The 56,139-nt window shown below is 67.5% G+C and carries 49 protein-coding genes, 1 other RNA gene, 2 pseudogenes and 1 riboswitch (2 of these 53 only partly in view); of the genes and pseudogenes, 35 read left to right on the plus strand and 17 right to left on the minus strand.

What is annotated here, in order from left to right; translation table 11 throughout:
• Window positions 1–235: the 5' portion of an autotransporter outer membrane beta-barrel domain-containing protein gene (locus ACZ0AE_RS03010; RefSeq protein WP_463600356.1), read on the minus strand. The gene continues 350 nt to the left of window position 1, outside the view; only the first 235 of its 585 coding nucleotides appear in the window; it begins with the start codon at window positions 233–235; its stop codon lies beyond the left edge, outside the window.
• 54 nt (window positions 236–289) lie between these two features.
• Between ACZ0AE_RS03010 and ACZ0AE_RS03015 the strand changes: the two genes are divergently transcribed.
• Complete coding sequence (locus tag ACZ0AE_RS03015; RefSeq protein ID WP_463600357.1) at window positions 290–1,069, plus strand: autotransporter outer membrane beta-barrel domain-containing protein; 780 nt, start codon at window positions 290–292, stop codon at window positions 1,067–1,069.
• A gap of 138 nt (window positions 1,070–1,207) precedes the next feature.
• Here the strand turns inward: ACZ0AE_RS03015 and ACZ0AE_RS03020 are convergent, their stop codons facing one another.
• Together ACZ0AE_RS03020 and ACZ0AE_RS03025 are read right to left on the minus strand one after the other, a co-directional pair.
• Window positions 1,208–1,936 carry a fimbrial biogenesis chaperone gene (locus ACZ0AE_RS03020; RefSeq protein ID WP_463600358.1) on the minus strand — a complete coding sequence of 243 codons (729 nt, stop codon included), beginning with the start codon at window positions 1,934–1,936 and terminating at the stop codon, window positions 1,208–1,210.
• Between the two features lie 69 nt (window positions 1,937–2,005).
• A complete protein-coding gene (locus tag ACZ0AE_RS03025) occupies window positions 2,006–2,521 on the minus strand; it encodes a fimbrial protein (RefSeq protein WP_463602053.1) in 516 nt (171 codons plus the stop codon).
• 415 nt (window positions 2,522–2,936) lie between these two features.
• Between ACZ0AE_RS03025 and ACZ0AE_RS03030 the strand changes: the two genes are divergently transcribed.
• From ACZ0AE_RS03030 to ACZ0AE_RS03070, 9 genes are all read left to right on the plus strand, one after another.
• Window positions 2,937–5,222: a fimbria/pilus outer membrane usher protein gene (locus tag ACZ0AE_RS03030; protein WP_463600359.1), complete on the plus strand. Its 2,286-nt coding sequence runs from the start codon at window positions 2,937–2,939 to the stop codon at window positions 5,220–5,222.
• Window positions 5,105–5,389 carry a FimD/PapC C-terminal domain-containing protein gene (locus ACZ0AE_RS03035; protein WP_463602054.1) on the plus strand — a complete coding sequence of 95 codons (285 nt, stop codon included), beginning with the start codon at window positions 5,105–5,107 and terminating at the stop codon, window positions 5,387–5,389. The genes ACZ0AE_RS03030 and ACZ0AE_RS03035 overlap by 118 nt, the downstream gene beginning before the upstream one ends.
• A 38-nt stretch (window positions 5,390–5,427) precedes the next feature.
• A complete protein-coding gene (locus tag ACZ0AE_RS03040) occupies window positions 5,428–5,943 on the plus strand; it encodes a fimbrial protein (protein ID WP_463600360.1) in 516 nt (171 codons plus the stop codon).
• Between the two features lie 319 nt (window positions 5,944–6,262).
• Window positions 6,263–6,733, plus strand: a complete 471-nt coding sequence (locus tag ACZ0AE_RS03045) for a fimbrial protein (RefSeq protein WP_463600361.1) — start codon at window positions 6,263–6,265, stop codon at window positions 6,731–6,733.
• A gap of 96 nt (window positions 6,734–6,829) precedes the next feature.
• A complete protein-coding gene (locus ACZ0AE_RS03050) occupies window positions 6,830–7,957 on the plus strand; it encodes a fimbrial protein (protein ID WP_463600362.1) in 1,128 nt (375 codons plus the stop codon).
• A gap of 162 nt (window positions 7,958–8,119) precedes the next feature.
• Window positions 8,120–8,854, plus strand: coding sequence for a fimbrial biogenesis chaperone (locus ACZ0AE_RS03055; protein WP_463600363.1), 735 nt, complete (start codon window positions 8,120–8,122; stop codon window positions 8,852–8,854).
• 113 nt (window positions 8,855–8,967) lie between these two features.
• Entirely contained in the window at window positions 8,968–9,471 is a 504-nt protein-coding gene (locus ACZ0AE_RS03060; protein WP_463600364.1) for a CS1 type fimbrial major subunit, read from the plus strand.
• A gap of 86 nt (window positions 9,472–9,557) precedes the next feature.
• A complete protein-coding gene (locus tag ACZ0AE_RS03065) occupies window positions 9,558–12,035 on the plus strand; it encodes a TcfC E-set like domain-containing protein (RefSeq protein WP_463600365.1) in 2,478 nt (825 codons plus the stop codon).
• 34 nt (window positions 12,036–12,069) lie between these two features.
• Window positions 12,070–13,257 (plus strand): hypothetical protein, encoded by a 1,188-nt coding sequence (locus ACZ0AE_RS03070; RefSeq protein ID WP_463600366.1) that lies wholly within the window; start codon window positions 12,070–12,072, stop codon window positions 13,255–13,257.
• A gap of 72 nt (window positions 13,258–13,329) precedes the next feature.
• Here the strand turns inward: ACZ0AE_RS03070 and ACZ0AE_RS03075 are convergent, their stop codons facing one another.
• The 4 genes from ACZ0AE_RS03075 to ACZ0AE_RS03090 form a co-directional block, all read right to left on the minus strand.
• On the minus strand, window positions 13,330–14,721 hold the full coding sequence (locus ACZ0AE_RS03075) for an FAD-binding oxidoreductase (protein ID WP_463600367.1): 1,392 nt from the start codon (window positions 14,719–14,721) through the stop codon (window positions 13,330–13,332).
• Window positions 14,721–15,260: a metal-dependent hydrolase gene (locus ACZ0AE_RS03080; protein WP_313246832.1), complete on the minus strand. Its 540-nt coding sequence runs from the start codon at window positions 15,258–15,260 to the stop codon at window positions 14,721–14,723. The genes ACZ0AE_RS03075 and ACZ0AE_RS03080 overlap by 1 nt, the downstream gene beginning before the upstream one ends.
• Window positions 15,261–15,380: 120 nt before the next feature.
• On the minus strand, window positions 15,381–15,749 hold the full coding sequence (locus ACZ0AE_RS03085) for a YraN family protein (RefSeq protein ID WP_038690515.1): 369 nt from the start codon (window positions 15,747–15,749) through the stop codon (window positions 15,381–15,383).
• Between the two features lie 5 nt (window positions 15,750–15,754).
• Window positions 15,755–17,476: a penicillin-binding protein activator gene (locus ACZ0AE_RS03090; RefSeq protein WP_463600368.1), complete on the minus strand. Its 1,722-nt coding sequence runs from the start codon at window positions 17,474–17,476 to the stop codon at window positions 15,755–15,757.
• Between the two features lie 80 nt (window positions 17,477–17,556).
• Here ACZ0AE_RS03090 and rsmI point away from each other — a divergent pair, with 80 nt between their 5' ends.
• The gene (gene rsmI / locus ACZ0AE_RS03095; RefSeq protein ID WP_313246829.1) at window positions 17,557–18,378 is read left to right on the plus strand and encodes a 16S rRNA (cytidine(1402)-2'-O)-methyltransferase; all 822 of its coding nucleotides are present in this window, start codon (window positions 17,557–17,559) and stop codon (window positions 18,376–18,378) included.
• A gap of 292 nt (window positions 18,379–18,670) precedes the next feature.
• Here rsmI and rnpB read toward each other — a convergent pair.
• From rnpB to ACZ0AE_RS03110, 3 genes are all read right to left on the minus strand, one after another.
• Window positions 18,671–19,021, minus strand: an RNA gene (gene rnpB / locus ACZ0AE_RS03100) — RNase P RNA component class A.
• A gap of 44 nt (window positions 19,022–19,065) precedes the next feature.
• Window positions 19,066–19,548: a DM13 domain-containing protein gene (locus ACZ0AE_RS03105; protein WP_463600369.1), complete on the minus strand. Its 483-nt coding sequence runs from the start codon at window positions 19,546–19,548 to the stop codon at window positions 19,066–19,068.
• A gap of 240 nt (window positions 19,549–19,788) precedes the next feature.
• Complete coding sequence (locus tag ACZ0AE_RS03110; protein WP_463600370.1) at window positions 19,789–20,565, minus strand: NRDE family protein; 777 nt, start codon at window positions 20,563–20,565, stop codon at window positions 19,789–19,791.
• A 325-nt stretch (window positions 20,566–20,890) separates the two neighbouring features.
• Here ACZ0AE_RS03110 and ACZ0AE_RS03115 point away from each other — a divergent pair, with 325 nt between their 5' ends.
• From ACZ0AE_RS03115 to lpxC, 15 genes and pseudogenes are all read left to right on the plus strand, one after another.
• A complete protein-coding gene (locus ACZ0AE_RS03115; protein WP_038690512.1) occupies window positions 20,891–21,337 on the plus strand; it encodes a division/cell wall cluster transcriptional repressor MraZ in 447 nt (148 codons plus the stop codon).
• 14 nt (window positions 21,338–21,351) lie between these two features.
• On the plus strand, window positions 21,352–22,320 hold the full coding sequence (gene rsmH / locus ACZ0AE_RS03120) for a 16S rRNA (cytosine(1402)-N(4))-methyltransferase RsmH (protein ID WP_463600371.1): 969 nt from the start codon (window positions 21,352–21,354) through the stop codon (window positions 22,318–22,320).
• The gene (gene ftsL / locus ACZ0AE_RS03125; protein WP_038690510.1) at window positions 22,317–22,580 is read left to right on the plus strand and encodes a cell division protein FtsL; all 264 of its coding nucleotides are present in this window, start codon (window positions 22,317–22,319) and stop codon (window positions 22,578–22,580) included. The genes rsmH and ftsL overlap by 4 nt, the downstream gene beginning before the upstream one ends.
• Entirely contained in the window at window positions 22,577–24,421 is a 1,845-nt protein-coding gene (locus tag ACZ0AE_RS03130) for a peptidoglycan D,D-transpeptidase FtsI family protein (protein WP_463600372.1), read from the plus strand. Before ftsL ends, ACZ0AE_RS03130 begins: the two co-directional genes overlap by 4 nt.
• Window positions 24,418–25,905 carry a UDP-N-acetylmuramoyl-L-alanyl-D-glutamate--2,6-diaminopimelate ligase gene (locus tag ACZ0AE_RS03135; RefSeq protein ID WP_463600373.1) on the plus strand — a complete coding sequence of 496 codons (1,488 nt, stop codon included), beginning with the start codon at window positions 24,418–24,420 and terminating at the stop codon, window positions 25,903–25,905. Before ACZ0AE_RS03130 ends, ACZ0AE_RS03135 begins: the two co-directional genes overlap by 4 nt.
• Window positions 25,902–27,346: pseudogene (locus ACZ0AE_RS03140) on the plus strand (UDP-N-acetylmuramoyl-tripeptide--D-alanyl-D-alanine ligase). Before ACZ0AE_RS03135 ends, ACZ0AE_RS03140 begins: the two are co-directional and overlap by 4 nt.
• Complete coding sequence (gene mraY / locus ACZ0AE_RS03145) at window positions 27,336–28,421, plus strand: phospho-N-acetylmuramoyl-pentapeptide-transferase (RefSeq protein ID WP_038690505.1); 1,086 nt, start codon at window positions 27,336–27,338, stop codon at window positions 28,419–28,421. Before ACZ0AE_RS03140 ends, mraY begins: the two are co-directional and overlap by 11 nt.
• Window positions 28,421–29,767: a putative lipid II flippase FtsW gene (ftsW, locus tag ACZ0AE_RS03150; protein WP_463600374.1), complete on the plus strand. Its 1,347-nt coding sequence runs from the start codon at window positions 28,421–28,423 to the stop codon at window positions 29,765–29,767. Before mraY ends, ftsW begins: the two co-directional genes overlap by 1 nt.
• Window positions 29,764–30,855 carry an undecaprenyldiphospho-muramoylpentapeptide beta-N-acetylglucosaminyltransferase gene (murG, locus tag ACZ0AE_RS03155; RefSeq protein ID WP_463600375.1) on the plus strand — a complete coding sequence of 364 codons (1,092 nt, stop codon included), beginning with the start codon at window positions 29,764–29,766 and terminating at the stop codon, window positions 30,853–30,855. The genes ftsW and murG overlap by 4 nt, the downstream gene beginning before the upstream one ends.
• A gap of 43 nt (window positions 30,856–30,898) precedes the next feature.
• Entirely contained in the window at window positions 30,899–32,335 is a 1,437-nt protein-coding gene (gene murC / locus ACZ0AE_RS03160) for a UDP-N-acetylmuramate--L-alanine ligase (protein WP_463600376.1), read from the plus strand.
• Window positions 32,332–33,324: a D-alanine--D-alanine ligase gene (locus tag ACZ0AE_RS03165; protein WP_051598891.1), complete on the plus strand. Its 993-nt coding sequence runs from the start codon at window positions 32,332–32,334 to the stop codon at window positions 33,322–33,324. Before murC ends, ACZ0AE_RS03165 begins: the two co-directional genes overlap by 4 nt.
• Window positions 33,321–34,052, plus strand: coding sequence for a cell division protein FtsQ/DivIB (locus tag ACZ0AE_RS03170; RefSeq protein WP_463600377.1), 732 nt, complete (start codon window positions 33,321–33,323; stop codon window positions 34,050–34,052). The genes ACZ0AE_RS03165 and ACZ0AE_RS03170 overlap by 4 nt, the downstream gene beginning before the upstream one ends.
• Window positions 34,049–35,284 (plus strand): cell division protein FtsA, encoded by a 1,236-nt coding sequence (gene ftsA / locus ACZ0AE_RS03175; protein ID WP_017355446.1) that lies wholly within the window; start codon window positions 34,049–34,051, stop codon window positions 35,282–35,284. The genes ACZ0AE_RS03170 and ftsA overlap by 4 nt, the downstream gene beginning before the upstream one ends.
• 196 nt (window positions 35,285–35,480) lie before the next feature.
• Complete coding sequence (ftsZ, locus tag ACZ0AE_RS03180; RefSeq protein ID WP_038690500.1) at window positions 35,481–36,713, plus strand: cell division protein FtsZ; 1,233 nt, start codon at window positions 35,481–35,483, stop codon at window positions 36,711–36,713.
• A gap of 179 nt (window positions 36,714–36,892) precedes the next feature.
• Window positions 36,893–37,804 carry a UDP-3-O-acyl-N-acetylglucosamine deacetylase gene (lpxC, locus tag ACZ0AE_RS03185; RefSeq protein WP_038690499.1) on the plus strand — a complete coding sequence of 304 codons (912 nt, stop codon included), beginning with the start codon at window positions 36,893–36,895 and terminating at the stop codon, window positions 37,802–37,804.
• Between the two features lie 318 nt (window positions 37,805–38,122).
• Here the strand turns inward: lpxC and ACZ0AE_RS03190 are convergent, their stop codons facing one another.
• Window positions 38,123–38,563, minus strand: coding sequence for a DciA family protein (locus ACZ0AE_RS03190; RefSeq protein WP_038690498.1), 441 nt, complete (start codon window positions 38,561–38,563; stop codon window positions 38,123–38,125).
• Between the two features lie 12 nt (window positions 38,564–38,575).
• Between ACZ0AE_RS03190 and ACZ0AE_RS03195 the strand changes: the two genes are divergently transcribed.
• From ACZ0AE_RS03195 to ACZ0AE_RS03205, 3 genes are all read left to right on the plus strand, one after another.
• Complete coding sequence (locus ACZ0AE_RS03195) at window positions 38,576–39,526, plus strand: M23 family metallopeptidase (protein ID WP_038690496.1); 951 nt, start codon at window positions 38,576–38,578, stop codon at window positions 39,524–39,526.
• A gap of 230 nt (window positions 39,527–39,756) precedes the next feature.
• The gene (gene secA, locus ACZ0AE_RS03200; RefSeq protein ID WP_038690495.1) at window positions 39,757–42,489 is read left to right on the plus strand and encodes a preprotein translocase subunit SecA; all 2,733 of its coding nucleotides are present in this window, start codon (window positions 39,757–39,759) and stop codon (window positions 42,487–42,489) included.
• A gap of 138 nt (window positions 42,490–42,627) precedes the next feature.
• Entirely contained in the window at window positions 42,628–43,581 is a 954-nt protein-coding gene (locus ACZ0AE_RS03205) for a Nudix family hydrolase (protein WP_038690493.1), read from the plus strand.
• Between the two features lie 148 nt (window positions 43,582–43,729).
• Here ACZ0AE_RS03205 and ACZ0AE_RS03210 read toward each other — a convergent pair whose 3' ends face one another.
• Complete coding sequence (locus ACZ0AE_RS03210) at window positions 43,730–44,314, minus strand: DUF4124 domain-containing protein (RefSeq protein WP_463600378.1); 585 nt, start codon at window positions 44,312–44,314, stop codon at window positions 43,730–43,732.
• 50 nt (window positions 44,315–44,364) lie between these two features.
• Entirely contained in the window at window positions 44,365–45,192 is an 828-nt protein-coding gene (gene metF / locus ACZ0AE_RS03215; protein ID WP_038692495.1) for a methylenetetrahydrofolate reductase [NAD(P)H], read from the minus strand.
• Window positions 45,193–45,315: 123 nt separating this feature from the next.
• On the opposite strand from metF, the gene ACZ0AE_RS03220 reads away from it, so the two are divergent.
• Complete coding sequence (locus ACZ0AE_RS03220; RefSeq protein ID WP_463600379.1) at window positions 45,316–46,194, plus strand: TIGR01777 family oxidoreductase; 879 nt, start codon at window positions 45,316–45,318, stop codon at window positions 46,192–46,194.
• 35 nt (window positions 46,195–46,229) lie between these two features.
• On the opposite strand, the gene ACZ0AE_RS03225 is transcribed toward ACZ0AE_RS03220, so the two are convergent.
• A complete protein-coding gene (locus ACZ0AE_RS03225) occupies window positions 46,230–47,762 on the minus strand; it encodes an amidohydrolase family protein (RefSeq protein WP_463600380.1) in 1,533 nt (510 codons plus the stop codon).
• A gap of 164 nt (window positions 47,763–47,926) precedes the next feature.
• On the opposite strand from ACZ0AE_RS03225, the gene ACZ0AE_RS03230 reads away from it, so the two are divergent.
• Both ACZ0AE_RS03230 and ACZ0AE_RS03235 read left to right on the plus strand, forming a co-directional pair.
• On the plus strand, window positions 47,927–48,484 hold the full coding sequence (locus ACZ0AE_RS03230) for a DUF3228 family protein (protein ID WP_038690486.1): 558 nt from the start codon (window positions 47,927–47,929) through the stop codon (window positions 48,482–48,484).
• A 318-nt stretch (window positions 48,485–48,802) separates the two neighbouring features.
• Window positions 48,803–49,276 (plus strand): hypothetical protein, encoded by a 474-nt coding sequence (locus ACZ0AE_RS03235; RefSeq protein WP_463600381.1) that lies wholly within the window; start codon window positions 48,803–48,805, stop codon window positions 49,274–49,276.
• A gap of 180 nt (window positions 49,277–49,456) precedes the next feature.
• Here ACZ0AE_RS03235 and ACZ0AE_RS03240 read toward each other — a convergent pair whose 3' ends face one another.
• Together ACZ0AE_RS03240 and ybaK are read right to left on the minus strand one after the other, a co-directional pair.
• Window positions 49,457–49,966 (minus strand): hypothetical protein, encoded by a 510-nt coding sequence (locus tag ACZ0AE_RS03240; RefSeq protein ID WP_463600382.1) that lies wholly within the window; start codon window positions 49,964–49,966, stop codon window positions 49,457–49,459.
• Window positions 49,963–50,436 carry a Cys-tRNA(Pro) deacylase gene (ybaK, locus tag ACZ0AE_RS03245; protein ID WP_463600383.1) on the minus strand — a complete coding sequence of 158 codons (474 nt, stop codon included), beginning with the start codon at window positions 50,434–50,436 and terminating at the stop codon, window positions 49,963–49,965. Before ybaK ends, ACZ0AE_RS03240 begins: the two co-directional genes overlap by 4 nt.
• A gap of 93 nt (window positions 50,437–50,529) precedes the next feature.
• On the opposite strand from ybaK, the gene ACZ0AE_RS03250 reads away from it, so the two are divergent.
• A complete protein-coding gene (locus tag ACZ0AE_RS03250) occupies window positions 50,530–51,357 on the plus strand; it encodes a tetratricopeptide repeat protein (RefSeq protein ID WP_463600384.1) in 828 nt (275 codons plus the stop codon).
• Window positions 51,358–51,431: 74 nt separating this feature from the next.
• On the opposite strand, the gene ahcY is transcribed toward ACZ0AE_RS03250, so the two are convergent.
• Window positions 51,432–52,877, minus strand: a complete 1,446-nt coding sequence (gene ahcY, locus ACZ0AE_RS03255; RefSeq protein ID WP_038690480.1) for an adenosylhomocysteinase — start codon at window positions 52,875–52,877, stop codon at window positions 51,432–51,434.
• Between the two features lie 80 nt (window positions 52,878–52,957).
• Window positions 52,958–53,044: riboswitch (S-adenosyl-L-homocysteine riboswitch) on the minus strand.
• Between the two features lie 174 nt (window positions 53,045–53,218).
• Between ahcY and ACZ0AE_RS03260 the strand changes: the two are divergent.
• Together ACZ0AE_RS03260 and ppc are read left to right on the plus strand one after the other, a co-directional pair.
• Window positions 53,219–55,698 (plus strand): annotated as a pseudogene (locus ACZ0AE_RS03260) (alpha/beta hydrolase family protein).
• A gap of 298 nt (window positions 55,699–55,996) precedes the next feature.
• Window positions 55,997–56,139: the beginning of a phosphoenolpyruvate carboxylase gene (gene ppc, locus ACZ0AE_RS03265; RefSeq protein ID WP_463600385.1), read on the plus strand. The gene runs 2,569 nt beyond the window's last position; only the first 143 of its 2,712 coding nucleotides appear in the window; its start codon is at window positions 55,997–55,999; its stop codon lies beyond the right edge, outside the window.

Raw genomic sequence — 56,139 nt, forward strand, 5'->3', positions numbered from 1 at the left:
TGGCATCGGTGTAGACCAGTTGCAGTTCCGGCTGCAGGCGCAGCGCGGTGCTGCCGATCTGCCCGATGGTGAAGCGATAGGCCGCCTCCAGCGACGTGTTCATGATGCAGGGCGCGACGCTCGACATGCGCAACGGCGTGCTTGCCAGTGTCAGCGCGGGCATCAACATCAACCAGCGCAACGCGACCGCGCGCGTGGTGGGGTCCTCGATCACCACACAGAACGGTGTCGGCATTCTTGTTGATGAACGATGCGCAGCTGGAGGTGTCGGGTTCACGCATCAGCACCGATGGCGAGCTCCGCCAGGCGGTCTCGGTGCTGGACGGCAACGCCTCTGCAGGTAGGCAGCGACGTGTGGCAGCGCAACGGCGCAACGGTGGGGCTGACGCTCGGCAGTGGGCGCGCCGATAACACCGTGGTGTCCACGCTGACCGGCTACACCGCAAAGGGCCGCGTGCGCGGCACTGCCATCGGCGCGTACGCCACCTGTCTGCAACGGCCGGGCCATGTGGAAGGTGCCTATCTGAATGCCAGCGTGCAGCGCGGCCGCTTCGACAACCGCGTGAACGGCGTGGACCTGCCGCGCGAGCAGTACGACGCCCGCGTGCTGAACACGTCCGTTGAAGGCGGCTATTCCTTCAACGTGTGGCAGGGACCGAATGCCGCACTCTACGTGCAGCCGCAGTTGCAACTGTCGCACGTGGACCATCGCGTGCACCATCGCGTGGACCGGTATGTGGAGCGCAATGGCACGCGCATCGACAACGCAGACAGCAGCGGCGTCAGCGGCCGCCTGGGTGTACGCGTGTTTGGCCATGACATGCGTGCCGGCAACATCGTGCGGCCGTATATGGCGGTGAACTTGCTGCGCGGCATGCGGGCCAGTACGTTGGATTTCAACGGCGAAACGCTGGGTGCCGACGTGCCGCGTGACCGCTACGAAGTGCAGGCGGGTGCGGAGCTGACGCTGGGCCAGCGCTGGTCGGCCTGGGGCGGCATGAGCGTGCAGCGGGGTGCTTACGATTACCGCAACGTTGGGGGTCAGTTGGGCATGCGCGTGCGCTGGTAATAAAGAAAGGAGCAGGGTAATGCCCGGCTCCTCACTGCTTTGTTCGTCATCGTAGCGCCGGGCTCTGCCCGGCTGCTGTCTGCGGATGTTCCAGCGCAGCCGGGCAGAGCCCGGCTCTACGGCGCGCAATGCGCGGTGTTACGGGGCGCCTACCGTGGCCTGTTGGTCGCGCGGGGTGCCGTAATCATCCAGCCACTGAAACGTTACCTTCGCCGGCATCGCCGCACCGGCCGGCAGCGCATAGCGCACCTGCTGGCCCGGGGCGATCATATCCACGTCCACCTTGCGTCCGTCGGCCAACGTCAGCGTGCTCAGCGTTACGTGGTACGCACTGGGATTACGTACGTCCAGCGCGTTGTCGGCGTGCGTCCATACCAGCGCAGCAGCGGCGTCACGTGCGTTGCCCGGCAACCCGGCGGGGCGGTGGAACAGCTTCACCCGCGTGCGCACCGCGAACTGCAGCAGGTTCTTGTCTGCCGCGTCGGTCGGCTTGGGCGGAATGTCCAGCAGGTTGAAATAGAACACCGATTCGCGGTCGGTCGGCAGTGCCGGCTCCGACGGGCGCGGTGCATAGGTAACACGATAGGCCTGGCCCTGGTGAGCCCGCAGCAGGCGGGGATCGGCCGGGGTCAGCCGGAACGGCGTGCGCACGTCTTCAGGGCGTGCATGGCTGTCGCCCGCGTCGATCCAGACCTGCACCATGGCGGGCTGGTCGCCGATATTGCTGGCCTTTACCGTGACGTCGCGTCCTTTACCGGCGTCGTGCACGATGCGGGTGCCCTGCAGGGTCACGGCTGCCAGTGCGGAATGGCTGCTCAGCAGCAGTGCCACCAGAGCGGCTGCCCGCGATGTAGTGCGCATGTTCATTGCTCATCTGCTTGAAAGGAACGCCCATGCCGGCGCGATAGGCGCCGGCACGAGGGCATTGCGCGATGGTTACTTGTAGAGCACCACGAAGTCGCCGGAGGCATTGGCCGTCCCTGCGATCGCGTCCTGGCCGGGCGAGGCGTACCAAGCGCTGTAATCGAGCTGGCCGCTGCCATCGGCCGGAATGATCACCCATTGGGTGGGGTCCTCACCGATCTTCTGGTGATTGCCGCTTGCGTCATACAGGGCAACCCCGACGTTGTCGGCGGTGGACGTGGCGGTCAGGCCCAGGTTGCCGGTGCTGCCGTGCGGAGTGCCGCCAAAGCGCACGCCCACTTCCTGCTCGGCACCCGAACCGGAGCAGTCCAGGCCGATGCTGAAATTCTTCTGGCCAGCGCGGGTATTGGCATTGACCGACTTCAGGTCAACTTTGCCCATGGCCACGGTGATGGTGCCGCCGGTGGACTGCACTGCACAGGTTGACGTCATCAGCTCACCGGTGATCTCCAGATTTTCGGCCATGGCCGATGGCGCGACTGCGGCGGCCAGCAGGGAGAGGATCGCTACACTTAGTTTGTTCGACATATTGAATGCTCTGGTTGCGGGGATTTCAGGCGCATTCTCTACCTCGGTATTCGTTGCGGCCATGCAATAAGTTGTAAACGATTGGTAGTACCCATGTGTCGCCGCGTAGCTGCTCAAGACGACACCGCGACGGGTACACGTCGTGGACGCGTTCAACCCTGCTACCTCGGCGGGACGTAGGCGGAATAGGCAATGTCTGTTTTATGCGGGTTGATGCATAGACCATTGCAACTAATTGCATGGGACGGCGGCAGATGCGGGTCTACGCTGCGGGCCTCATACACAGGGCGATGTCGATCTCGACCGTCATCGAAGTGCCGCCGTCATGCATCCATGCTCGAAGTCTCTGCTCTCTCTTCCGTGTCCTTCCCCAAACCGTCTGACGCTCGCCGTCGCTGCGGCACTTGGCATGGTGGTGAGTTTCTGCGCCCGTGCAGCGGATTCAGAGGGGCTCCAGTTCAGTGAGGGCTTCCTGATCGGTGGGGAAACCATCGACATGCAACGCTACGTGCAGGGGAACCCGTTGGCGCCCGGCGTGTATCCCCTGGAGCTGGTGGTCAACGGGGAATTCCGCGAGAACCGCGACATCACCTTCGTGGCAGCGCCGGCATCACTGGGCGCCGTGCCTTGCCTGCCGGTGACGCTGGTGCGCCAGTTGGGGCTCAAGGATGCCTACCTGGCCGCGCTCGGCGACGACCCGGCCGCCTGCGTGGATGTGCCGGCGCTGGTGGACGGTGCCACGGTCAGTTTCGACAGTGGCGCACTGCAGTTGCTTGTCAGCATTCCGCAGGCGGCGCAGGCAGCCACGGCGCGTGGCTACGTGGCCCCCGGGCTGCGCGACCATGGCATCACGGCCGCCTTTTTCGACTACAGCCTCAACCACAACCGCAGCACTGCGCAGAACTCCACCTCGGCCAGCATCCATGCCGGGCTGAACCTCGGTGCATGGCGCCTGCGCCATCGCGCGTTCTTCAGTCAGGGCACGTACGGCGCGCAGCACGAGGTGATCAGCAGCCACCTGCAGCGCGACCTGCCCGCATGGAACAGCCAGTTGCTGTTGGGCCAGAGCAGCACCGGCGGCGAACTGTTCGAAAGCGTGGCCTTCAGTGGCGTGCGCGTGGCCACCGATGACCGCATGCTGCCCGATTCGCTGCGCGGCTTCGCACCGGTGGTGCAGGGCATCGCCGAGGGAAACGCGGTGGTCACCATCCGCCAGAACGGCACTGTCATCCATGAAGTAACGGTGGCACCGGGTCCCTTCTCGATCGAGGACCTGTACCCGACCAACTTTGGCGGTGACCTGGAGGTGACCGTGACCGAAACCGATGGCCGCGAGCAGCGCTTCAAGGTCAGCTTCTCGGCGGTACCGCAGGCCCTGCGCCCCGGTGCCAGCCGCTTCAGCGCCACCGCGGGTGCGCTGCGTGCGTCGCGTCGCGGCGGTGAAGACCTGCGCTTTGCCGAAGGCACCTATGTGCGCGGCCTCAGCAACCGGTTCACCGCGCTGGGCGGCGTGCAGGCCAGCGACGGCTTCCAGGCCGCATTGCTGGGCGGGGCGGTGAACACGCCGATCGGTGCGTTCGGTGTCGATCTCACCCATTCGCGTGCGCGTCTGAGCCAGGGCGCGCAGGTCACCGGTAACAGCCTGCGCGTCAACTTCCAGCGCTATGTGGCCGCCACCGGCACCAACTTCGGCCTGGCCGCGCACCGCTACAGCACCCAGGGCTACCTGACCCTGACCGACTTCGCCGACGCGCGCAGCGACGACTGGGGCTATGGCCGCCGCGCGCGTCAGCGCTACCAGGTGAACTTCTCGCAGCGGCTGGGCGAGCGCAGCACGCTGTCGCTCAGTGGCGGCCATGTGAGCTATTGGGACAGCGCCGACCGTCAGAACGATTTCCAGCTGCGCTTCCAGAGTTCATGGCGCCGCGCCAACTACGGTCTCTCGGCACTGCGCTACCAGCTGGGCAACGGCCGCCAGGACACCCGTTACGCGGTCAGCGTGAGCGTGCCGCTGGGCCGCAGTCCGAGCGCGCCGCGCCTGAGCAGCCTGGTCAGCCACGGTGGCAGCGGCCAGCAGGCCCAGCTGGGCGTGAACGGCATGCTGGGGGAAACCCGGGCGCTGAGCTACAGCGTGTCGGCCAGCGATGCCAGTACCGGCCAGTCCAGTTCCAGTGCGTATGCCGCCTACCAGGGGGGCCTGGGCAACTTCAATGCCGGTTACAGCCGCTCCGGCAACTACAGTGCGCTTGCACTGGGTGCAGCCGGCAGTCTGGTGCTGCATGCGGGCGGCGTGAACCTGGGCGCGCCCGTTGGCGACGGCTTTGCATTGATCCAGGCAGACGGTGCGCACGGAGCGAAGGTGGGCTACGGCAACGCCACCCGCGTGGCGCGCAACGGTTATGCGCTGCTGCCGCACGTCAGCCCCTACCGCTGGAACCAGATCGATCTGGACCCGTCCGGGCTGCCGTTGGACGTGGAACTGCTGCAGACCTCGCAGCGGGTTGCGCCCACCGCCGCAGCATCGTGCGGGTGGCCTTCAATGCCACGCGCGAGCGCACGTTGTTCATCGATGCTACCGATGCCCTGGGCCAGCCCCTACCGTTCGCCGCCCGCGTCGAAGATGAAGCCGGCCGCGCATTCGGTGCGGTCGGGCAGGGCGGCGTCATCCAGTTGCGGGGCGCGCCGGCGCAGGGCGCCTTGATTGTCGACCCCGACGGCGCGCAGCGCTGCCGCCTGGAATACACCACGCCGGATGCACCCGATGCCTACGGCCTGTCCTGGAGCCAGGCGATCTGCACGCCGCTGCCGGTGCCCAGCCCGGGCCTGCAGGCTGCGCTCGGCGGCGCCGATGCACCGCCCGTTCCCTGACATCCGCTTTCTTCCTTCATCCCCCCAGGAGCTGCTCCATGACTGCCATTCCCCCCATTGCCCTGCGCGCCACTCTCTGCGCCGCCCTGTTGGCCAGCGCACCGGCCGCGTTGGCCGCCACCCTCACCATCAGCGGCCGGGTGCTGCCCGGCACCTGCACGCTCACCGCCGCGCCGATCGCCCTGGACCCGGTCAAGGCCAGCGACCTGACCCCGGGTGCGGACAGCCAGATCAAGTCCGGCGCGCTGGAGTTCAACGGCTGCGTGGGCGTCACCAAGGCGGTGCTGTCCTTCGCCGGAACCCCGGCCGATGGCGATGCCACGCGCTGGAAGAACACCGAAGCCACCGACCCTGCAAGCGGGGTGTCGATTTCGCTGCTGTCGGGCACCACGGGCAGCAACTACCTCAAGGACGGCGACACCGGCATCGAAGTGCCGGTGACCGGTACCACCGCGCGCTACGACCTGCGCGCGGCGTACTACCTGCCCACCGCTGCCGTGCCGGAAGCCGGTGCTGTGTCCACGGAAATCGTGGTGACGGCGGATTACCAGTGAGCGCCGTGGTCCACAGGCGTGCGGGCAGGCGGTGGCCGCTTGGGTTGTCGGCGGCGGCCGCGCTGTTGGCCATGTAGTCGCTGGTGGAAATGCGCGCCTGCGTGCCCGCCTACCTATCCGCACCCGACTCGGCGCTGATTGCGTTCGCCTACCAGCAGGCCTTGCCGTTCAGGCCCGACTCCCTGGTACCGTTGAAGCTGGGTGAGAGCGTGCCGACCTCGATCATGTTTACGCCCAGGGGTGCCCATCAGTTCAATGCCCGGGTGCTGTTCTTCACCCGGGGCGGCCGCCTGCGCACGTTTGAACTGGGGGCGGCACCATGCATTTCGAGGTGCCGAAGTGTCCGTTCCTCAACGGCCGCGTCGCCGTACAGTTCAAGCTGACATTCCCCGCGACCACCTGTCCGCTGGAAGACGCGTCCCAGTCTCCGGATGATGTGCAGGTGGCCGAGCTGTTCCCCCCAGGGGATACGGCCAAGGAAAAGGGCGTTGCGCTGCGCATGGTGTGCGCTGCCGATCCGCCACGCGCCAAGATGGCCCTGACCGATGCCAACGACGCGTCCAACACCGGCAGCGAGCTCTCGCCGACGGCCGATTCAGATGCCCAGGGCGTGCGTGTGCAATTGCTGCGCGAAGGCCGGGAAGTGCAGTTCGGCCAGTCGTGGCAGTTCGATTCGCCCACCGGTGGCACCTTGCTGCATGAGTTCACCGCACGCTATCTGCACACGTCCGATGCGCTGGTGCCGGGCATCATCAAGGGTCAGACCGTGTTGACTGCCGATTACGGGTAGCGCTGCCAGCTGGCGCGATGCCTCGGCGAAGCTGCATACGCAACAAGTTGCATGGGCGCTCGCGCAGCCGTGCTCTATCGTCTGCACCAGGGGACCATGCGCGCACGCCTGATGGCGTGCGCGCATGGCCCCCGACGTGAGACGCTGGCGCGGTGTTGGCCGTTCGCTGCGGGTGTCTTCCATTGTGCCGTTGCGGCACGCAAAGTAGAGGCCGGCAGCATGCAGCGTTCACCTGATTTTCCCCTGTCGATTCTGTGGCGTTGTTCATGGACCCTGTTTGCGCTGGCCGCTGCATCGGCGGCGCATGCCGGCTGTGTGCGACTGAATCCCGGCGACCAGGACCTGGTCATCAGCGTGACCATGCCCAACCTGGACCTGCCCAACCGACGGTTCGCCCTTCAAGCCAATGGTGAGGTGATGGATGGCTTCATGTGCAGCGCGGGCCAGAACGCATTCCTGACCGACGTGACGTTCACCGGGTTGACCTATGAACGCGAGATCGCTGCGGATGACGGCCGGACCTACAGCGTCTACAGCCTCGGCCCCCGTTCACCTCTCATCGGATTCGTGCACTCGGTGCAGACGTTGGTCAATGGCCACCGCGCCAGCCAGGACGCGGTGGTCCCAGGGCAGCACCATCGCAACCCGGGCATTGTCTCAGCGATCAGCGAGCCGGTCGTCGTCAGCTATGGCGTCATGTTGTTCTTCCGCGGGGGTGCCATGGAAAGCATCCCGATGACGTCGCTGGGCACGGCCACCTCCTGGGACGAGAGCGACCCATCGCAGAGCATCCAGCACCATGTGCGGCTGGAGATCAACGTGCCCACGCTCACCTGTACGCTGGCCGACAGTTCGCAATCGCTGGATCCGGTGTCCGCCGATCAGCTGGCGACACCGGGCAGTACGGCCGGGGAAAAGGCGGTGGCAATGGCCATGACCTGCCCGAGCGCAAACGTGGGCGTGGAGATGGTGCTGACCGATGCCAATGACGCCGGCAACGTTGGCAGTCTGCTGACGCCTGCGGCGGCCTCCGATGCAGGGGGCGTGCAGCTGGAAATGCTGCGTGCAGGCAACCCGGTGCAGTTCGGACAGCGTTGGCAGCACGGCTGGTCCAGCAAGGGCAGCCAGGACGTTCCATTCACCGCGCGCTACAGGCGCACCGCCGCGCCCCTGCATCCCGGGACGATCATTGGCGAGGCGGTACTGACAGCGGATTATCGATAGAAGAGGCAGGACGGAAATCGCGCGTTGTCATCGCCCGGGCTGCGCCGGTGGGTCTCAGCAACATCCTGCGGGCTGGCCAGCACGACGACATTTGCAACATCTTGCATGGATGGCGATGGGAACTTCCTATGAAATAGCCACTCGCCTCCCCACGGGCTCGCCATGCAACGCGTCCTCTGTTTTCTTCTACTGGCCATTGTCGCCAGCACAGCCCATGCACGAACGCCCAAGATCAATGTCGGTGTGCTGTTCGACTACCTGGAACCCACCCACAGCAACCTGCTCAAGCGCATCCGCAATACCGGTGACGCAACCGCCTACGTGCGCGTGGAAGTGACCCAGATGCACTTCGATGCGGACGGAAAGGCCAGTGAAACACCGGTGGACGGTGCGGCGCTGGTACGCAACGACCCTGCCGCGCACGGTGTCATCGCCAGCCCCAGCCGCCTGATCATTGCCGGCAACGGCCAACAGGCCACGCGCCTGGTGTATCGCGGTGCACGCGACCAGGAACGCTACTACCGTTTGCGCTTCATCCCGGTGGCACCCAGCGCCGAGGAGTTTTCGCTCAGCGAAGAACAGGCGCGCGAAGCAGCGGAACTGAGCGCGTCCATTCGCATGTTCACCGGCTACGGCACGATCCTGTTCATCGCACCGGAACACGCCACCTACGACACCCGCGTGCAGGATGACCGCGTGTACAACCACGGCAACGCCACCGTGGTGCTGGACAACCTTCGCCAGTGCGAGAGTGCCAGCCCGGACACCTGCACACCCGGCATCATCGTCCACGTCCGCCCCGGGCGCTCCTACGCGCTGCAGCGCGACGACAGCCAGTTCCTCCGCTATGACCTGAAGGAGGGCGACAGCCAGCGCAGTATCGATTCGCGCCGCTGATCGTTCCGTTCCTCCCCTTGTTCATGCCCCACCGGGTCCGCCAGGCACCCGCCGGGGTTGCTGTGCCCGTGTCCTGGCATTTCGTATCCATCCACTCTTCCTGGAGCAACACCATGTCCTTGAAAACCTATGCGCTGGCCGCTGCCGCAGCGGCGCTGCTGGCCCCGGCGCTCAGCCACGCCGCCATCGAAACCAAGTCGATCACCGTGAACGTCACGGCCGACGTTCCCAACACCGCCGGTCTGCAGGTGTCCACGCCGGACGGCTGGGAAGGCCTGCCGCAGAACCTGCCGTGGAATACCGCGCGCCAGGAGCTGGGTGAACTGACCGGCCGTGTCATCAACGTCAAGTCGTCGGCCGCCATCACCGCCTACCTCTCGGCCCCGGCGCAGATGGCCTCGGCTGCCGATGTCGTGGACCTGGTGGTGAAGCTGGACAACGTGGTCGTGCCGGCCACGGCCGTCGCCAGGATCACCGTTGCCAACGCGCAGCAGGCCGCCGCTGGCAGGTCGCTGGCCTTTGCCATCGCCCCGACGGTGCCGACCGACGGCTACAAGCAGGGCAGCTATGGCGGCCAGTTCCACATGATCTTCGAAAGCGATATCGCCGATCCGTGAGCCCTGCAGGTGCTCCCTGCCGCATCCACGGATGCGGCAGGGAGGCCGGAGTAAACACCGTGTTTCCCAGCCTCCATCGCGTACGCTTGCCCCTGGCTCGATTGACCGTCGCCATCGGTGCCGTGGTCGTTGCCGCGTCCTCGCAGGCCGCGGGCCTGGCGCTGGGTGAGCTGCCCAGCCTTCTGGAACAGCGCGAGCGCATGCCGGCGGAGTTCCGCGACCACCTGTTCGGCAACCCGCTGACCGTGCGGGTGGAGCTCGACGGGCAGTACCTCGGCGATGCCGAGGTGCTGCTGCATGAAGACAACCGCATGCAGCTGATCGGCTTTGGCGAAAGCCATGACAGCCCCTGGCCACAGACCGAACGTGCACGCTGGGCCGAGCAGCTGTCCGAGCCGATGGCGCTGGGCGTATGCAGCCCACACTGCCGCGGACTGTCCGCACTGCACTACAGCCTGGCCAACTCATTGCTTACCCTGCTGACCCCGGCGGGGACACAGCAGGACGCCCGCCATGTTGCATTGCCTGCGCACGGCAGCCACGGCCTGATCGTGCGCAACAGCCTGGCCGTGTACGCCGGCGAGGACCAACCGACCAGTGCACGCTACAGCGCCGAACTGAATGGCAGTATCGGCCACTGGAGCACGGTAGGCAGCTACCAGTACTACGCGCAGCCGGATCGCACCGAGCACTACCTGAGCGCGCTGTACGCACAGCGCGAACTGGGTGACCACTTCGTGCGTGCCGGCTATTTCCTGCCCACTTTCGAGGGCATCATCCGCCAGCCGCGCGCGCCCGGCACGCAGAACGACACGGCACTGGGCCTGATGCTGGGTTCATCGGATGTGCTGCTGGCCGACACCCGCAGCGCCAGCGCCTACCCGGTATATGTCACCGCCAGCCGCGAAGGCGTGGTGGAGATCCTTCGCGACGGCAACCTGCTGTCCACCCAGGCGGTCACCCCGGGTATCCAGGAAGTCGATACACGACGCCTGCCCGGCGGCATCTACAACGTGGAACTGCGCGTGCTTGAAGACGGCCGCGAGGTGTCACGCGAAACCGCCTCCATCCACAAGCCCAGCCGCTGGCGCGATCCAACGCGACGCTGGCGCTACAGCGCGTTCGCCGGCCAGCAGCGCGGCCTGCTTGACAGTGGCCGCGCAAGCCAGGAAGGAAAGATCGCCGCGGGCGCCGTTGTCAACTACCTGCTGCATCCGCGCGCGGTGGCCGGTGCCACCGTGCAGCAGATCGGCCAGCGCCATGCCACGGGTCTGTCGATGGACTGGCAGGCCAGCGACCGCTTCAGTACGTACACCAACTTCTACACCTCCGGCGATGCCGGGCGCGGCGTCGATCTGCAGGCGCTGTACCGCTATCGCGGCGGATCGGTGGTCGCCAACCACGCGCGCAGCTGGGCCGAACAACGGCAGCGGGTAGTGCCTGGCGCCGGTGCCGCGCCGCGTTGGGAGACCCAAGGCGGCTGGCAGGACACATCGGCCGTCTCCATCACCCACCGTTTCAGCCACCGTGACAACGCCAGCCTGCGTGTGGCGCGCAGTTCGGGATTCACCCGCGGCACCGGCATCGACGTGTCGTACGGTCGCCGTGACACCCTGTTCGGCAAGCACGACGCCAACTGGCGGGTCTCGGCCTATGATCGCCCCGGCAACCGGTACACCCAGTATCGTCGGCAGCGCGGGATCGATCTGACCCTCAGCGTGTCCTTGGGCAGTGAGCGCCGCAGCTACAGCGGAAGCCTGGGCAGCCGCACCGGCGAAGGCGGCCAACGCGACACCTACGTGACTGCGGCGGCCACGCAACGCGTGGATGGAGCGCTGCTGCAGAGCGTGAACGGTACCGTCAGCGCCGAGCGCGGTGGCATCGGCGCCGGTGCCGGCGCGTATCTGCAGAGCCCGCTGCTGGAGGGCGACGTGCAGATGTATCGTGCCGCCGACAGCGGCAGGTTCAGCGGTACTGCCAACCTCGACAGTACGCTGGTGCTGGGCGCAGGACACGCGGCGGTGCTCGGCCAGGGCCGCAGCGGTGGCATGGATACCGGCGTCATCGTTGATGTGCGCAGCGACTACCCGGATGTCGCACTCCGCGCCGATGACCATCGCGGTGGCAGCGTCGTGCTGCGGCCGGGCCGCAATTTCGTCCCCGCCACCGCCTATCGGGCCGGCCATATCCAGTTCGATTTCGAGGGCCGCCATGCGCCGGCAGCCACCCTGCAGCCGGCCACGTTCAGCTATCACCTCAACAAGGGCGGGGTCATGTACACCACGATGGATGTGCTGCGCACCTTCACCGTGATGGGCCAGGTGCTGGATGCCGATGGCAACGGCGTACGCGGCGTGCAGGTGATCAACCATGCCGGGCGCAGCGTCAGCCAGGAAGACGGCTTCTTCACCCTGGAACTGAGTGCGCGCGCGCCGGTGGTGGAGCTGCGTTACCCGAGTCTGGTCAGCTGCGTGCTGACCATGGAAGAAGGGCAACATCCCCGCGAGGGAGATGTGCTGATGGTAGGTGGCATCGGCTGCCCGCCATCGGTGGTCGTGAAGTAGTCCGTTGTCCCGACGAATCAGGCAGGTTGAAAAGATGAGCATTCGCATTCGATGGCTCGTGGTGCTGACCACGCTGATGGCTCTGCCTGCTGCCGCTCAGGTGGTGGACGTTACCGTCACAGGCGAGTTCAGACCCAGCGCGCTGGATCCTGGCAATACCGATTTTCGAAACACGACACCACGCGGTGCGTTCTGCACCTGGCGGCCCGCCCAATGTGACGCGAGTGGGGCCTACATCTTCGATCTCGGCAACAGGGAGTATTGGCAGAAATCCGGTCCCGGGGACGATGCGTCACGGCGTGACACCACCTATGTCCGTTTCCCACCGCCGCGAACCATCACCCTGCAGGAGGCCACCACTGGGCACACCTTCGAGGCGACCATCAGTTTCGTTGCCATCTCATTGAGCATCAGCTTCAACCGTGGCGTGGACCCGTGGTACTACGGCATCAGCGGTGGCTGTACGGCTATCAGAGGGGCGGGCGGGGTTGGCTGGTCGAATGGCGGTTGGAGCGTCCGTACGCCATCGAGTCCCACGGAGTGCTACAGCATCCATCCAAGAGCTGATCGCACCTACTTTTATCGGAACGTGGGGCTCGGTATCCAGGTCACACTTCCCAATGCGACGACGCTTCAGGACGGTCGCTACATGGCCCAGGAAAGCTGGACGACCGGTGGTGCAGAAGCGGACATCGACCTGGGCGACAACATCACCGGCGTGCAGATGGTCCGGATGAACTTTGTCTTCGACGTGATTCACGACTTCCAGGTCCGCTTCCCCAGCGAGTCTCCCCGCGTGCAGCTTGCACCGGCAGGAGGCTGGTCCGCCTGGATCGATCACGGCAAGGCACCGGTACGACTGCGGCAGGAACTGCCCTTCCATCTGACGACCTCGATGGACTTCAGCATGAAGCTGCTGTGCGAGCATCCGGCGGGCACCGGCTGTGGCATCCGCAACCACGCGGATGACGTGGTGGTGCCGGTGGATGTCGACGTGACGCTGCCCGGCATGACCAACCTCCGCGACGGCCGTCCGGCGCAGTTCACCGCGCTGTCGTCGAACGATGCACAAGCACCGCGCTTCACCCCGGACGGTTACCTGATGCAGCGGCGTTCGACGCTGCGCTTCACCGCCGAACGTGAGGCGGTGACGGAAATGCTGCGGACGCCCGGCTCACACTGGTCTGGTGACATGACCGTGGTGTTCGACGCCAACCCCTGAGCGCAGCACGCGTCGCACAACTGGGTGTGCCGCGCGCAGCGCGGGATTCATCGCCCACATCAACGCAGGTCCTTATGCGGGCGGCAGCACCTTGCCCGGATTGAGGATGCCATCGGGATCCAGCGCGTGCTTGATCGCCCGCATCGCCGCCAGCGTGGCCGGTGAAAAGGCCTGGGCCATGAAATCACGCTTGGCCAACCCGATGCCGTGCTCACCGGACAAGGTGCCGCCGAGCGCCAAGGTCAGTTCAAAAATCTTCGGCAGCGCGGCATGCGCGCGTGCGTTTTCGTCGGCGTCGTCGGGGTGGTACAGAATGTTGACGTGCAGGTTGCCGTTGCCGGCATGGCCGAAGGTGACGATGGTCAGTGTGTAGTCGCGCGCCAACGCCTGCACGCCGGCCACCAGGTCGGGAATGCGCGACACCGGCACCACCACGTCTTCATTGATCTTGCCCGGGGCGATGCTGCGCAGCGCAGGCGACAGCGCCTTGCGCGCGGCCCACAGTTTCTCGCGTGCGGCCCCTTCCATGGCCACGTCCAGAGCCAACAGGCCGTCACCCTCGGCGGCGGTGGCCAATGCCTGCAGCAGGTAGGGCAGGGTGTCGTGGTCGCCGTCGGCTTCCACCAGCAGCATCGCGCCGGCCTCGGGCACGTCCGCGCCATTGCGACGCAGCAGCGCCAGGCTGCGCGCGTCCATGAATTCCAGCCGCGTGGGTACCACCGGTTGCGCCATCAGCCGTGACACTGCCGCCGCGGCCGCATCGGCATCGCGATACAACACGCGCAGCCCGGCCTGGGCGACCGGCAGCGGGGTGAGCTTCAGCGTGGCTTCCACGATCAGCGCCAGCGTGCCTTCGCTGCCCACCAGCAGGTGGGTAAGGTCGTAGCCGGTGGCGTCCTTGGTGTAGGCGCCGCCGCAGTGGATGAGGTCGCCTGCGCCGGTCACCGCCACCAGCCCGAGCACGTTGTCGCGGCTGGTGCCGTACTTCACCGCGCGCGGGCCACCGGCATTGCACGCCAGGTTGCCGCCGATGCTGCAGATGTCGGCGCTGGACGGGTCCGGTGCCCAGAACAGGCCGTGCGGCATCAGCGCCTGCTGCAGGTCGCCGTTGAGCACACCCGGTTCGACCACCGCGCAGCGGTTGCCGGGCTGGATGTCGAGGATGCGCGCCATGCGCGCGAACGACAGCACGATGCTGCCGTTGACCGGCACCGCCGCGCCGGTGGTGCCGGTGCCCGCGCCGCGCGCCACCACGGCCACATGGTGCGTGCGGCAGGCGCGGACCAGCGCCACCACCTGCTCGCGGTCACGCGGGAACGCCACGCCGAGCGGCAGCTGGCTGCGCCAGGAGTTGTCCTGCGCGTGGGCGGCCAGCGCCGCGTCATCGGTGCGCCAGCCGTCGTCGCCCAGCAGGGCATGCACGGTGGACAGGAAGGCAGTGGGCAGGGCGGCGGTGGTCGACATCAGGCGTTCCGGGAATTCACAGGGGCGCGTTGGATCAGCCTCCAGCCGATCACGGCGGCGGCCAGCGGCAACCACACCCAACGCAGTTCAGACACAACAGTGGCCAGCCCGCGCGCGCTGAAGAACTGCCCGGCGAACGGCGACACACGGATCGGGCGCCACGGCGCGAACAACCGCTCGCCACTCCATGGCCACCACAGGGCAACACCCAGCCCGCCGGAGGTGAACGCGTCCAGCAGCGGGTGCGACAGCGCACTGATGCCAACGAACGCGGCGGCCTGCACTGCACTGGCGCGCAGGCGCGTATGCAGCAGGGCAGCGAGCACGGCCAGCACCGCGGCAAACACGATCGAATGACTGGCCCCACGGTGGCCGAAGCTGTCGGCATAGGGAATGTGCAGCGCGAAGGCCAGCACATCGGCGTCGGGCAGCATCGCCGCGACCACGCCGGCGGCCAGCAACGGCGCAGAGATGCGCCCGCGATCGGACGCACACCACAGCGCCAACGGAATTGCCGCATGCGTGAACACACTAGGCATGCGCCACGCCCCCGGCCGCTGGCCGGCGCAAGGCAATGCCGGAGTCACCCCACCGCCGCGTAGAGCCGGGCTCTGCCCGGCTGCACGCCATGCCGGAATCATCCACATCCCACCGATCCATCAGCAATCCTCCAGCCGGAATGCATCGCGCAGCCAGTTCAACTGCGGCGGTTCCCCCCAGGCATCGATCACATCGAACCGGCAAGGCCGCGTCGCCAGGGCCGGGTGAGACGACAGAAACAGCTGCGCGGCCAGCACCAGCTTGCGCCGTTTGCGCAGGTCCACCGATGCCGCGCCGCCGCCAAACCCGGCACTCGCGCGGTAGCGCACTTCCACGAACACCGTGGTGTCGCCGTCGCGCATGACCAAGTCCAGTTCACCGCCGCGATAGCGCGCGTTGGCGCTGATCGGCTGCAACCCGGCATTGCACAGGTAAGCCTGCGCGGCAGCTTCCACCGCCGCGCCCCGCTGTGCCCGCGCGGTTGGCATGGGGCTTAGTTGGCGCTGGCGATCGGCATCGGCCGGCCGCCGCTGAAGGTCGACCAGGCCGGCACGCGCAGCACGTTGCCGTTGCTGTCCAGGAACAGCGTGCCGGTGGCGCCGGGCAGGCCGCCTTCGTTGGCCATCTTGTCCAGGTAGGCGCTGATCTTCCACGCATCGAAGCCGAACGCGAACAGGCGGCCGGCCGCGCCACGCGCGGTGGGCAGGATCTGCCCGGCGGTGCTGGCCGACGGCAGGCCCGGCACGCCACGCACGTTCCACGCTTCGTTGGGGTACACGATGCCGTCCAGGGCCATGTCTTCTTCGGCCTTGCCGGCGCCCACGGTGAGCTGCGAGGTGCCCACGCGGGTGGCGCCACCGGCGCCGGCCAGTGCCAGCTGCGGGGCCAGCGCGCGCGCCTGCGGGGCCTTCACCGCCAGCAGCACGCCATCGACGGCGCCGGCATTGCGGATCTGCGCGTCGATGTTGCCCACGGTCTCGCCCACGCCGATGCTGGCCACCACCTGGCCGCCACGCTGGGCGAAGCGCTCGCGGAACGCGGCGGCGGCACGGCGGCCGTTGTCGTCATTGCTGTGCACCACCAGCACCTTGCTGCGCTCGCGGCCACGCAGGTATTCGGCGGCGATGATGCCGTCGTCTTCCGGGGCCAGCGAGAAACCGGCGCTGCCGGCCGGCGGGCTGCTCTTGCCACGGTTCAGCGCCAGCACCGGCACCGGCAACTGGGCGCGGCCGAACACCGCGTCCACTTCGTCGCGGCCCAGCGGGCCGACCACGAAATCGACCCCGGCATTGACCGCCTTGTCGTAGGCCGCCACGGCACCGGCGGCAGTGCCGGCGGTATCGATGAACTGGATGTCCGGGCGGCGGCGGCTTTCACCGTAGTAGCCACTGAGCAGGCCGTCGCGCACCGGCTGCGCAGCCGTGGCCAGGCGACCGCTGAGCGGCAGCAGCACGGCCATCTTCACCGGCGGGCGGTAGCCATCGCTCATGGCGGGCGGGCGCTTGCTGGTGTCGAATTGCAGGGCCTGTTCGCGATCGAACGGACGCGGCAGCGGCAGGCCACGCGCGATCAGGGCGCGGCCGGCGAAGTTGTACAGCGGCTCGTTGGCCGGCAGCGCGGCGGCGCGGGCGCGCAGGGTGGCGTCGTCGAGCGTGCCCAGCACGCTGGCGATGGCCTGCTGGTTGTCGATGCGGGCCTGGCCGGTGAGCGCGGCATGCGCGCGGGCGCGCTCCTGCGCGGCACCGAACAGGTCGCCGGTGGCCTGCAGCGCGTTGGCGCGGGCCAGCTGCCAGCGGGTGCGCAACTGCGGGGCGACGTTGTCGGCCGATTCCTTCAGCAGCGCCAGGGCCTGCGCCGGCTGCTTGTCGGCCAGCGCCAGTTCGGCGCTGGTGAGGTGGTAGCGCTGCAGGCTGGCACCGTTGAGCTGGCGCGGGGTGATCTGTGCCAGCAGGGTGCGTGCGCGGGCGGCGTCGCCGGCTTCGTGCCAGGCGAACGCGGCGTCGGCCAGTGCGGCGGCGCGGGCGGCGCCCTTGAGCGTGTTGGCCAGCGCTTCCAGCTGCACGGCAGCATCGCGCGGTTTGCCTTGATCGATCAATGCCAACGCCTGGGCCTGCGCCGGCGATTCGGGCGCGCTGGTCAGGCTCGTCGTGGCGCAGCCGGCAAGCAGCAGCAGCGACAACGACAGGGCGGAGATCCGTGCGACGGGCTTGTTCATGATCAGGTCCATTCGATGGGGGCAGCGGCCGTGGCCGGGGAACGGTACGATTCTACCCTTGACCCACGAGTGCCGTTGCGATGAGTGCTGTCCCCACGCTGTATGTCGTTGCCACCCCGATCGGCAACCTGGCCGACCTGACACCGCGGGCGCAGGACGTGCTGCGCTCGGTGGCGGCGATCTGCGCCGAAGACACCCGCCGCAGCGGCCAGTTGCTGGCCCACTTCGGCATCCAGCAACCGCTGGTGGCCCTGCACGACCACAATGAAGAAGCGTTGGCGCAGCGCATCGTGGCCCGCCTGCAGGCCGGCGAATCGCTGGCGCTGGTGAGCGACGCGGGCACCCCGCTGGTGAGTGACCCGGGCTACCGCCTGGTGCGCGCCGCCCGCGAGGCGGGCATCCGGGTCAGCCCGGTGCCGGGCGCCTGCGCGGCCATTGCCGCGTTGAGCGTGGCTGGCCTGCCCAGCGACCGTTTCACCTTTGAAGGCTTCCTGCCGGCCAAGGGCTCGGGCCGCCGCGAGCGCCTGCAGGGCCTGGCCGCGGAAACCCGCACGCTGGTGTTCTACGAATCCTCGCACCGCATCACCGAATCGCTGGCCGACATGGTCGCCACCTTCGGCGCCGAGCGCCCGGCGGTGCTGGCGCGCGAACTGACCAAGCTGTTTGAAACCGTACTCGACGGCACCTTGGCTTCGCTGCTGCAGCAGGTGGAAGCCGACGACAACCAGCGCAAGGGCGAGTTCGTGGTGATGGTCCAGGGCGCCGCCGACGACGAGCAGGCCCAGCTGGCCGCCGGCCGCCGCATGTACGCCAAACTCAGCGAACACCTCCCGCCGTCGACCGCAGCCAAGCTCGCCGCCGAGATAACCGGTGCCCCCAGAAAGGCGTTGTACGGCAGTTGATCGCCCCACGTGGGCGGGTGGAGCCACCCCATGGGTGGCTGCACGTGCTGCCGGAAAAGGTAGAGCCACCCCACGGGTGGCTGCACGCGGTGCCAAAACGTAAGGCAGCCACCCATGGGGTGGCTCTACCGCGCGTGCAGATTGAATGCCGCCCCACGCCAACCGTCTGGAGGCACAGCCCCCTTTAGTAAAGGGGGCGCGGCGACAGCCGCGGGGAATTGGATGCTGGTGGCGCCCGGGGCCCACGGTTTGCGCCGCAAACCGTGGGGCTTCATTGCAAAATGCAATGAAAGGGCGGAGCCGGCCGATAAGCCGGGTTTTGTCGTGGACAGTCATTCCTCTAGGCGCTACGTCACCGCAGCGCTCAAGCAACCTACCCGGACCCGACGCGGGCCACGCCATTAGGTCCCTATTTGGTCTTGCTCCAGGTGGGGTTTGCCGTGCCGGTCTGTTGCCAGACTCGCGGTGCGCTCTTACCGCACCATTTCACCCTTACCGGCTTCCCGAAGGAAACGTAGGCGGTATCTTTCTGTTGCACTTTCCGTCGGCTTGCGCCGCCCAGGCGTTACCTGGCACCTTGCCCTATGGAGCCCGGACTTTCCTCGGCATCCGCAAGGGATGACGCGACTGTCTGGCCGACTCCGCCGCGCGCATTGTCCCACATCCCGGCGTGCGGAGGGCGGGCGATCACCCCGGCGCTCGGTATTGCCCGGCCGAGATGAACTGCGCGAAGCGCTCGCACCACACCACCACGGTGGTGAATTCCTCGACATCCACGCCCGGTGGCACCTCGACCAGGAAGCGGTTGAAGGTCTTCACTTCGCCGATCCGCACCGCATCGGCCTTGATCCGTTCAAAGCCGGCCTTGGTGTCGACGAACTCGCGGGTCAGGTACACCTTGTAGTCGGGCCCCGGGGCGATCTTGCCGGTGAAGGCGACCTGGGTGGCGCTCACGCTCAGCGCGCCATCGGCCCAATGCAGCGCATCGCTGCCCTTCTGGTCGCGGTGGAGGCTGGCGTGGTAGCGGGCCTGCTCCATCGCGGCCTGTACCTGCTGAGCCGGCGGATCGTCCGGTGCGGTCAGGATCGGCAGGAAGTACACGCCCAGGCCGAAGCCCACGCCAAGCACAACCAGGTGGCTGATCAGAAGAAGGAGGATGCGTCGTCGCATGGAAGCTCCGTACCGAGTGGAGACGCGGCAACGGCGCCGCCCCGCCATCCTCGGCACGCAGCGCGTCGGGTCAAGGCGCCCTGGAGGCGGAGTCGGGCCGGCATCCTTCACAGAACCGGCTCCATCGGGACCGAGGGGTCGGGAATGCCTTCTGTCGCAGCGGCGTTAAACTTTCGTGAACACCCTTGCTTGTGGCTGAAGTGCCGCAATGCCCGGTCCCTGAAGATCGGCTTGGCAACGTCAAAGTGCGCCGATCTGCGCCCTTGCCGCCAGCCGCGTCTCGCCAATGCAGCTGCCGTCCGGCCCGAACCGGCGCTCGTGGATGAAGCCCTCGCCGTTGGCATCCAACGCGATCAGCGTGCTGGCGCGGGTGCCGTATTCGGGGCTGCGGATGAATGCCGCGCTCAGCCAGCGCTCGCGCTCCAGGCCGATGCCGGTGTCGGGCAGGGCGCTGTCGTCGGCCCGGGTTTCATCGGCCAGCGCCGCCCACAGTGGGGCCAGGTCGTCGCTGCCGCTGGCGATCCAGCCCTGCACGGCGGCGTTCAAGCGCGCGGTCTTGGGCCACGGCGCATCCAGCGGCCCGTTGGACATGCCGTGTACGCCGGGCGCCAACGCCTGCCGGCCCGCCGGGTGGTTGCCCAGGAACTGGCAGCTGTCGCGGTCGGCCAACAGCAGGTTGAACGGGGCGAAGGTGGCGGCGCGGGCGGCCAGCGCATCGGCGAAGTGGGCGGCCGGGGCGGTGTCACGCAGGTAGTCGGCCACCAGTGCGCCGCGGGAGGGGCCGGTCTGGCGGGCCAGCGGGTCGCGCACGTTGGTCACCACCGCCATGCGGCCGCCGGGTCCGACCCCGGCCCAGGTGCCGCCCGAGCGCAGGTCGCGTCCGGCCAGCAGCCCGTGGTCGGGCGCCGGCCAGGCCGCCAGCGCGGCGGTGGGGCGGGCGTGGAACTCGTCGCGGTTGCCGGCCATCAGCAGCTGCCAGCGGGGGTGGGTCTTCCAGGCAAGGGCAAGCAGGCACATGGCCGGCATTGTGCCGGGTTTGCGCAAGGCAGGGTCAATGGCGACGGGCCTTGGCATGAATACGCGCCTATGTTTCACGCCCTCTACACAGGCCTGAACTTCGCCCCAATCTCAAAAAATGAGACGAAACAGCAACTTGTGGATAAGCCTTGAACAAGTCTCTAAACATTGCTGCAAGCCCTTGATGTTCAAAGTGATTTCCCGCTCGCAAAGTTGTTGACAACCCAATCGGCACTGCTAAGGTGGGCAACAGAGGCAAAACCGGGTTTTTTGTGGTTTTTCGTGGTTCAATGTTTCATCCGGGCGAAGGAAAGGTGCACGCGTCGTGTTTCAGGGCGAGACGGCCATCACGGTTGACGATAAAGGACGCATGGCGGTTCCCACCGCGCATCGTGACCTTGTCGCGCGTGTGAGCAACAACCGCCTGGTCCTGACCTACAACCCCTTCGAGTCCGGCTGCCTGTGGCTGTATGCCGAAACCGAGTGGGAACGGGTCCGCGACGACGTCATGGCCAAACCCAACACACAGCGCGTCGTGCGTCTGCTGCAACAGAAGCTGGTCGGTTCGGCCGCGCATCTGGAGCTGGACGGCAACGGCCGCATCAGTATTCCTGCCAGCCACCGCGGTGCCGTTGGCATTGAAAAGAAGGCGGTTCTGCTCGGCATGGGCGACAAATTTGAATTGTGGAGCGAGCAGGCACATCGCGCGTTGATCCAGCAGACGTTGTCTGACGGGGATCTGGGCGATGGGTTGCTCGACCTGAAGTTGTGAGCCGGGGTGCCCGGATGCGCGGAGCAGCGCAGACCGGTCACCTTCCGGTGTCGCAGTCGCCGGCGGGGCACCTGCCGGTTCTGTACACACAGGTCCTGGACGGCCTGAGGGTGATCGAAAACGGTACGTATCTCGATGGCACGTTTGGTCGTGGCGGTCACGCCCGCGGCGTGCTCGAGCAACTCGGTCCTGGAGGCCGGCTGCTGGTCATGGACAAGGATCCCGAAGCGATTGCGGTAGCCGAGCGCGATTTCGCGCCGGACCCGCGCGTCTCGATCTTCCGGGGCAGCTTCGCCGACCTGCTGCATTGGGACGCCACCGCCGACGGCCTGGACGGGGTGCTGTTCGACCTGGGCGTGTCCTCGCCGCAGCTGGACGTGGCCGAGCGTGGTTTCAGCTTCGGCAAGGACGGCCCGCTGGACATGCGCATGGACCCGGACAGCGGCGAAAGCGCGGCGCAGTGGCTCAACCGTGTTGAAGAACGCGAGCTGATGGACGTGCTGTGGACCTACGGCGAAGAGCGCCAGGGCCGCCGCATCGCCAAGGCCATCGTGGCCCGCCGCGACAAGCAGCCCTTCACCCGCACCGCCGAATTGGCCGAGCTGATCGCCTCGGTGATGCCGCGTGGCAAGGACAAGATCCACCCGGCCACGCGCAGCTTCCAGGCCATCCGCATCCACATCAACCGTGAACTGGCCGACCTTGAGGCGGGCCTGGACGCGGCGATGGCGCGGCTCAAGCCCGGTGGCCGGCTGGCGGTGATCAGCTTCCATTCGCTGGAAGACCGCATCGTCAAGCAGTTCATGAACCGCCACGCCAAGGCCCCGCCGAGCAATCGCCGGCTGCCCGAGTTGGCCGCGTTCGTGCCGACGCTGGACCTGCACGGCGGCGCTATCAAGGCCGAGGACGACGAGCTGGCGGGCAACCCGCGCTCGCGCAGCGCCGTGCTGCGCGTCGCCGAAAAGCGCGAGGTGGCCGGGTGAGTCGCCTGCTGCTCATCGTGCTGCTGGCCTGCACCGTCGCTTCGGCGATCGGGGTGGTGTTCATGCGTCACCGCCACCGCCAGACCTTCATCGAGCTGTCCAAGGTCGAGCGTGCGCGTGATGAGCTCAACATTGAATTCGGCCGCCTGCAGCTGGAGCAGGCGACCCTGGCCGAGGCGACCCGGGTTGACCGGGTGGCCCGCGAGAAGCTGGGCATGAAGTTCCCGGAAGCGGCCGACGTAGTGGTGATCCGGCCATGAACAAATCCGGTCGCAACCGCACCCGCAACAGTTTCAACCTGCGCCAGCGCCTGAAGTGGGTGGGTCTGGCGCTTGGGCTGTGCTCGGTCTCGCTGGTCGGCCGTGCCGCCTACGTGCAGATCATCAACAGCGATTTCTACCAGCGCCAGGGCGAAGCCCGGTACCTGCGCGAGCTGCCGATCAACACCTCGCGCGGCATGATCACCGACCGCAACGGCGAGCCGGTGGCGGTGTCCACCCCGGTCGCCTCGATCTGGGTCAACCCGCAGGAACTGCTGCGCGCGCCCGACCGCATCCCGGAGCTGGCCACCGCGCTGGGCATGCCGCTGGACGAGCTGACCTCCAAGGTGTCGCAGAAGTCGGACAAGGAATTCATGTACCTGCGCCGCCGGATCAACCCGGACGACGCGGAGAAGGTGGTGGCCCTGAAGATTCCGGGCGTGGCCTCGCAGCGCGAGTTCCGCCGCTTCTACCCGCAGGGTGAGGCGATGGCGCACGTGCTGGGCTTTACCAACATCGACGACCGCGGCCAGGAAGGGCTGGAGCTGGCCTTCGACGAATGGCTGCGCGGCAAGGCCGGCGCCAAGCGGGTGATCCGCAACCGCAAGGGCGACACGGTGGAGAGCGATCTGCTGCGCGCCGCCGAGCCGGGCAAGGACCTCACCCTCAGCATCGACCGCCGCATCCAGTTCCTGGCCTTCAAGGAACTGCGCAACGCGCTGATCGCCAACAAGGCGGCCGGCGGTTCGATGGTGATCATGGACGTGGCCACCGGCGAGATCCTGGCCATGGTCAACCTGCCTACCTACAACCCCAATTCGGTCGGCGGCGCTGCCCCGGACACCCGCCGCAACCGCGCGGTGACCGACCTGGTCGAGCCCGGCTCGACCATGAAGCCGCTGACCATCGCCTCGGCGCTGCAGTCCGGCGTGGTCACCAAGGACACCACGGTGGACACCAACCCGGGCTACATGGCCGTGGGCCGGTTCACCATCAAGGACGTGCCGCGCAACAACGGCGTGCTCAACGTCACCGGCGTGATCACCCGCAGTTCGAACATCGGCGCGGCCAAGATCGCCGCCAAGATGCCCGACCAGGTGTTCTACGACCACGTCCACAGCTTCGGCTATGGCGTGTCCCCGCACAGCGGTTTTCCCGGTGAGTCGGCCGGCGTGCTGAAGCGGCCTGGCCGCTGGGACGGTGCCACCAAGACCACCATGTCCTACGGCTATGGTCTGAATGTCACGCCGCTGCAGATCGCCACCGCGTATTCGGCGCTGGGCAACGGCGGCCGTCTGATCGCGCCGACCTTCGTCAAGGGCCAGCGCAACGAAGGCAAGCAGATCATCGACCCCAACATTGCCAAGGATGTGGTGGCGATGATGGAAACGGTGGTCACCCAGGGCGGCGCCAAGCAGGCGGCCGTGCTGGGTTACCACGTGGCCGGCAAGACCGGTACCGCGCGCAAGGCGGGCCCCGGCGGTTACGAGCGCGGGCATTACAACGCGCTGTTCGCCGGCGTGGTGCCGGCGACCAACCCGCGCTTTGCCACGGTGATCGTGATCAACGACCCGCAGGCCGGCAAGTACTACGGCGGCCTGGTGTCCGCGCCGGTGTTCCACAACGTGATGGAAGGCGCGCTGCGCCTGATGGACGTGCCGCCGGACGACATCGAGTCGTGGCTGGCGGCGCAGCAGTCCGGAAAGCTGGGGCATACCACCTCGTCGTTGCCGGTGCCGCCGCCGGAAACGGTGATCGCCCCGGATGCCGCCGCCGAATTCGATGCCGCGCTGCCCAGCGCGCACGCCACGGTGCCGCCCGCGCAGGGAGGCACCCAATGAGCCAGACGATGTTGCTTTCGCAGTTGATCCCCGATGTGGCGCTGAGCCACGACCCGTCCATCACCGGCCTGGTGCTGGACAGCCGCGCCGTGCGCCCGGGCAATGCCTTCGTGGCGATCGCCGGCTTCGGCGCGCATGGCCTGGGCTTCGTCGCACAGGCGCAGGCCAATGGCGCCGGCGCGATCCTGTTCGAGCCGCCGGCACCGGCCGAGCTGCCGGCCCCGGCCGACGCCATCGCCGTGCCCGGCCTGCGTACGCGCATGGGCGCGATGGCCGACCAGTTCCACGGCCATCCGTCGCGCGCGATGACGATGGTGGGCGTGACCGGCACCAACGGCAAAACCTCCACCGTGCAGCTGCTGGCCCAGGCCTGGCACCTGCTCGGCACCGCCAGTGGCAGCATCGGCACCCTGGGCGTGGGTCTGTATGGCCACGTGGTGCCGACCGGCTTCACCACGCCGCTGGTGCTGCAGATGCATGAAGTGCTCGCGCAGCTGCGCGACGACGGCGCGCGCGCGGTGGCAATGGAAGTCAGCTCGCACGCGCTGGACCAGGGCCGCGTGGATGCCGTGCACTACGACGTGGCGGTGTTCACCAACCTCACCCGCGATCATCTCGATTACCACGGCGACATGGCGCAGTACGGCGCGGCCAAGGCCAAGCTGTTCCACCGCGATGGCCTCAAGGCCGCGGTGGTCAACCTGGACGACAGCTTCGGCAGCGAACTGCTGCGCACTGTCGGTGCCTCGGTACGCCAGATCGGGCTGAGCTCGCGCGGCGCACAGCAGGCCACCCTGCGCGCTGATTCGCTGATGCTGGACGGCCGCGGCATCGCCTTCGACCTGGTGGTCGATGGTGCGCGCTACCCGGTGCAGTCGCCGCTGCTGGGCCGCTTCAACGTGGACAACCTGCTGGCCGTGGCCGGCGCCCTGTATGCGCTGGACAATGCGCCGGCGGACATCGCCGCGCTGCTGTCGCAGCTGCAGCCGATTGCCGGGCGCATGAACCGGCTTGGCGGCGAGCACGGCCTGCCCACCGTGGTGGTCGACTATGCCCATACCCCCGACGCGCTGGAACAGGCGCTGGCCAGCCTGCACGACCACCTGGCCGGGCGCCTGGTCTGCGTGTTCGGCTGCGGCGGCGAGCGTGACACCGGCAAGCGGCCGCAGATGGCCGCCATTGCCGAGCGCGGCGCCAACGTAGTGATCGTCACCGACGACAACCCGCGCGGCGAAGACGGCGACGTGATCGTGGCCGACATCGTGGCCGGGCTGTCCAATCCCGCCGCCGCCCTCGTGCAGCGCGACCGCGCCGCCGCCATCGCCACCGCGATCGGCCTGGCCGGTGCCGGCGACATCGTGCTGATTGCCGGCAAGGGCCACGAGCCCTACCAGGAAGTGCACGGTATCCGGCACGCCTTCGACGACACCGAGGTGGCGGGCCGCGTGCTGGCCGCGCGTGCCGCGCAGGAGGTCGCAGAATGAAGCGCACCCCGCTGTCGCTGATCGCACATTGGGCCGGTGGCGAGATCCATGGCGACGACACCGCCATCGACGCCATCAGCAAGGACACCCGCACGCTCGCCCCGGGCAGCCTGTACGTGGCGCTGCGTGGCGACCGTTTCGACGGCCATGATTTCGCCGCCGATGCCGTCGCGCGCGGTGCCTCGGCGATGCTGGTCGAGCGCCTGCTCGACGTGGCGCTGCCGCAGATCCTGGTGGCCGACACCCAGCACGCGCTGGGCCGCATTGCCCATGGCATGCAGCGCGACCGTGCCGCCGGTGTGTTCGCCATCACCGGCAGCAACGGCAAGACCAGCGTCAAGACGCTGCTGCTGGCGATCCTGCAGCAGGTCGCACGCGAAGAACACAAGGTGGTGTACGCCAACCCGGGCAATCTCAACAACGAGATCGGCCTGCCGCTGGCGGTGCTGGATGCCCCCGAAGACGCCGATTTCGCCGTCTACGAGATGGGCGCCGGCAAGCCGGGCGACATTGCCTACCTGACCGACATCGTGCGCCCGCGGTACGCGCTGGTGAACAACATCGCCCCGGCCCACCTGGAGCGGATGGGCAGCCTGCAGGGCGCTGCCGCACCACCAAGGGTGCGATCTACGCGGCGCTGCCGGCCGATGGCGTGGCGGTGATCAACGCCGACGATGCCTTCGGCATCTGGTTCGAGCAGCACATCGTGGGCCAGCCGCCGCGCTGCCGCGTGCTGCGCTACGGCTTGGACCACAGCGCCGACGTGAGCGCGCTGGCGATCCGACCGAGCGCCACCGGCAGCCAGTTCCTGCTCACGGTGAAGCCCGCGCCGCGCATGGATGCGCAAGTGGTGCGGTCGCAGGATGCGATGGAGCACCAGGTGGAAATCGCGCTGGCCCTGCCGGGTCGCCACAACATCAGCAACGCGCTGGCCGCCGCCTCGCTGGCGCTGGCCGCCGGCATCGGCCTGGACCAGATCGCGCTGGGCCTGGCCCGCGCCGAACCGGTGCCGGGCCGCCAGGTTGCGCACCAGCTGCCCAACGGCGCGGTGCTGATCGATGACAGCTACAACGCCAACCCCGGCTCGCTGGCCGCGGCGATCGACGCGCTGGCCGGCGGCAAGGACGAAGGCTGGCTGGTGCTGGGCGACATGCGCGAACTGGGCCCGGACGGCCAGGCGCTGCATGCCCAGGCCGGTCGCCGCGCACGCGATGCCGGCATCAAGCGCCTGTACACGCTGGGGCCGCTGAGCGCCGCCGCATCGAGCGCCTTCGGCGACGGCGGCCGGCACTTCCAGGACCACGACACGCTGGCCGCCGTGCTTGCCTCCGACCTGCATGCTGGCGTGCGCTGCCTGGTCAAGGGCTCGCGCGGCAGCGCCATGGACAAAATTGTGAAAGCGCTGTTGGCGCGAGGAGAGGAAACCCCCCATGTTGCTTGAACTGGCCCGATGGTTGCAGCAATTGGAGAGCCTGTTCGGGCTGTTCGGCTATCTGACGCTGCGCGGCATTCTTGCCGCGCTGACCGCGCTGTTCCTGTCGCTGTGGCTGGGCCCGGCGATGATCCGCAAGCTGGCCCAGTTCAAGGGCGGCCAGCCGATCCGCACCGACGGGCCGCAGACCCACTTCTCCAAGGCCGGCACGCCGACCATGGGCGGCTCGCTGATCCTGCTCACCATCACCTTGTCGGTGCTGCTGTGGGCCGACCTGCGCAACCGCTACGTGTGGGTGGTGCTGGCGGTGATGCTGTGCTTCGGCGCCATCGGCTGGTACGACGACTGGATCAAGATCGTGCGGCGCGACCCGAACGGCCTGAAGTCGCGCTGGAAGTACCTGCTGCAGTCCATTTTCGGCCTGGCCGCCGGTCTGTTCCTGTTCTACACCGCCGACGTGCCGGCCGCGCTGACCTTCTACATCCCGATGTTCAAGTCGGTGGCGCTGCCGCTGGCCGGGATCAGCTTCGTGGCCATTGCCTACTTCTGGATCGTCGGCTTCTCCAACGCGGTCAACCTGACCGACGGTCTGGACGGCCTGGCGATCATGCCGACCGTGCTGGTGGCCTGCGCGCTGGGCGTGTTCGCCTATGCCTCGGGCAACGTGGTGTTCTCCAACTACCTGCAGATTCCGCAGATTCCCGGGGCCGGTGAACTGGTCATCATCTGCGCGGCCATTGCCGGTGCCGGCCTGGGCTTCCTGTGGTTCAACACCTACCCGGCCATGGTGTTCATGGGCGACATCGGCGCCCTGGCGCTGGGTGCGGTGCTGGGTACCATCGCGGTGATCACCCGCCAGGAGCTGGTGCTGGTGATCATGGGCGGCGTGTTCGTGATTGAAACGCTGTCGGTGATGATCCAGGTCGCTTCGTTCAAGCTGACCGGCAAGCGCGTGTTCAAGATGGCGCCCATCCACCACCACTTCGAGCTGAAGGGCTGGCCCGAGCCGCGCGTGATCGTGCGCTTCTGGATCATCTCGGTGGTGCTGGTGCTGATCGGCCTGGCCACGTTGAAGGTCCGCTGATGAACGACCTGTCGCGCCAGGCAACCCGCCTTGAAGCCATCGGAGGCCACTTCGACAAGTGGCTGCTGGGCGCGATCATCGCGCTCACCGGGCTGGGCGTGGTGATGGTCGCGTCGAGCTCGATCGCCTTGATGAGCAGTCCGTTCTACTACCTCAACCGCCACCTGATCTTCCTGGCCATCGGCATCGTGCTGGCGGGCATCGCCATGCGCACCGAGCTCAAGAGCATCGAGCAGTACAACCAGGTGCTGCTGCTGGGCTGCTTCGCGCTGCTGGTGGTGGTGTTCGTGCCCGGCCTGGGCAGCAGCGTCAACGGCGCCCGGCGCTGGATCAACCTGGGCATCTCCAAGTTCCAGACCGTCGAAGCGGTCAAGGTGCTCTACATCGTGTGGCTGTCCAGCTACCTGGTGCGCTTCCGCGACGAGGTCAACGCCACCTGGCCGGCGATGCTCAAGCCGCTCGGCGTGGCCGGCGCGCTGGTGGTGCTGTTGCTGCTGCAGCCCGACTTCGGTTCGTCCACGCTGCTGCTGGCCATCACCGCCGGCATGCTGGTGCTGGGCGGCGTCAACATGCCGCGCATGTCCATGCCGGTGATCATCGGCATGGTGGGCATGAGCGCGCTGGCGATCATCGAACCCTACCGCATGCGCCGCATCACCTCCTTCCTGGACCCGTGGGCCGACCAGCAGGGCGACGGCTACCAGCTGTCCAACGCGCTGATGGCCGTGGGCCGCGGCGAGTGGACCGGCGTGGGCCTGGGCAACTCGGTGCAGAAGCTGTACTACCTGCCCGAAGCGCATACCGACTTCATCTTCTCGGTCACCGCCGAGGAGCTGGGCTTCATCGGCACCTGCCTGATCATCGCGCTGTACGCACTGCTGGTAGGTCGCACCTTCTGGCTGGGCATGCGCTGCGTGGAAATGAAGCGCCACTTCTCCGGCTACATCGCCTTCGGCATCGGCCTGTGGATCAGCATGCAGAGCTTCGTCTCGATCGGGGTCAACCTGGGCATCCTGCCGACCAAGGGCCTGACCCTGCCGCTGATTTCCTCCGGTGGCTCCAGCGTGCTGATGACCTGCGTGGCGATGGGACTGCTGCTGCGCGTGTCCTACGAACTGGATCGCGCCGAGCGCCGCCAGGCGGTGCGCATGGGCGCGGCCGAAGGCGACGAACCGATGGACGCCGAGCCGGGCAGGGGCGCCAGTGCCTCGTCCGTGGCCGCCGCCATGCAGGACACCAAGGCCCATGACGGCAGCCCGCGTGATGGCCTGCCGCGTGACAGCGCCTCGCGTGGCACCAGCCGCATGCAGCAGCGCATCGAACCAACCCTGGGGAGGATGGCATGAACACCCAACCCGCTTCCTCCGAGCGCCCGGTGATGATCATGGCCGGCGGTACCGGCGGCCACATCTTCCCCGGCCTGGCCGTGGCCAAGGTGCTGCGTGCGCGCGGCATTCCGGTGACCTGGCTGGGCAGCGACGGCGGCATGGAAACGCGCCTGGTGCCGCAGCACGACATCCACATCGACACGCTGGCCATCAGCGGCCTGCGCGGCAAGGGCAAGCTGGCCCTGCTCGGCGCGCCGGGGCGCCTGCTGCGCGCGGTGCGCGCGGCCGGCTTCCTGATCCGCGACCGCCAGCCGCGTGCGGTGGTGTCCTTTGGCGGCTTTGCGTCCGGTCCTGGTGGCCTGGCCGCGCGCCTGCACGGGCTGCCGCTGCTGGTGCACGAACAGAACCGCGCGCCGGGCCTGACCAACCGCGTGCTGTCGCGCTTCGCGCGCCGCGTGCTGACCGGCTTCCCGGGCAGCTTCGCCCAGCGCGAAGAGGCCGTGGGCAACCCGGTACGTGCCGAGATCGCCGCGATCGCGCCGCCCGACGTGCGCCTGGCCAACCGCCAGGGGCCGCTGCGCCTGCTGGTGCTCGGCGGCAGCCAGGGCGCGCGCGTGCTCAACAACGCCGTGCCGAAGGCGCTGGCCGCACTGGGCAGCGCTGTCGCCATCGACGTGCGCCACCAGAGCGGCGAGAAGCTGCATGGCGAAGCCGTCAGCGCCTACCAGGCCGCCGGTGTCACCGCGCGCGTGGATGCGTTCATCGCCGACATGGCCGAGGCATTCGCCTGGGCCGACCTGGTGGTGTGCCGTGCCGGCGCCTCGACCCTGGCCGAGCTGTGCGTGGTGGGCGTGGGCAGCGTGCTGGTGCCCTTCGCCGCCGCCGTGGATGACCACCAGACCCGCAACGCGGAGTATCTGGTCGACCGTGGCGCGGCCGTATTGCTGAAGCAGGATGAAACGCTGGCCACGCACCTGGAAGGCGTGCTGCGCGATTTGTCCGAAAATTCCGCCCGTCGCATGCAGATGGCGAATGCCGCGCGTGCCCTGGCCAAGGTCGATGCCGCAGAGCGCATCGCCGACATCATCCTCGAGGAATCCAAATGAAGACCGCCACGCGCCATCGCGCCTGCCCGACGCGGGGCCGCGCATGATCCGCCGCCTGCACGACACCAACGACCTGGTGCGCGCCTTCCCGCGCGTGCACTTCGTCGGCATCGGCGGCACCGGCATGAGCGGCATCGCCGAAGTGATGCTGACCCTGGGCTATGAAGTGTCCGGGTCGGACAACGCCGACAACACCGCCACCCGCCGCCTGGCCAGCCTGGGCGCGCGCGTGATGCGCGGCCATTCGGCCGCCAACGTGCTGGGCACCGATTGCGTGGTGGTGTCCAGCGCGATCCGCGACGACAACCCCGAGCTGATGGAAGCGCGCAGCCAGCGCATTCCGATCATGCCGCGTGCGGCGATGCTGGCCGAGCTGATGCGCTTCCGCCGCGGCATCGCGGTGGCCGGCACGCACGGCAAGACCACCACCACCAGCCTGACCGCAGCGGTGCTGAGCGAAGGCGGGCTGGACCCGACCTTCGTGATCGGCGGCCAGCTGCTGGCGGCCGGTGCCAACGCCAAACTCGGCAGCGGCCAGTGGCTGGTGGCTGAAGCCGACGAAAGCGATGGCAGCTTCCTGCGCCTGAACCCGCTGGTCTCGGTGATCACCAACATCGATTCGGACCACCTGGAAAACTACGGCAACGATTTCGCCCGGGTCCAGGCCGCCTTCGCCGAATTCCTGCAGCGCCTGCCGTTCTACGGCCTGGCCGTGCTGTGCATCGATGACCCGGAAGTGGCCGCGCTGGCCGCGCAGACCCCGCGCCACGTGATGAGCTACGGCATGAGCAGCAACGCCGACGTGCGCGCCGAGGACGTGGTCCAGGACGGCCCGCGCATGCGCTTCACCCTGCGCCTGCCCGAAGGCAACAGCTACCCGGTCACGCTGGCCCTGCCGGGTGCGCACAACGTGCTCAACGCGCTGGCCGCCGCCGCCGTGGGCTGGCAGCTGGGCGTCGCCCCGGACGCCATCGCCCGCGCGCTGGAAAGCTTTGCCGGCATCGGCCGCCGCTTCAATGATCTGGGCATCGTCACCACCCACAGCGGTGCGCGGGTGCGCCTGATCGACGACTACGGTCACCACCCGCGCGAGCTGGCCGCGGTGTTCGCGGCCGCCCGTGGCGGCTGGCCGGACCAGCGCCTGGTGGTGGCGTTCCAGCCGCACCGCTACAGCCGTACCCGCGACCAGTTCGATGCCTTTGCCGCGGTGCTGTCCGAAGTGGATGCGCTGGTGCTGAGCGAGGTTTACCCGGCCGGCGAAGCGCCGATTCCGGGCGCCGACTCGCGTTCGCTGGCGCGCGCCATCCGGGCGCGCGGCCGCAGCGAGCCGGTCGTGGTGGGCCATACCGCCGAGCTGTCGCACGTGCTGCCCGACGTGCTGCAGGACGGTGACCTGTTGTTGCTGATGGGCGCCGGCGATATCGGCCACGTGGCCCAGCTGATCGCAACCGAAGGCTTCACGGAGACCCCGGCGGCATGAACCCGATCTTCTTCCCGTCGCTGCGCGTCACCGACCCGGCCGTGTTCGGCCGCGTCGCGGTGCTGCTTGGCGGCACCTCCAGCGAACGCGAGGTGTCGCTGGATTCGGGCCGCAACGTGATCGCCGCGCTGCGCGCGCGCGGCGTCGACGCGGTGGCCGTGGACGGCATCCCGGCGCTGGCGCTGGCGCTGGTCGAAAAGCGTTTCGACCGCGTCTTCAACATCCTGCACGGCCACAACGGCGGCGGTGAGGACGGCATCGTGCAGGGGCTGATGGACGCCTTCGGCGTGCCGTACACCGGCTCCAAGGTGCTCGGCTCGGCGCTGAGCATGGACAAGATCCGCACCAAGCAGGTGTGGTTGTCGCTGGGCCTGCCCACGCCGCGCTACGTCAAGCTGGTGGAGGGCGTGGAAGTGCACGCCGCCGCCGCCGAGCTGGGCCTGCCGGTGGTGGTCAAGCCGGCCAATGAAGGCTCCAGCGTGGGCATCAGCCGGGTCAGCGATGACGCCGGCCTGGACGACGCCGTGGCCCTGGCCGCGCGCTACGACGGCCAGCTGCTGATGGAACAGATGGTGGTGGGCGATGAGCTTACCGTGGCGATCCTGGGCGACCAGGCGCTGCCGTCGATCCGCATCGTGCCCAAGGGCCAGTGGTACGACTACAACGCCAAGTACATCGCCGAGGACACCCAGTACCTGTGCCCCGGCCTGGACGGCGATGACGAAGCCGAGATCCGCCGCATCGCGCTGGCCGCCTTCCAGGCTGCCGGCTGCCACGGCTGGGGCCGGGTGGATGTCATGCGCGACCGCGACAGCGGCCGCTTCTACCTGCTGGAAGTGAATACCGCGCCGGGCATGACCAGCCATTCGCTGGTGCCCAAGGCTGCCGCGCAGGCGGGCATCGGCTTCGAGGAACTGGTCTGGCGCGTGCTGGAACAGACCTTGCCGACCCACCTGCAGGACCTGGACAGGGAGCGTGCCCACGCATGAACGCGGTGCTGCGCATCTTCGTCTGGTTGCTGGCCCTGTCGGTCGTAGCGCTGCCCGTGGTGGCGGTGCTCAACGGCTGGGTCGGTGCCGAACGCTGGCCGTTGGCCAAGCTGCGCGTGCACGCCGAGTTCAAGCGGGTGCCAGCCGAACAGCTGCAGCAGGTGGTACTGCCGTACGCCAAGGCCGGGTTCTTCGCGGTCAAGCTGCAGGACACGCAGGACGCCATCGAGCAGCTGCCGTGGGTGGAAAGCGCGCAGGTGCGCAAGCAGTGGCCCGACGTGCTGGAAATCAGCCTGGTCGAGCACAAGCCGTTCGCGCGCTGGGGCAACGACCGCCTGCTGTCCGAGCAGGGCAAGCTCTTCGCCACGCCCAAGAAGCTGCAGGACCTGGCACTGCCCGACCTGGATGGCCCGGACAGCCAGACCGAGGAAGTGGTGGCGCTCTACAACGATGCCCGGGCGCTGTTCGCGCCGGCCGGGGTGGACGTCAAGCGGGTCAGCATGGACGCGCGTGGCAGCTGGTCGCTGCTGCTCAGCAATGGCACCGAAGTGGTGGTGGGCCGCGATGACGCACGTTCGCGCCTGCAGCGTTTCGTGCGCGTGCTGCCGCAGCTGAGCAACCAGGCGGCGCCGATCGAACGCGCCGACCTCCGATATACCAATGGTTTCACGCTGAGCTGGGGTACCCCGGCCGCAACCGCGCCAAAGCCGGCGCAGGACAGGACATGAATCGCAAGGGTGACAAATCACTGATCGTTGGCCTGGATATCGGCACCTCCAAGGTGGTGGCGCTGGTCGGCGAGTATTCGCCGGGCAACCCGATCGAGGTCATCGGCATCGGCTCGCACGAATCGCGCGGGCTCAAGCGCGGCGTGGTGGTGGACATCGAATCCACCGTGCAGTCGATCCAGCGCGCGGTGGAAGAGGCCGAGCTGATGGCCGGCTGCGAGATCCGCTCGGTGTATGCCTCGATCTCGGGCAACCACGTGCAGTGCAAGAACTCCCCCGGCATCGTGCCGATCCGCGACGGTGAAGTGACCTGGGGCGACCTGGACCGGGTACTCGACGCGGCCAAGGCGGTGGCGATCCCGGCCGACCAGAAGATCCTGCACGCCATTCCGCGCGAGTACGTGCTGGACGATTCGCAGGAAGGCATCCGCAACCCGGTCGGCATGACCGGCGTGCGCCTGGAGGTGCATGCGCACCTGGTGGTGTGCGCGCAGTCGGCCGCGGCCAACATCAGCAAGTGCGTGCAGCGCTGCGGCCTGCAGGTGGACGACCTGGTGCTGTCCTCGCTGGCCTCCAGCGTGGCGGTGCTCACCGCCGACGAGCGCGAGCTGGGCGTGGTCCTGGTCGACATGGGCGCCGGCACCACCGACCTGGCCGTGTTCGTGCAGGGCGCCATCTGCCACACCGCTTCGCTGCCGATCGCCGGTGACCACGTCACCAACGACATCGCCCACATGCTGCGCACGCCCACCCCGGAAGCGGAGCAGATCAAGGTGCGTTATGCCTGCGCGCTGGCCCAGCTGGCCACCGCCGAGGAGAGCATCCAGGTACCCAGCGTCGGCGATCGTCCGCCGCGCCGGATGCCGCGCCATGCCCTGGCCCAGGCCGTGCAGGGCCGTTACGAAGAAATTTTCGAGATGGTGCAGGCCGAACTGCGTCGCTCCGGTTTCGAGGAACTGGTGCGCGCCGGCATGGTGCTCACCGGCGGTGCCTCGAAGATGGAAGGCGTGGTCGAACTGGCCGAGGAAATGCTGCAGATGCCGGTGCGCGTGGGCATTCCGCAGCACGTCACCGGCCTGGGCGAAGTGGTGGGCAATCCGGTGCACGCCACCGGCGTTGGCCTGCTGCTGATGGGCAGCCAGATCGAACACCCGCGCCGTCCGTCGCTGCCCACCGGGCGCGCGGGCAGCATGTTCAAAAAACTCAAGACCTGGTTCCGCGGCGAATTCTGACGCGGCCCGCGGTAGAGCCGACCGTTGGTCGGCTGCATCACCTGCACCCCCGGCACCACTGCAACGCAACGCACCACCGCAACACGGCAGCACCGGCAACACACAACCCACACAGCCGCAACGGCAACATGACGCGCGAAAGGCAGGAGGCCTGACCGCCCATGCCACCGAAAGCGGATACAACGAGGACACGGACATGGCGCATTTCGAACTGATTGAAAAGATGGCACCCAATGCGGTGATCAAGGTGATCGGCGTGGGCGGCGGCGGCGGTAACGCCGTGGCGCACATGGTCAGCACCAGTGTGGACGGCGTGGAATTCATCACCGCCAACACCGACTCGCAGGCCATCAAGAATTGCGGTGCCAAGCTGCAGCTGCAGCTGGGTACCAACGTCACCAAGGGCCTGGGCGCAGGCGCGAACCCGGAAGTCGGCCGCCAGGCCGCGCTGGAAGACCGCGAGCGCATCATGGACGCGCTGCAGGGTGCGGACATGGTGTTCATCACCGCCGGCATGGGCGGCGGCACCGGCACCGGTGCAGCACCGGTGGTGGCACAGCTGGCCAAGGAGATGGGCATCCTGACCGTCGCCGTGGTCACCAAGCCGTTCCCGTTCGAAGGCCGTCGCCGCATGCAGGTGGCGCTGAAGGGCATCGAGGAACTGAGCCAGCATTGCGATTCGCTGATCACCATCCCGAACGAAAAGCTGATCACCGTGCTGGGCCGCAACGCCACCATGATCCAGGCCTTCCGTGCCGCCAACGACGTGCTGCAGGGCGCCGTGCAGGGCATCGCCGACCTGATCGTGCGTCCGGGCCTGATCAACGTCGACTTCGCCGACGTGCGCACCGTCATGTCCGAAATGGGCCTGGCGATGATGGGTACCGGCACCGCCCGCGGCGATGACCGCGCCCAGGCCGCCGCTGAAGCGGCCATCCAGAACCCGCTGCTGGACGATGTGAACCTGGCCGGTGCCAACGGCATCCTGGTCAACATCACCGCCGGCGCCGACTTCACCATGGCCGAGTTCGACGAGATCGGCCGCACCATCGATGGCTTCGCCTCCGAAGATGCCACCGTGGTGGTCGGTACGGTGCTGGACCCGGACATGCAGGACGAAGTCCGCGTGACCGTGGTGGCCACCGGCCTGAACCGTGTCGTGGCGTCCAAGACCCAGCGTCCGGGCGAGCGCGCGCCGATCAAGCTGGTCCGCAACGCCACCACCGGCCAGCCGGAGTTCGGCGAGTTCGACACCGGCGGCGATGCGGTTTCCAAGGCAGTGGGCGGGATGGGCATGGGCATGGGCCTGCGTCGTCCGAGCGCGGACACCCCGGCGTCGTCGGCCCCGTCGTCGTCCGGCCCGGCGGCTGCTGAACTGCCCAACGATTACCTGGACATCCCGGCGTTCCTGCGCCGCCAGGCGGACTGAGGATTGCATGCCGGGGCCTTGTCCTCCCCGGTAGGCGCCTCCATGTCCCTTGCTGCCGGGCCCGGAGTGGCCCGGCAGTCTGCCGCCCGTCTTTCGGTTCAGAAAGGGGTGGTGGTACTGCGTGTTATTCTTGTTTGTCACCGTCGCGCTGACTGCGCGCTCTCCCGGTCCTGCTCCCCATGATTCCGCAACGCACCCTCAAGAACACGATCCGCGCCACCGGCGTTGGCCTGCACAGCGGTGACAAGGTCTACATGACCCTGCGCCCGGCCCCGGTCAACCATGGCATCGTGTTCCGTCGGGTCGATCTGGAGCCGGTCGTGGAAGTGCCCGCGCGCGCGGACCTGGTCACCGAAGTCACCCTGTGCACCGGGCTGACCTACCACGAGGCCAAGATCCAGACCGTCGAACACCTCATGTCGGCACTGGCCGGCCTGGGCGTGGACAACATCATCGTGGAGCTGTCCTCGGCCGAACTGCCGATCATGGATGGTTCCTCCGGGCCGTTCGTGTTCCTGCTGCAATCGGCGGGCATCGCCGAGCAGGACGCCCCCAAGCGCTTCATCCGCATTCTCAAGACGGTGGAAGTGACCGAAGGCGACAAGGTCGCCCGCTTCGAGCCCTACGAGGGCTACAAGCTCGGTTTCACCATCCAGTTCGATCACCCGATGATCCCGGCCAAGCAGTCGCGCGCCGAGATCGAGTTCTCCACGGCCGCCTACACCAAGGAAATCTCCCGCGCGCGCACCTTCGGGTTCATGCGTGACCTGGAGTACATGCGCGAGCGCAACCTGGGCCTGGGCGGTTCGATGGACAATGCCATCGTGCTCGACGAATTCCGCGTGCTCAACGACGACGGCCTGCGCTACGCCGACGAGTTTGTGCGCCACAAGATCCTCGACGCCATCGGCGACCTGTACCTGGCCGGCGGCCAGGTGCTGGGGGCCTACGAAGGCTTCAAGTCCGGCCATGCGCTCAACAACAAGCTGGTGCGCGCGCTGATGGCCGACGCCACGGCGTGGGAGTGGGTGAGCTATGACGCCGCGGCCGCTACGGCTCCGGTGGTTTATGGGGTGCCGGCTTACGCCTGATCCGGGCCTTACGTGGCAGCCACCCATGGGGTGGCTCTGCCGGCCGGGTATCGCATTGATTTCATTGAAAAACAGACGGCGCCCAGGGCGCCGTTTTGCGTTTTCGGGATCACCGCGGGGTGATCTTGATGTCAATGAACCGTGGACGTGCACAGGTCACGGAATTGTGAACCTGATCGAGGTTCTTGCTGAATTTAACGCAATTTTAATAAAAGACTAACGACTGGGCGACGTTCCACGGCTACGATGCTGGCCGGTTCCCTGACAAGTTCACGTGCTCGTGACGCGTCGGGGAAGGGGACGGATGCCCCGATGTCTTCAGGATTTGGTGAAATCCATATCCTTCAGGCAGGCCAACGCGTCGCGTAGCCCTTTGTGCGTGGCGGCTGAAACTGCGTGGGGGCCATTCCTGTTATCGATCGCTGGGGAGCGTGGAGGAGGGGCAGCCGCAGTTTTGACGGTCACCTTGGTGACCTTCAGCCCGATGGACCGGGCCGCGTCGATCAACTGTGCTTCGGCAAGCCTCAGCTTGGCGTGCCACACGGGGGAATCGACGAGAAAAACGAGGTGCTCGCCGTTTACATTCGCCAGCCGGCAACGGGTGGCCAGTGCAGGCGGTAAATGGGGGCGCAATTGACGGTCCAGTGCGTCCAGCCACAAGGCTCGGCGCAGCGGGTTACCGGCTTTGTCCGCCATCACCGCATCCAGCGCCGGCTTCGGCGTGGATGGGGATCGCGCACTGGATTTCGGCTCAGACATGAAAACTCACTGATGGCATTCAAAAAGATCGTAATCAAAACGCGTGAAGGAAAGGCCAAGACGCCCCTGGCGCGTTTGCGTTTCTACTTCGAAGATTCACCCCGGGCCCTGCTGGGCAGCGTGCTGGGGGTTGGCTGCCTGATCGGCTTCGGTGCCGGCATCGGCGGCAGCATGTTCAATGATTCCCGGCTCCACGCCAAGGTCGCCCAGCAGGAACGCGAGCTGGCGCAGGCCCAGAAAGACGCCCAGACCCAGGTGAACGCGCTGGCAGCGCGGATGGGTGAACTGCAGGCGCAGGCCACCCGTCTCAACGCCCTGGGCGAACGGCTGACCCAGATGGGCAAGCTGGAAGACGGCGAATTCGACTTCAACGAGACCCCCGGCCTCGGTGAAGGCGAGCCCGGCCCGACCCAGGACATCCCGGTCAGCGCGGTCAATGCCGACTTACAGGTGCTGGAGCAGCGCTTTGCTGCTTCAGGCCGCCAGTTGTCGGTGATGGAGTCGCTGATGTTCGACCACCAGCTCGAACAGAACGCGGTGCCCGGCCGCATGCCGATCCGCAACACCTACATCACCTCCAACTTCGGCACCCGCAGCGATCCGTTCGGTCGCGGTGCGGCTACCCACAAGGGCATGGACTTCCACGCCAAGGTCGGTGACCCGGTGATGTCGGTGGCCGACGGCGTGGTCAGCTTCGCCGGCGTGAAGGGCGGGTACGGCAACGTGGTCGATGTGGACCACGGCAACGGCTATGTCACCCGCTACGCGCACAACTCGCGCCTGGTGGTGAAGCCGGGCGACCTGGTGCGGGCCGGCCAGGAAGTGGCCAAAGCCGGTTCCACCGGCCGTTCCACCGGTGCCCACGTGCACTTCGAGGTGTGGGAACGTGGCCAGGTGGTCAACCCGCGCAAGTTCCTCGGTGACGGCGGCAATACCCCGGTCGGCCGCGTTTCGCGCGGCTGAACCCGTCGGGTGGTGCCGGCCGCTGGCCGGCACGCCTTCGAGGTGGCCGAACGCGGCTTCCGGCCAGCGGCCGGCACTACCGCCACGGGGTTGAAACCCCTGACGGCCGACCCAAGCTACAATGGGTATTGCCATAGACAGGGCGCAGTGCGCCCTGTTTCGTTTGCGGCCGACGCATCCCCCGGGGAGGGCGTGGCCGTTGGGGCGTCTCATTCCAACCGGTTCCTTCAATGATCAACAGCCTGCTTACCCGCGTCTTCGGCAGTCGTAATGAACGACAGCTGCGCCAGCTCAACCGCATCGTCGCCAAGGTCAATGCGTTGGAGCCGGAAATCGAAAAGCTCTCCGACGAGCAGCTCAAGGCCAAGACCCCGGAGTTCAAGCAGCGCATTGCTGACGGTGAAGCCCTGGACAAGGTGCTGCCGGAAGCGTTCGCGGTCTGCCGCGAGGCCAGCCGCCGCGTGCTGGGCATGCGCCACTACGACGTGCAGCTGATCGGCGGCATGGTGCTGCACCTGGGCAAGATCGCGGAAATGCGCACCGGTGAAGGCAAGACCCTGGTGGCGACGCTGCCGGTCTATCTGAACGCGCTGGAAGGCAAGGGCGTCCACGTGGTCACCGTGAACGACTACCTGGCTCGCCGCGACTCGGCGCAGATGGGCAAGCTGTACAACTGGCTGGGCCTGAGCGTGGGCGTGGTCTACCCGGGCATGCCGCACGGTGACAAGCGCGAGGCCTATGCCAGCGACATCACCTACGGCACCAACAACGAATTCGGTTTCGACTACCTGCGCGACAACATGGCGCTGTCGCGCGCGGACCGCTACCAGCGCGGCCTGCACTACGCCATCGTCGACGAAGTTGACTCCATCCTGATCGATGAAGCGCGTACCCCGCTGATCATCTCCGGTCCGGCCGACGATTCCCCGGAGCTGTACATCCGGGTCAACCGCGTGGTTCCGGGCCTGATCAAGCAGGAAGCCGAAGACGGCGAAGGCGATTTCTGGGTCGACGAGAAGGGCAAGCAGGTGCACCTGTCCGAAGCGGGCATGGAGCACGCCGAGGCGCTGCTGGTGGAAGCAGGCATCCTCAATGCCGAGACCGAAGGCCTGTACGCGGCGCAGAACCTGACCGTGGTCCATCACCTCAATGCCGCCCTGCGCGCGCATGCCATCTACCAGCGCGACGTGGATTACATCGTGCGCGACGGTGAAGTGGTGATCGTGGACGAATTCACCGGTCGTACCCTGGCCGGCCGCCGCTGGTCCGATGGCCTGCACCAGGCGGTGGAAGCGAAGGAAGGCGTGCCGGTCCAGCGCGAGAACCAGACGCTGGCCAGCATCACCTTCCAGAACCTGTTCCGCATGTACAAGAAGCTGTCCGGCATGACCGGTACGGCCGACACCGAAGCCTACGAATTCCAGAGCATCTACAACCTGGAAGTGGTGGTGATCCCGACCAACCGCCCGACCATCCGCAAGGACGGTTCGGACCAGGTGTTCCTCAACCGTACCGGCAAGTTCAACGCCGTGCTGGCCGACATCCAGGCCTGCAACGAGCGCGGCCAGCCGGTGCTGGTGGGTACCACGTCGATCGAAACCTCGGAGATGCTGTCCGAGCACCTGCGCAAGGCCGGCGTGCACCACGAAGTGCTCAACGCCAAGCAGCATGATCGCGAAGCCACCATCATCGCCAACGCCGGCATGCCCGGTGCGGTGACCATCGCCACCAACATGGCCGGTCGCGGTACCGACATCGTGCTCGGCGGTTCGCTGGAAGCGCAGCTGCACGAGCTGGGCGAAGACGCCACCGACGAACAGCGCGCCCAGGTCAAGGCCGAGTGGCAGAAGCGCCATGACGCGGTCAAGGCCGCCGGCGGCCTGCACATCGTGGGCACCGAACGCCACGAATCGCGCCGTATCGATAACCAGCTGCGCGGTCGTTCCGGCCGCCAGGGTGATCCGGGTTCGTCCCGTTTCTACCTGTCGCTGGAAGACAACCTGATGCGCATCTTCGCCTCGGACTGGGTCCAGAAGGCAATGCGCATGATGGGCATGAAGGAAGACGACGTCATCGAAGACCGCCTGGTCAGCCGCCAGATCGAAAAGGCGCAGCGCAAGGTGGAAGCGCACAATTTCGACATCCGCAAGAACCTGCTCGACTTCGACGACGTCAACAACGACCAGCGCAAGGTGATCTACGCCCAGCGCGACGAGCTGCTGGACGCCGAGTCGGTGAAGGACAACGTGGACGGCATCCGCGGCGACGTGATCTACGACATCGTGGCCCGTTTCGTGCCGCCGAACTCGATCGACGAGCAGTGGGACCTGCCGGGCCTGGAGGCCACCCTTGCCGCCGACCTCGGCGTGCAGATGGACGTGGTGGGGCTGGTCAAGCTGCACGAAGAACTGGACGCCGAAGCCATCGCCGAGAAGGTGCAGGCGCGCATTGATGCGCACTTCGCCGAGAAGGAAACCGGCGTGGGCGAAGACACCATGCGCGCGCTGGAAAAGCACGTGATGCTGACCGTGCTCGACCAGAGCTGGAAGGAGCACCTGGCACGCATGGATTACCTGCGCCAGGGCATCTACCTGCGCGGTTACGCGCAGAAGCAGCCCAAGCAGGAATACAAGAAGGAAGCCTTCGAGCTGTTCTCGGAAATGCTCGAGAACGTCAAGCGCGAAGTGGTGACCCTGCTGGCGCGCGTGCGCATCCGCAGCGAAGAAGAAGTGGAAGCGCTGGAGCAGGCCGAGCGCCAGCAGGCCCAGGCGCGCCTGATGCAGTCGCAGTTCCAGCACCAGGACGCCGGCAGCTACAGCGCCGACGAAGAGGCAGCAGAGGTGGAAGCGGCGCAGAACGGCGTGGCCCAGGTCAACCGCGACGAGCCCAAGGTGGGCCGCAACGACCCGTGCCCCTGCGGCAGTGGCAAGAAGTACAAGCACTGCCACGGTCAGCTCACCTGATCCCCGGACGCCCCGCCAAGTGCGGGGCGTCTGCTATCTGGGGGTAGAGCCACGCCATGCGTGGCTGCACATCGGCCCGGCACCGGCCGATGCTTTCCGGGATTGCGCCAGCACCGCGGTATTGGGCATGCTCCCCCCATGCCATCCCCCAAACGATCGATCCACGTCGTGGCCGGCGTCATCACCGACGCCCGCGGCCGCATCCTGCTCAACCGCCGTACCGAAGACCGCGACATGGGCGGCCTCTGGGAGTTTCCCGGCGGCAAGCGCGAGCCCGGCGAAAGCTCCGAGCAGGCGCTGGTGCGCGAACTGCGCGAAGAGCTGGGGATCGAAGCGGAGGTGGGCGAGTGGATCATGGACGTGCCGCAGATCTACCCCGACAAGCGGCTGCGGCTGGAAGTACGCCGGATCAGCAGCTGGAAGGGCAGCCCGCGCGGGCGTGAGGGCCAGGCCATCACCTGGGTGACCCCGGACAAGCTGTCGCGCTATTCGATGCCGCCGGCCGACCTGCCGGTGGTGGCCGCGCTGCGCCAGCCCGACCGCTACCTGATCACCCCCGAGCCCGAGGCCGACCACGCCCAGGCCCACCACGACTGGCACCAGCGCCTGGCCCAGGCATTGGCCGCAGGGGTCAGCCGGATCCAGCTGCGCACCCCCGCCAGCCCGGCGCGGGTGGCGCTGGCCGAACAGGCCATCCAGACGCACCGTGGCCGCGTGCAGTGGCTGCTCAACCGCGACATCGACCTGGCCCAGCGGCTGGGCGTGGGCGTGCACCTGGGCAGTGAACAGCTGCTGCAGTTGGACACCCGCCCGCTGCCGGCCGACCAGCTGGTGGCCGCCTCCTGCCATGACCTGGAACAGCTGCAGGCCGCGCAACGGCTGGGCTGCGACTTCGCCGTGCTCGGCCCGGTCCAGCCCAGCGCCAGCCATCCTGGCGGCACGCCGCTGGGCTGGGACGCATTTGAAGCCCTGCGCGAGCAGGTCTCGCTGCCGCTGTATGCGCTGGGTGGCCTGCACCCGGACGACATCGAACAGGCCCGCCGACACGGCGCCCAGGGCATCGCCGCCATCCGCGCGCTCTGGCCCACCTGATCCGACCGCATACCGCGGTAATGCCAGCCGCCGCCCGGCAACCTCATTGCGCCCAAAATCCGGTAGTGCCGGCCGCTGGCCGGCAACCTCATTACGCCCAAAACCCCGGTAGTGCCGGCCGCTGGCCGGCAATCCCCGCCAACCGGCGCTACAACGTGATCCAAAAACACCCGTACTGCCGCCGCAGCCCGAACACCGTGCGCGCCGGCGTCGCCGTGTTGCCCAGCGTCTGCTCCAGCCGCAGCCCCACCGGGCGCGGCCGCCGCGGCGTCACCTCCGCCAGCGGCTGCCCATCGCTGCCCAGCACCGGCGCAGCGTCAGGCGCCACCAGCGCACTCTCATCGCTGGCCGGATACACCGGCGCGATGTCCACCAGCGGCCGCTGCACCACCGATTCCAGCCGCCCGATGATCTGGTTGGCAGTGGCGTTGGAGACGTTGCTCCACAGATAGATGGACGACAGCCGGTTCACGTCCTGCTGGCTGACCGCATCGCGGATCTGTCCGGTCAACTCGCTGAGCCGACGCGCGCAGCCGGCGCGGTAGATGCCGGTGTTGCCCACGGTGGGCGTGCGGGCCGGCATCCGCTCGGTGGCGCCAAGCGCATCGCAGCGACGGTCGGTGAAGACGGTCTGGCCCTGCGCGTTGGTGCACCGGTTCACGCGCTGCGCCTGCGCCGATGCCGGGGCAGGCAGGCACAGCGCGCACAGCAGGAGCGGCAGAAGCAGTTTCATCGCAGCAGAGTAGCCGCGCCGGCGTTATCTGCAAGCGATTTGCGCCGGTGTCAGCCCTTGAGCAGCTTCAACACCTGGGTGGTCGGCTTGGCCAGGTTGAGGGTGTAGAAATGCAGCCCCGGCGCGCCGCCGGCCACCAGCCGTTCGCACAGCCCGGCGACCACTTCCGCACCGAACGCGCGCACCGATTCGGCATCGTCGCCGTAGGCCTGCATCTTCTTGCCGATCCAGCGCGGGATCTCCGCGCCGCACTGCTCGGAGAAGCGGCGCAGCTGGCTGAAGTTGGAGATCGGCATGATGCCCGGCACGATCGGCACGGTGACCCCGAGCGCGCGCACCGCATCGACGAAATGGAAGTACGCATCGGCGTTGAAGAAGTACTGGGTGATCGCGGCATCGGCGCCGGCATCGATCTTGGTCTTGAAGTGCTTCAGGTCCAGCAGCGCATCGTTGGCCTGCGGATGCGTCTCGGGGTAGGCGCCCACTTCGATGCGGAACGCATCACCGTGCTCGGCCCGGATGAAGCTGATCAGGTCTGACGCATAGCGCAGGTCGCCGGGGTGGCCCATGCCCGAGGGCAGGTCGCCGCGCAGGGCGACGATGCGGCGGCACCCGATGGCGCGGTACAGCTTGAGCAGTTCACGGATTTCCTCGCGGCTGCCGCCCACGCAGGACAGGTGCGGTGCGGCCTCGAACCCGTGGTGCTGCTTGAGGTGGCGCACGGTTTCGGAGGTGTAGCTGAGGGTCGAGCCGCCGGCACCGAACGTACACGACACATACTCCGGCGCGAACGCCTTCAGCTTGGCCGCGGTGCGGTCGAGCTGGGCGCGCTGGTCATCGGTCTTGGGCGGGTAGAACTCGAAGCTGATGGCGGTCATGGGCGGCGGCGGCAGCGGGTGTGCGGCCATCATATCGCTTCATCGCGATGAATGTAAAAGAGTGCTGCCGTGACCTGCACGCGATGTCGATTACAGTGCCTGTCCAGAGAGGGCGGAGTGAAGATGGACATCCTGATCACCGGCGGCACGGGTTTCATTGGCCGCCCACTGTGCGAACGTCTGCTGGAACAGGGCCACCGGGTCAGCGTGCTGACCCGTACCCCCGGCCGCACCTCGCCGCCGGGCGTGCAGTACGTGGGGCGGCTGGACGACGTGGGGCCGGTGCAGGCGGTGGTGAACCTGGCCGGGGAGCCGCTGACCGAGGGCCGTTGGACCGACGCCCGCAAGCAGGCCTTCCACGCCTCCCGGATCGGCACCACGCGCGCGCTGCTGGCGTGGATGCAGGCATTGCCGACGCCGCCGCAGGTGCTGGTATCCGGTTCGGCGATTGGCTACTACGGGCCGGGGGATGCCACCCCGCTGGACGAGGCCGCCTCGCCCGGCCATGACTTCGCCGCGATGCTGTGCCGGCAGTGGGAGGCCGAGGCGTTCAAGGCCGACGCGCTGGGCGTCCGCACCTGCGTGGTGCGCACCGGCATCGTGCTCGATCGCGACGGCGGCGCGCTGGCGCGGATGCTGCCGCCGTTCCGGCTGGGCCTGGGCGGGCCGATGGGCGATGGCGACCAATGGATGAGCTGGATCCATCGTGCCGACCTGGTCGGGCTGATCCTGTGGCTGCTGAGCAATGACACCGCCCGCGGCGCCTACAACGGCACCGCACCGGCGGCGGTGACCAATGCCGAATTCGCGCGCGCCCTGGCCAAGGTGCTGGGCCGGCCTGCGGTGCTGACCACGCCGGCCTTCGCGCTGAAGCTGGCGTTCGGGGAAATGGCCGGGCTGCTGCTTACCGGGCAGAACGTGGTGCCGGCGCGCGCGTTGGAGGATGGTTACATGTTCAAGCACTCGAGGTTGGAACAGGCGCTGGAGGCGATCCTGGGCTGATGGCGTAGCGTGTCATGCAGACCGGGGCTGGACGATCAGAGCTCCGCGCTGACCGGGCTGCGCAGGAAACCCCACACCAGCTTGGCCGACACCGCGGGTGATCGCGCCTGGGCGCGGGCGAACGCCAACAGGTCGTCCAGGTGTTTCCGGTCGTGCAATCGCCCGCCCATGAACACGGCTTGGATCCGGCGTGTATGGGCGATGTCTTCCAGGGGATTTGCATCGAGCAGAACCATGTCGGCGAGCATGCCGACCTCCACCGAACCATGCTCGTGTTCCTTCCCCGCGTAGCGGGCGGCATCCAGTGTCGCCGCGCGCAGTACGTCGGCCGGCGACAGTCCGGCGCGCACCAGCAGCGCCATCTCGTCGTGGAAGCGGAAGCCCCCAATGGCCGTATCCGTACCGACCAGCACCGGTACGCCTGCGCGGTACGCCGCGGCGGTCAACGCCAGGCCGTGATCGAAGTAGCGGTTGAGTGCGGCGTGGCCACGTGGACCCGGGTATCGCGCCGCCGTCGCGGCCAGATCGTCCTTGTAGGCCCAGCGCGACAGCGGGTCGAGATAGACCAGCCGTGGGTCGTCGAGGAACGAGGGGTCCGTCGCGCGCGCATCCTCTTCGCGGGTGACGTGGGTGGGGACCCACCAGCTGCCTGCCGCGCGCATCGCATCGATGCCCCGCTGGCAGGCCGCCGCGTCATACCCGGCCACCATGCGTTCGCTAAGCTCGATGGGATCGAGCTGATCCAGCGTACCGCTGCGCCAGTGGTCGGCATCGCGGAAGCAGTGACGGGCGAGCAGATGGGCGTGTTCGAAGCTGTGCTGACCTTGCCGCAGGGCATCGTCCAGGCGGATTGCCTTGGGCAGGTGCCCGACCAAGGGCATGTCCAGGCGCCGGGCCTCGGCTGCCAGCCGCAGATAGGTGGCTGGCGCGACCTTGTTGTAGACCTTCAACGCGTCCACGCCCCTGGCCTGATAGACCGCCGCACGCGCTGCCGCCTGCGCCGGGGTCATCGCGGGGTCCTCGAAGTAGAAGCTGGCCACTTCCACGAAGCGCGGTGCCGTCATGCGACCGGCTTCGGCCAGTCCGGTCCAACGGCGTTTGTCGGCCACGCAGGCGATCAGGCTGTCCCGGACCTGCGGACAATCCATCATGTCGCGCGTTCCGGTGATGCCGTTGGCCACGGACACGGGGAAGTGCAGCTGGGGCGACAGCTGGAAGGCATGCGTGTGCATGTCCCAGAAGCCGGGCAGCAGGTAGCCTCCCGCGGCGTCGAACACCGGCACGCCTGCGTCGGCCTTCACCGCCGGTCCTACCTGCACGATCCGTCCTGCTTCGACCAGTACGTGGGTAGGCGAACCCGCGCTGCCAAGGCGCACGTCGATGATGCGCGCATTGACGATCAGGCGGCTGTTGGCAGCATCCGGAAGCGGGGCCGGCGGGCTGGGCCACCACAGGCAAAGGACGCACAGTGCGAGCCCGCCCGCTACGCAGATCATCCCCGCGCGCAGGGCAACGCGTAACCGGCGGCGCAACGCGGTGGTGGGTCCTGCTTCCTTTGCTGCAGGCATGGCGCTTCATCCTTGGGCAGGGGCGCGACGCGACCCGGTTGCCAGAGATTCCTACACATGCGCGCGTCTTTCCAGTGCCGTGGCCTTCACCGCTGGCGCGCGGAAAGCGCGTTGACGCACACGCCCTGGGTTACCCTCTGCGCTTGCCAGCCATCGCGTGCCCCATGTCCATCGTCCTCACCGAATTCGCCCGTCCCCGCCTGTTCCCGCGCGTCCCACGCGGCAACACCATCCAGGACTGCACCGCCGAACAGTTCCAGGCGCACCTCAACGCGCATGCGCCGTTCAAGGTGCTCGACGGCTACGCGCCGTTCTGCAAGCTGTTCGTGTACGAGAACTGGACCAGCACGCGCTGCCTGACCGTGCCGATCACCGACGCCAACCGCCACCAGCTGCACAGTGCGTACGAAGCGCGCAACCGCAACGAACTGCCGGTGCTGGTGCGCTGGTTCGAGGGCGTGGAATCGCCGCGCGCGAACTACCTGGTGGTGATCCTCTACAGCGCCGAGCAGCTGGCCAAGGAAGGCTCGCCGATCGACGCCGACTGGGGCATCGTCGGCTGCATCTACACCGCCGAACCGGACGAAGTGCCGATGGCGCCGATCACCATGATGCGCAATGCGCTGGGCGTGGACGAAGGCGGTTCGGGCGTGCCGCTCGACCGCGAGGCCTATGCGCGTGCGGTGGCGTTCTGGGAGAGCAACGCCAACTGGCGGCCGTAACCGTTGGATCGTGCCGGCCGGCCGGCTGGATGGGTGCACCCGCATTGTGTGCCGGTACCGACACTGCGTCGGGTATCGGAGTGCTTGATTTCTGCAGCGGATCGGGCCGCCATCGTTGGGATGGGCCCGACGACGAGGCGTCCAAACGCGTTGTATGTGATGTCGGCCCTGATCGCGCGCGGGTGCATTGCTAGACTCCGGCCCTTTCACGGAGGACCGACCATGCGCAATCGATGCGCCCTGCTGCTTCTGACTGCTTCGCTCTCGACAGGCTGTGCGACACCTGCCGCGGATCTGGGGGCACAGGAAGGGTGTCGAATGTTGCCCTCGAGCGGCTATATCGATTCTCGGATGTCGGCGCCGCACCTGGAGCAGGGCACGGCGGGATGCCGTTTCGAGGCGGTGGCCACCAGCGCCGCGGCGGCGCGTTCGCAGGCCTCCCTGCTGACCGCCTTGGCGACACGCCGTTGTGGCGAGGTCGTGGTGACCGATGAGAGCGAGCCGCTTGCCGGTGACGACACCGATACCCAACCGGTCCGGATGCGCCTGACGTTGACCCAGCCCGTTCCGCACAAGCGGTGCGTATTCGGTGTGGCCTCCACGCCGGAGCCGGGTCCGGAAGACAGCGACGTCTCGATCTACAGTACCCGGATGAATCCTCCCCGGTACCCGGCCAGTGCCTACCGGGAAGGACGACAGGGGGAAGCGGTGTTGATCATGTTGATTGACGATCAGAACCGGACGCTCGGCGCGGTGCTGGAGCGATCCAGCTGGCCACGCGGACCTGGATGAGGCGGCAATGGCGGCCGCGCAGGACTGGACGTTTGACGCCCGAGGCAAGCAGCCGGAAATTTCCCGGCTCCGGGTGCCGGTGAACTTCACGTTGAACTAGTCAGCCCACGTCACGTGCGGTCTTTGCCGGCGCGGGCTTCGGCAGCCACGCATGGCGTGGCTCTACCCCCGGGGTCACGATCAGCGATGCGGCAGTGGGGTCCACTCCCACCACGGCGCGTGGTACTCGCGGTCGGTGCAGCGCCACCCGCGCCCGCACACGGTGCAGGTGGCGTCCTGCGTATTGCCCCAGCCACCCTCGGCGACACCGGTCGCGATGGGCATCACATGGCCGCTGGCGATCTCACGCCCGGGTTCGTAATGCATCCAGTGCGGATACAGTTGGCACAGGCAGCCACTGCGATCACGCCAGTGGCGCAGTTTGCGCAGCACGAAGTCCAGTTCGTAGTGCTCGCGGATCCACTGCGGGTCGGTGTTGTAGCGTGCGCGGGCCGCCTCCACGTACGGCAGCTGCAACGCCAGGTCATCCAGCAGGGTCGCCTCGCGGCTGAGGGCGATGGTGGCCGCTGCGGTGCGCAGCAGGCCGTAGTCGCCACTGCCCAGCGCCTGTAGCAGGGCGGTGCCGGGGCGGCCTTCCTGCAGCGGCGGCAGGGGGGTGCCAAACAGGCGCTCGAACAGGCTGCCGATCATCGCGTCTTGCCGATCGGTGCATACGCACCGCCGGTGAGCTGCAGCAGGTCGGCCGGTGCCAGCGCCACTTCCAGCCCGCGTCGCCCGGCACTCACGTGCACCACCGGCAGCGCCTGCGCGGTGGCCTCCAGGAAGGTGCGGTGCCGCTTCTTCTGTCCCAGCGGACTGATGCCGCCGACCAGATAGCCGGTGGCGCGCTGCGCCTGCTCCACGTCGGCCATCTCGCACTTCTTGCAGCCGGCGGCCTCGGCCAGCGCCTTCAGGTCGAGCGTGCCGCTGACCGGCACGATCGCCACCAGCAGTTCGTGCTTCTCGGTGCTGGCCAGCAGGGTCTTGAACACCTGCGCCGGGTCCAGCCCGAGCTGCTGCACCGCTTCGCCACCGTAGGAGGCGGCATCGGGATCGTGTGGGTAGGACAGCACGCTGTGGACGATGCCGTGCTTCTTGAGCAGGTTGATGGCCGGGGTCATGGGGGGCATCGTAGCGTGGTGCGGACCGGCTGCCTTGACCGAGGCTACTGCGCCCGCGGCGATAATGGTGACATTCCCGTCTGGAAAGATCCCATGCGCCTCTCTGGTCAATTCAACGCGCTCAGTTTCGACAGTGATGTGGCGCGCGGACCGTATCCCCCTCAGGGGTTTGTGTCGATCGCGGAAGGCGCGCTTGGCAACGGCGATTGTTTCGGGCTGTATTGGCCGTTGGGGCGTGAAGGAGATGCGCCTTTCGTCTGCGAGATGTTCCATGACGAATGGCGTATGGAACTGCGCCATTCCTCGGTGCAGGTGTTCTCGCACTGGCTGGAACTGAACGAAGGCGAGTATGGCGAGCATGAGGTTGAAGATCCCGGTTCGCCAACCGAGCAGTTGGAGCAGGCGCGTGCGCAGGTGCTGGCGGGGCAGGTCGAGCAGGCCATTGAATTGCTGCGCGCAGCATGCGCCGCGTTCCCGGAGCTTCAGCAGGGCTGGGCACTGCTGGCAAGCCAGTACATGCGGCAGGGGCAGCGCGATGCGGCGATCGACGCGGCACGTTCGGCCGTGCTTGCCAACTGGGCGTTTGGCATACCCACGCCCGGCGTGCTGCACATCCTGCGCGCTGCCCCGGCCAGCATCGACCCGGTGATCGCGCTGGTGCAGCGGATGGGCTTCGCCTTCGGCGGCGTCAAGACCAATCCGGACTACGCGCTGATGCAGGCCTGCATCGATGACTGCTGGGCCGCCGGTGACGCCCTGACGGCGCTGCGACTGTCGCAGAACCGCTGCTACGTGCTTGCTGGCGAAACGGTGTCTTTCCAGGAAAGGGAAGGGTTCACGCTGCCGCGCTGGCAAGCCGAATTCGCGGGGCAGTGCCAGGACGCCCTGAACGACGACCGCAGCTGTTTCGGCCAGGATTGAAGGGCCTTCCGCCACAAAAAACGGGCGCCTTTCGGCGCCCGTTCCATTTCATCGCAACAGGATCGGCAGGCCGATCAGTAGCGGTAATGATCCGGCTTGAACGGACCTTCCACCGGCACGCCGATGTAGTCGGCCTGTTCCTGGGTCAGGGTGGTCAGCTTCACGCCGATCTTCTCCAGGTGCAGGCGGGCCACTTCTTCGTCCAGGTGCTTGGGCAGCAGGTACACCTTGTTCTCGTAGCTGTCCTTGTTCGCCCACAGGTCGATCTGGGCGAGGGTCTGGTTGGCGAACGAGTTGGACATCACGAAGCTCGGGTGGCCGGTGGCGCAGCCCAGGTTCACCAGGCGGCCTTCGGCCAGCAGGAAGATCGCGTTGCCGTTGGGGAAGATGTACTTGTCCACCTGCGGCTTGATGTTCACGTGCTGCACGCCCGGGAAGCCCACCAGCGCATCGACCTGGATCTCGTTGTCGAAGTGGCCGATGTTGCAGACGATGGCCTGGTCCTTCATCGCACTCAGGTGCTCGATGCGGATGATGTCCTTGTTGCCGGTGGTGGTGACGTACAGGTCCGCACGGCCCAGGGTGGATTCGATGGTGTTGACCTCGAAGCCTTCCATCGCCGCCTGCAGGGCGCAGATCGGGTCGATCTCGGTGACCACCACGCGCGCGCCGTAGGCACGCAGCGACGCGGCGCAGCCCTTGCCCACGTCGCCGTAGCCGCAGACCACGGCGACCTTGCCGGCCAGCATCACGTCCATCGCGCGCTTCAGGCCGTCGGCCAGCGACTCGCGGCAGCCGTACAGGTTGTCGAACTTGCTCTTGGTGACCGAGTCGTTGACGTTGATCGCCGGGATCAGCAGGGTGCCGGCCTGGGCCAGCTGGTACAGTCGGTGCACGCCGGTGGTGGTCTCTTCGGAGACGCCCTTCCAGTCCTTGACCACGCGGGCCCAGTAGCCCGGACGCTCCTTGGCCACGCGCTTGAGCAGGTCCTTGATGACCTGTTCTTCATGCGAGGCCGCCTTTTCGTTGACCCAGTCGCTGCCGTTTTCGAGCTCATAGCCCTTGTGGATCAGCAGGGTCACGTCGCCGCCGTCGTCCACCACCAGCTCCGGGCCGGTCAGGGTGCCGTCGGGCAGGGTGAAGGTCAGCGCGTCCAGCGTGCAGTCCCAGTATTCCTCCAGCGACTCGCCCTTCCAGGCGAACACCGGGGTGCCGGACTTGGCGATCGCGGCGGCCGCGTGGTCCTGGGTCGAGAAGATGTTGCAGGACGCCCAGCGCACGTCGGCGCCGATGTCCTTCAGGGTCTCGATCAGTACCGCGGTCTGGATGGTCATGTGCAGCGAGCCGGTCACGCGCACGCCCTTCAGCGGCAGGGTGGCGGCGTGCTTGCGGCGGATCGACATCAGGCCCGGCATTTCATGCTCGGCGATGTCCAGTTCCTTGCGACCCCAGTCGGCAAGGGTGATATCGGCAACCTTGTAATCACCTTCGGTGGAGAAGGTCTTGGCAACAGCATTCATTCGTAAGCTCCGGTAGTGACAAGCCATGCTCGTCAGACGCGATGTCGGCAATCAGACACCCGCATGACAGCACAACTCGCAATCGCCGGGCGCCGTTGGAACAATCCTGGCCACCGAGCCTGGCCGGCCGGACAGGGTCCGGAACGGTCGCAGCGCCCCTCGGTGGAGGGCCGCCCATTATATCGCGGCAGGGTGCGTTGGCATGAATCGGCGGCGGCCCCCAACCATCGGCAGGGGGGCGATCGGCGCCCGGCTGTTAAGGTCCAAGGTTTGCATCAGCACAGGGATCGAACATGACACGCAATGATCGTCGGCGCCGCGCGCGCTGGGGCAGTCTGGTGATGGGCATGGCCTTGCTGGCGGTGGCCCCGTTGGCGGTGGCTGCGCCCGCAGGCAAGGCCTCCGCCCCGCAGGTGGCCAGCGCCAAGGGCGAGCAGGGCTACGCGCTGCCCTCGGCCGCGCTGCAGGCAGTGGTGGATGCGCCGCGTGCGCCCACGCTGAGCCTGTCCCCGCGCCGCGATATCGCCGCGATGCTGCAGACCCCGTCGCTGCCGTCCATCGCCGAGGTGGCCCAGCCCGAGCTGAAACTGGCCGGCCTGCGCATCAACCCGGCCACGCATGCCGCCAGCCGCTTCAGCTTCGGCAACAAGCTGTGGCTGCTGAACGTGGCCGACGGCAAGGAGCGCCAGATCACCGGCCTGCCGCAGCCGCTGTCGATCGCCGGCATGGCGTGGTCGCCGGACCAGCAGTACCTGGCCTTCAACCAGGTGCATGCGGCCAGCGGTGCCAATGAACTGTGGATTGTCGATATCGCCGCCGGGTCGGCGCGGCGCCTGCTGTCGGATCTGAACACCGTGCTGGGCGATGGCTACACCTGGCTGCCCGACAGCCGCGGCCTGGTGGTGACCCAGCAGCGCAAGGGCCAGGGCCCGGCCCCGGCGGCCGGTGGCGTGCCTGCTGGTCCGGCGATCCAGCAGACCGAGGCCGATGCGGGCGTCCGTGCGATCCGGACCTACCAGGACCTGCTCAAGAACGAGGCCGATGCGCGCCTGTTCGATTACTACGCCAGCGCGCAGCCGGTGCGCGTCACGCTCAACGGCGTCGGCCAGCGCCGCTGTCCTCCAGCGGTGTCTACCTGGACCTGGACGTGTCGCCGGACGGCCGCTTCCTGCTGGCCGAGCGCGTGCTGCGCCCGTACTCCTACCTGGTGCCGGCCGATGATTTCCCGCGCCGCATCGAAGTGCTGTCGGCCGTGGACGGTACCTTGCAACACACCGTCAGCACGCTGCCGCTGGTGGAAGGGCTGCCGACCGGCAACGACGCGGTGCCCACCGGCGTGCGCAGCATCAGCTGGCGCGCCGACGCACCGGCCACGCTGGTGTGGGCCGAAGCGCAGGACGGGGGCGACCCCAACCGCGCAGCCAAGGTGCGCGACGCGGTGCTGATGCAGGCCGCCCCGTTCGACACCCCGCCGATCACCCTGGCCCAGCTGGGCAGCCGCTATGCCGGCATCCAGTGGGGGCGTGGCGACCTCGCACTGCTCAACGAGTCGTGGTGGAAGAGCCGCGAAGTGAAGCAGTGGCGGATCGCCCCGGACCAGGCCGAGCAGGCGCCGCAACTGCTGTCGTCGCGGTCCTCGCAGGACCGCTACAACGATCCGGGCCGGCCGGGCCTGGTGCGCGACGTCAACGGGCGCGCGCGCCTGCAGATCACCGCCGATGGCCGCAGCATCTTCCTGTACGGCCAGGGCGCCTCGCCGGAAGGCGACCGCCCGTTCGTCGATCGCTTCGACCTGGACAGCAAGCAGGCCACGCGCCTGTTCCATTCGCAGGCGCCCGGATACGCCGCGCCGGTGGCCCTGCTCGACCAGGAGGGCACCTCGCTGCTGATCACCCGCGAGACGCCTGATGAGCCCACCAACGTGTACGTGCAGTCGCTGGCCGAAGCCAACGCCGCCCCGCGCGCGCTGACCCACTTCGCCCACCCGCTGCCGCAGCTGCGTGGGGTGAGCAAGGAGCAGATCCGCTACAAGCGCAACGACGGCGTCGACCTGACCGCCACGCTGATGCTGCCGCCGGGCTACAACCCGAAGAAGGACGGGCCGCTGCCGCTGCTGATGTGGGCCTACCCGGGCGAGTACAAGACCGCTGCCGCCGCCAGCCAGGTGACCGATTCGCCGTACCGCTTCAACGCGATCAGCTACTGGGGTCCGCAGGCCTTCCTGGCCAAGGGCTACGCGGTACTGGTGAGCCCGTCGATGCCGATCATCGGCGAGGGTGACAAGGAACCCAACGACACCTACCTGCCACAGCTGATCGCCAACGCCGAAGCGGCGGTGGACGAAGTGGTGCGGCGGGGCGTGACCGATCGCGACCACATCGCCATCGGCGGGCATTCCTACGGCGCGTTCATGACCGCCAACCTGCTCGCGCACACGCGCCTGTTCAAGGCCGGCATCGCCCGCAGCGGCGCGTACAACCGCACGCTGACCCCGTTCGGCTTCCAGGCCGAAGAGCGCAACTACTGGCAGGCCCAGGACGTGTACCAGAAGATGTCGCCGTTCAACTACGCCGACAAGATCAAGGACCCGATCCTCTTCATCCATGGCGTGGACGACAACAACTCCGGCACCTTCCCGATCCAGAGCGAGCGCATGTTCGCCGCGGTCAAGGGCCTGGGCGGAACGGCGCGGCTGGTGATGCTGCCCAACGAATCGCATGCGTACCGCGCACGCGAATCGATCATGACCATGCTGGCCGAAAGCGAGCGCTGGCTGGAGCAGACCGTCGGCCCGGGTACGCCGATCAAGAAGAAGCGCTGAAAAGCACCCGGTAGGTACCGGCCGCTGGCCGGCTCCTCGCGATGCAGGTGACCGGTAGTGCCGGCCGCTGGCCGGCTCCCCGCAATGCAGGTGACCCGTAGTGCCGGCCGCTGGCCGGCTCCTCGCAATGCAGGTGACCCGTAGTGCCGGCCGCTGGCCGGCTCCCCGCAATGCTGGACATCACGTGGAGCCGGCCAGCGGCCGGCACTACCAGATGTAACTATTTGCGCGACGCAGCATTGACCCGATTGTGGGTTAGGCTTGAGCGGATTCCGTTCCCGAGGCCAGTGCGTCGCAGATGAACGAGTACCGCAGCAGCATCGTCTTTGCCACTCCCGATATTCCCCTGCGCGACGACGTACGCCGACTTGGCGCACTGGTCGGCGACCTGCTTGCCGAGCAGGTGTCCACGCAGTTCTTCGATGACGTGGAACAGGTGCG

The sequence above is a fragment of the Stenotrophomonas sp. AC248 genome (assembly GCF_979258185.1).

What these genes read in the sequence shown, in the direction of transcription:
- ACZ0AE_RS03015 (WP_463600357.1), top strand. Translation starts at nt 290, where the DNA reads ATGGCGAGCTCCGCCAGGCGGTCTCGGTGCTGGACGGCAACGCCTCTG.
- ACZ0AE_RS03020 (WP_463600358.1), bottom strand. Translation starts at nt 1,936, where the DNA reads ATGAACATGCGCACTACATCGCGGGCAGCCGCTCTGGTGGCACTGCTG.
- ACZ0AE_RS03025 (WP_463602053.1), bottom strand. Translation starts at nt 2,521, where the DNA reads ATGTCGAACAAACTAAGTGTAGCGATCCTCTCCCTGCTGGCCGCCGCA.
- ACZ0AE_RS03040 (WP_463600360.1), top strand. Translation starts at nt 5,428, where the DNA reads ATGACTGCCATTCCCCCCATTGCCCTGCGCGCCACTCTCTGCGCCGCC.
- ACZ0AE_RS03045 (WP_463600361.1), top strand. Translation starts at nt 6,263, where the DNA reads ATGCATTTCGAGGTGCCGAAGTGTCCGTTCCTCAACGGCCGCGTCGCC.
- ACZ0AE_RS03050 (WP_463600362.1), top strand. Translation starts at nt 6,830, where the DNA reads ATGCGCGCACGCCTGATGGCGTGCGCGCATGGCCCCCGACGTGAGACG.
- ACZ0AE_RS03055 (WP_463600363.1), top strand. Translation starts at nt 8,120, where the DNA reads ATGCAACGCGTCCTCTGTTTTCTTCTACTGGCCATTGTCGCCAGCACA.
- ACZ0AE_RS03060 (WP_463600364.1), top strand. Translation starts at nt 8,968, where the DNA reads ATGTCCTTGAAAACCTATGCGCTGGCCGCTGCCGCAGCGGCGCTGCTG.
- ACZ0AE_RS03070 (WP_463600366.1), top strand. Translation starts at nt 12,070, where the DNA reads ATGAGCATTCGCATTCGATGGCTCGTGGTGCTGACCACGCTGATGGCT.
- ACZ0AE_RS03075 (WP_463600367.1), bottom strand. Translation starts at nt 14,721, where the DNA reads ATGTCGACCACCGCCGCCCTGCCCACTGCCTTCCTGTCCACCGTGCAT.
- ACZ0AE_RS03080 (WP_313246832.1), bottom strand. Translation starts at nt 15,260, where the DNA reads ATGCCTAGTGTGTTCACGCATGCGGCAATTCCGTTGGCGCTGTGGTGT.
- ACZ0AE_RS03085 (WP_038690515.1), bottom strand. Translation starts at nt 15,749, where the DNA reads ATGCCAACCGCGCGGGCACAGCGGGGCGCGGCGGTGGAAGCTGCCGCG.
- ACZ0AE_RS03090 (WP_463600368.1), bottom strand. Translation starts at nt 17,476, where the DNA reads ATGAACAAGCCCGTCGCACGGATCTCCGCCCTGTCGTTGTCGCTGCTG.
- rsmI (WP_313246829.1), top strand. Translation starts at nt 17,557, where the DNA reads ATGAGTGCTGTCCCCACGCTGTATGTCGTTGCCACCCCGATCGGCAAC.
- ACZ0AE_RS03105 (WP_463600369.1), bottom strand. Translation starts at nt 19,548, where the DNA reads ATGCGACGACGCATCCTCCTTCTTCTGATCAGCCACCTGGTTGTGCTT.
- ACZ0AE_RS03110 (WP_463600370.1), bottom strand. Translation starts at nt 20,565, where the DNA reads ATGTGCCTGCTTGCCCTTGCCTGGAAGACCCACCCCCGCTGGCAGCTG.
- rsmH (WP_463600371.1), top strand. Translation starts at nt 21,352, where the DNA reads ATGCGCGGAGCAGCGCAGACCGGTCACCTTCCGGTGTCGCAGTCGCCG.
- ACZ0AE_RS03130 (WP_463600372.1), top strand. Translation starts at nt 22,577, where the DNA reads ATGAACAAATCCGGTCGCAACCGCACCCGCAACAGTTTCAACCTGCGC.
- ACZ0AE_RS03135 (WP_463600373.1), top strand. Translation starts at nt 24,418, where the DNA reads ATGAGCCAGACGATGTTGCTTTCGCAGTTGATCCCCGATGTGGCGCTG.
- mraY (WP_038690505.1), top strand. Translation starts at nt 27,336, where the DNA reads ATGTTGCTTGAACTGGCCCGATGGTTGCAGCAATTGGAGAGCCTGTTC.
- ftsW (WP_463600374.1), top strand. Translation starts at nt 28,421, where the DNA reads ATGAACGACCTGTCGCGCCAGGCAACCCGCCTTGAAGCCATCGGAGGC.
- murG (WP_463600375.1), top strand. Translation starts at nt 29,764, where the DNA reads ATGAACACCCAACCCGCTTCCTCCGAGCGCCCGGTGATGATCATGGCC.
- murC (WP_463600376.1), top strand. Translation starts at nt 30,899, where the DNA reads ATGATCCGCCGCCTGCACGACACCAACGACCTGGTGCGCGCCTTCCCG.
- ACZ0AE_RS03165 (WP_051598891.1), top strand. Translation starts at nt 32,332, where the DNA reads ATGAACCCGATCTTCTTCCCGTCGCTGCGCGTCACCGACCCGGCCGTG.
- ACZ0AE_RS03170 (WP_463600377.1), top strand. Translation starts at nt 33,321, where the DNA reads ATGAACGCGGTGCTGCGCATCTTCGTCTGGTTGCTGGCCCTGTCGGTC.
- ftsA (WP_017355446.1), top strand. Translation starts at nt 34,049, where the DNA reads ATGAATCGCAAGGGTGACAAATCACTGATCGTTGGCCTGGATATCGGC.
- ftsZ (WP_038690500.1), top strand. Translation starts at nt 35,481, where the DNA reads ATGGCGCATTTCGAACTGATTGAAAAGATGGCACCCAATGCGGTGATC.
- lpxC (WP_038690499.1), top strand. Translation starts at nt 36,893, where the DNA reads ATGATTCCGCAACGCACCCTCAAGAACACGATCCGCGCCACCGGCGTT.
- ACZ0AE_RS03190 (WP_038690498.1), bottom strand. Translation starts at nt 38,563, where the DNA reads ATGTCTGAGCCGAAATCCAGTGCGCGATCCCCATCCACGCCGAAGCCG.
- ACZ0AE_RS03195 (WP_038690496.1), top strand. Translation starts at nt 38,576, where the DNA reads ATGGCATTCAAAAAGATCGTAATCAAAACGCGTGAAGGAAAGGCCAAG.
- secA (WP_038690495.1), top strand. Translation starts at nt 39,757, where the DNA reads ATGATCAACAGCCTGCTTACCCGCGTCTTCGGCAGTCGTAATGAACGA.
- ACZ0AE_RS03205 (WP_038690493.1), top strand. Translation starts at nt 42,628, where the DNA reads ATGCCATCCCCCAAACGATCGATCCACGTCGTGGCCGGCGTCATCACC.
- ACZ0AE_RS03210 (WP_463600378.1), bottom strand. Translation starts at nt 44,314, where the DNA reads ATGAAACTGCTTCTGCCGCTCCTGCTGTGCGCGCTGTGCCTGCCTGCC.
- metF (WP_038692495.1), bottom strand. Translation starts at nt 45,192, where the DNA reads ATGACCGCCATCAGCTTCGAGTTCTACCCGCCCAAGACCGATGACCAG.
- ACZ0AE_RS03220 (WP_463600379.1), top strand. Translation starts at nt 45,316, where the DNA reads ATGGACATCCTGATCACCGGCGGCACGGGTTTCATTGGCCGCCCACTG.
- ACZ0AE_RS03225 (WP_463600380.1), bottom strand. Translation starts at nt 47,762, where the DNA reads ATGCCTGCAGCAAAGGAAGCAGGACCCACCACCGCGTTGCGCCGCCGG.
- ACZ0AE_RS03230 (WP_038690486.1), top strand. Translation starts at nt 47,927, where the DNA reads ATGTCCATCGTCCTCACCGAATTCGCCCGTCCCCGCCTGTTCCCGCGC.
- ACZ0AE_RS03235 (WP_463600381.1), top strand. Translation starts at nt 48,803, where the DNA reads ATGTTGCCCTCGAGCGGCTATATCGATTCTCGGATGTCGGCGCCGCAC.
- ACZ0AE_RS03240 (WP_463600382.1), bottom strand. Translation starts at nt 49,966, where the DNA reads ATGATCGGCAGCCTGTTCGAGCGCCTGTTTGGCACCCCCCTGCCGCCG.
- ybaK (WP_463600383.1), bottom strand. Translation starts at nt 50,436, where the DNA reads ATGACCCCGGCCATCAACCTGCTCAAGAAGCACGGCATCGTCCACAGC.
- ACZ0AE_RS03250 (WP_463600384.1), top strand. Translation starts at nt 50,530, where the DNA reads ATGCGCCTCTCTGGTCAATTCAACGCGCTCAGTTTCGACAGTGATGTG.
- ahcY (WP_038690480.1), bottom strand. Translation starts at nt 52,877, where the DNA reads ATGAATGCTGTTGCCAAGACCTTCTCCACCGAAGGTGATTACAAGGTT.